50 protein-coding genes, 1 tRNA gene and 1 riboswitch (1 of these 52 running past the window's edge) are annotated in these 57671 nt (G+C 54.6%); of the genes, 36 read left to right on the forward strand and 15 right to left on the reverse strand.

The features are described 5' to 3' along the window. The first annotated feature begins 78 nt into the window (after positions 1 to 78). The gene (locus Q7J88_RS09845; RefSeq protein WP_303722011.1) at positions 79 to 882 is read left to right on the forward strand and encodes a carboxypeptidase-like regulatory domain-containing protein; all 804 of its coding nucleotides are present in this window, start codon (positions 79 to 81) and stop codon (positions 880 to 882) included. A gap of 103 nt (positions 883 to 985) precedes the next feature. Here Q7J88_RS09845 and Q7J88_RS09850 read toward each other — a convergent pair whose 3' ends face one another. Genes Q7J88_RS09850 through mnmH form a run of 3 tightly spaced genes read right to left on the reverse strand, consistent with a single transcriptional unit; the run spans position 986 to position 3399 of the window. Next, complete coding sequence (locus Q7J88_RS09850; RefSeq protein ID WP_303722012.1) at positions 986 to 1747, reverse strand: hypothetical protein; 762 nt, start codon at positions 1745 to 1747, stop codon at positions 986 to 988. After that, the gene (locus tag Q7J88_RS09855; RefSeq protein WP_303722013.1) at positions 1702 to 2289 is read right to left on the reverse strand and encodes a hypothetical protein; all 588 of its coding nucleotides are present in this window, start codon (positions 2287 to 2289) and stop codon (positions 1702 to 1704) included. Before Q7J88_RS09855 ends, Q7J88_RS09850 begins: the two co-directional genes overlap by 46 nt. 48 nt (positions 2290 to 2337) lie before the next feature. Next, positions 2338 to 3399 carry a tRNA 2-selenouridine(34) synthase MnmH gene (gene mnmH / locus Q7J88_RS09860; RefSeq protein WP_303722014.1) on the reverse strand — a complete coding sequence of 354 codons (1062 nt, stop codon included), beginning with the start codon at positions 3397 to 3399 and terminating at the stop codon, positions 2338 to 2340. A 129-nt stretch (positions 3400 to 3528) separates the two neighbouring features. Here mnmH and Q7J88_RS09865 point away from each other — a divergent pair. The 17 genes from Q7J88_RS09865 to Q7J88_RS09945 all read left to right on the forward strand — a co-directional run bounded on the left by Q7J88_RS09865 (position 3529) and on the right by Q7J88_RS09945 (position 23895). Continuing rightward, a tRNA-Met gene (locus tag Q7J88_RS09865) sits at positions 3529 to 3605 on the forward strand. A 284-nt stretch (positions 3606 to 3889) separates the two neighbouring features. After that, complete coding sequence (locus tag Q7J88_RS09870) at positions 3890 to 5392, forward strand: nickel-dependent hydrogenase large subunit (protein ID WP_303722015.1); 1503 nt, start codon at positions 3890 to 3892, stop codon at positions 5390 to 5392. A 15-nt stretch (positions 5393 to 5407) separates the two neighbouring features. Then, positions 5408 to 6322, forward strand: coding sequence for a hydrogenase small subunit (locus Q7J88_RS09875; RefSeq protein ID WP_303722016.1), 915 nt, complete (start codon positions 5408 to 5410; stop codon positions 6320 to 6322). A gap of 297 nt (positions 6323 to 6619) precedes the next feature. Beyond that, positions 6620 to 7768, forward strand: coding sequence for a tetratricopeptide repeat protein (locus Q7J88_RS09880; protein WP_303722017.1), 1149 nt, complete (start codon positions 6620 to 6622; stop codon positions 7766 to 7768). 352 nt (positions 7769 to 8120) lie between these two features. After that, positions 8121 to 9209, forward strand: coding sequence for an SEL1-like repeat protein (locus Q7J88_RS09885; RefSeq protein WP_303722018.1), 1089 nt, complete (start codon positions 8121 to 8123; stop codon positions 9207 to 9209). A gap of 12 nt (positions 9210 to 9221) precedes the next feature. Beyond that, on the forward strand, positions 9222 to 11141 hold the full coding sequence (locus tag Q7J88_RS09890) for a zinc-ribbon domain-containing protein (RefSeq protein ID WP_303722020.1): 1920 nt from the start codon (positions 9222 to 9224) through the stop codon (positions 11139 to 11141). Positions 11142 to 11243: 102 nt separating this feature from the next. Beyond that, a complete protein-coding gene (locus Q7J88_RS09895; protein WP_303722021.1) occupies positions 11244 to 12962 on the forward strand; it encodes a sigma-54-dependent Fis family transcriptional regulator in 1719 nt (572 codons plus the stop codon). 287 nt (positions 12963 to 13249) lie between these two features. After that, the gene (gene pruA / locus Q7J88_RS09900; RefSeq protein WP_303722022.1) at positions 13250 to 14899 is read left to right on the forward strand and encodes an L-glutamate gamma-semialdehyde dehydrogenase; all 1650 of its coding nucleotides are present in this window, start codon (positions 13250 to 13252) and stop codon (positions 14897 to 14899) included. A gap of 76 nt (positions 14900 to 14975) precedes the next feature. Continuing rightward, on the forward strand, positions 14976 to 15881 hold the full coding sequence (locus Q7J88_RS09905; protein ID WP_303722023.1) for a proline dehydrogenase family protein: 906 nt from the start codon (positions 14976 to 14978) through the stop codon (positions 15879 to 15881). A 171-nt stretch (positions 15882 to 16052) separates the two neighbouring features. After that, positions 16053 to 17177: a branched-chain amino acid ABC transporter substrate-binding protein gene (locus Q7J88_RS09910; protein WP_303722024.1), complete on the forward strand. Its 1125-nt coding sequence runs from the start codon at positions 16053 to 16055 to the stop codon at positions 17175 to 17177. A gap of 168 nt (positions 17178 to 17345) precedes the next feature. After that, positions 17346 to 18242, forward strand: coding sequence for a branched-chain amino acid ABC transporter permease (locus tag Q7J88_RS09915; protein WP_303722025.1), 897 nt, complete (start codon positions 17346 to 17348; stop codon positions 18240 to 18242). Next, positions 18242 to 19198 carry a branched-chain amino acid ABC transporter permease gene (locus Q7J88_RS09920; protein ID WP_303722026.1) on the forward strand — a complete coding sequence of 319 codons (957 nt, stop codon included), beginning with the start codon at positions 18242 to 18244 and terminating at the stop codon, positions 19196 to 19198. The genes Q7J88_RS09915 and Q7J88_RS09920 overlap by 1 nt, the downstream gene beginning before the upstream one ends. Next, positions 19188 to 19964 (forward strand): ABC transporter ATP-binding protein, encoded by a 777-nt coding sequence (locus Q7J88_RS09925; RefSeq protein ID WP_303722027.1) that lies wholly within the window; start codon positions 19188 to 19190, stop codon positions 19962 to 19964. The genes Q7J88_RS09920 and Q7J88_RS09925 overlap by 11 nt, the downstream gene beginning before the upstream one ends. Further along, positions 19957 to 20673 carry an ABC transporter ATP-binding protein gene (locus Q7J88_RS09930; protein WP_369682012.1) on the forward strand — a complete coding sequence of 239 codons (717 nt, stop codon included), beginning with the start codon at positions 19957 to 19959 and terminating at the stop codon, positions 20671 to 20673. Before Q7J88_RS09925 ends, Q7J88_RS09930 begins: the two co-directional genes overlap by 8 nt. 29 nt (positions 20674 to 20702) lie before the next feature. Then, the gene (locus Q7J88_RS09935; protein WP_303722029.1) at positions 20703 to 21506 is read left to right on the forward strand and encodes a universal stress protein; all 804 of its coding nucleotides are present in this window, start codon (positions 20703 to 20705) and stop codon (positions 21504 to 21506) included. Between the two features lie 17 nt (positions 21507 to 21523). Beyond that, positions 21524 to 22948, forward strand: a complete 1425-nt coding sequence (locus Q7J88_RS09940; RefSeq protein ID WP_303722030.1) for a sigma-54-dependent Fis family transcriptional regulator — start codon at positions 21524 to 21526, stop codon at positions 22946 to 22948. A gap of 116 nt (positions 22949 to 23064) precedes the next feature. Beyond that, entirely contained in the window at positions 23065 to 23895 is an 831-nt protein-coding gene (locus tag Q7J88_RS09945; RefSeq protein WP_303722031.1) for a pyruvate, water dikinase regulatory protein, read from the forward strand. 100 nt (positions 23896 to 23995) lie between these two features. On the opposite strand, the gene Q7J88_RS09950 is transcribed toward Q7J88_RS09945, so the two are convergent. Then, positions 23996 to 24766: an endonuclease/exonuclease/phosphatase family protein gene (locus Q7J88_RS09950; RefSeq protein WP_303722032.1), complete on the reverse strand. Its 771-nt coding sequence runs from the start codon at positions 24764 to 24766 to the stop codon at positions 23996 to 23998. A 132-nt stretch (positions 24767 to 24898) separates the two neighbouring features. Continuing rightward, positions 24899 to 25084: a hypothetical protein gene (locus Q7J88_RS09955; protein WP_303722033.1), complete on the reverse strand. Its 186-nt coding sequence runs from the start codon at positions 25082 to 25084 to the stop codon at positions 24899 to 24901. A gap of 210 nt (positions 25085 to 25294) precedes the next feature. Between Q7J88_RS09955 and Q7J88_RS09960 the strand changes: the two genes are divergently transcribed. Continuing rightward, positions 25295 to 25663: a hypothetical protein gene (locus tag Q7J88_RS09960; protein WP_303722034.1), complete on the forward strand. Its 369-nt coding sequence runs from the start codon at positions 25295 to 25297 to the stop codon at positions 25661 to 25663. Positions 25664 to 25727: 64 nt separating this feature from the next. Here Q7J88_RS09960 and Q7J88_RS09965 read toward each other — a convergent pair whose 3' ends face one another. After that, positions 25728 to 26717: a beta-ketoacyl-ACP synthase III gene (locus Q7J88_RS09965; protein WP_303722035.1), complete on the reverse strand. Its 990-nt coding sequence runs from the start codon at positions 26715 to 26717 to the stop codon at positions 25728 to 25730. A 539-nt stretch (positions 26718 to 27256) separates the two neighbouring features. On the opposite strand from Q7J88_RS09965, the gene Q7J88_RS09970 reads away from it, so the two are divergent. After that, entirely contained in the window at positions 27257 to 27721 is a 465-nt protein-coding gene (locus Q7J88_RS09970) for a hypothetical protein (RefSeq protein WP_303722036.1), read from the forward strand. A gap of 10 nt (positions 27722 to 27731) precedes the next feature. Then, the gene (gene glpK, locus Q7J88_RS09975) at positions 27732 to 29240 is read left to right on the forward strand and encodes a glycerol kinase GlpK (RefSeq protein ID WP_303722037.1); all 1509 of its coding nucleotides are present in this window, start codon (positions 27732 to 27734) and stop codon (positions 29238 to 29240) included. 101 nt (positions 29241 to 29341) lie between these two features. Here glpK and Q7J88_RS09980 read toward each other — a convergent pair whose 3' ends face one another. Next, the gene (locus tag Q7J88_RS09980) at positions 29342 to 30730 is read right to left on the reverse strand and encodes an FAD-binding oxidoreductase (protein ID WP_303722038.1); all 1389 of its coding nucleotides are present in this window, start codon (positions 30728 to 30730) and stop codon (positions 29342 to 29344) included. Positions 30731 to 31049: 319 nt separating this feature from the next. Further along, positions 31050 to 31676 carry a methyltransferase domain-containing protein gene (locus Q7J88_RS09985; RefSeq protein ID WP_303722039.1) on the reverse strand — a complete coding sequence of 209 codons (627 nt, stop codon included), beginning with the start codon at positions 31674 to 31676 and terminating at the stop codon, positions 31050 to 31052. 128 nt (positions 31677 to 31804) lie between these two features. Then, positions 31805 to 31888, reverse strand: a riboswitch (cyclic di-GMP riboswitch). A 438-nt stretch (positions 31889 to 32326) separates the two neighbouring features. Here Q7J88_RS09985 and hypD point away from each other — a divergent pair. The 7 genes from hypD (at position 32327) to Q7J88_RS10020 (ending at position 39620) form a co-directional block, all read left to right on the forward strand. Further along, positions 32327 to 34687: a trans-4-hydroxy-L-proline dehydratase gene (gene hypD, locus Q7J88_RS09990; protein WP_369682013.1), complete on the forward strand. Its 2361-nt coding sequence runs from the start codon at positions 32327 to 32329 to the stop codon at positions 34685 to 34687. A 1-nt stretch (position 34688) separates the two neighbouring features. Next, positions 34689 to 35597, forward strand: coding sequence for a glycyl-radical enzyme activating protein (locus tag Q7J88_RS09995; protein WP_303722041.1), 909 nt, complete (start codon positions 34689 to 34691; stop codon positions 35595 to 35597). A gap of 272 nt (positions 35598 to 35869) precedes the next feature. Next, positions 35870 to 36154: a hypothetical protein gene (locus tag Q7J88_RS10000; protein ID WP_303722042.1), complete on the forward strand. Its 285-nt coding sequence runs from the start codon at positions 35870 to 35872 to the stop codon at positions 36152 to 36154. Between the two features lie 73 nt (positions 36155 to 36227). Continuing rightward, complete coding sequence (locus Q7J88_RS10005) at positions 36228 to 37562, forward strand: hypothetical protein (RefSeq protein WP_303722043.1); 1335 nt, start codon at positions 36228 to 36230, stop codon at positions 37560 to 37562. 33 nt (positions 37563 to 37595) lie between these two features. Continuing rightward, positions 37596 to 38501: a DMT family transporter gene (locus Q7J88_RS10010; protein ID WP_303722044.1), complete on the forward strand. Its 906-nt coding sequence runs from the start codon at positions 37596 to 37598 to the stop codon at positions 38499 to 38501. Beyond that, positions 38498 to 39382: a DMT family transporter gene (locus tag Q7J88_RS10015; protein ID WP_303722045.1), complete on the forward strand. Its 885-nt coding sequence runs from the start codon at positions 38498 to 38500 to the stop codon at positions 39380 to 39382. Before Q7J88_RS10010 ends, Q7J88_RS10015 begins: the two co-directional genes overlap by 4 nt. 109 nt (positions 39383 to 39491) lie before the next feature. After that, complete coding sequence (locus Q7J88_RS10020) at positions 39492 to 39620, forward strand: hypothetical protein (protein WP_303722046.1); 129 nt, start codon at positions 39492 to 39494, stop codon at positions 39618 to 39620. Between the two features lie 10 nt (positions 39621 to 39630). Here Q7J88_RS10020 and Q7J88_RS10025 read toward each other — a convergent pair whose 3' ends face one another. Together Q7J88_RS10025 and Q7J88_RS10030 are read right to left on the reverse strand one after the other, a co-directional pair. Beyond that, positions 39631 to 41058: a cache domain-containing protein gene (locus Q7J88_RS10025; RefSeq protein WP_303722047.1), complete on the reverse strand. Its 1428-nt coding sequence runs from the start codon at positions 41056 to 41058 to the stop codon at positions 39631 to 39633. Between the two features lie 91 nt (positions 41059 to 41149). Further along, complete coding sequence (locus tag Q7J88_RS10030; RefSeq protein WP_303722048.1) at positions 41150 to 41818, reverse strand: type 1 glutamine amidotransferase; 669 nt, start codon at positions 41816 to 41818, stop codon at positions 41150 to 41152. A 570-nt stretch (positions 41819 to 42388) separates the two neighbouring features. Between Q7J88_RS10030 and gltB the strand changes: the two genes are divergently transcribed. The 6 genes from gltB to Q7J88_RS10060 all read left to right on the forward strand — a co-directional run bounded on the left by gltB (position 42389) and on the right by Q7J88_RS10060 (position 51892). Then, positions 42389 to 46810, forward strand: coding sequence for a glutamate synthase large subunit (gene gltB / locus Q7J88_RS10035; protein WP_303722049.1), 4422 nt, complete (start codon positions 42389 to 42391; stop codon positions 46808 to 46810). Positions 46811 to 46885: 75 nt separating this feature from the next. Beyond that, positions 46886 to 48286, forward strand: coding sequence for a glutamate synthase subunit beta (locus Q7J88_RS10040; RefSeq protein ID WP_303722050.1), 1401 nt, complete (start codon positions 46886 to 46888; stop codon positions 48284 to 48286). Further along, entirely contained in the window at positions 48279 to 48803 is a 525-nt protein-coding gene (locus tag Q7J88_RS10045) for a hypothetical protein (RefSeq protein ID WP_303722051.1), read from the forward strand. The genes Q7J88_RS10040 and Q7J88_RS10045 overlap by 8 nt, the downstream gene beginning before the upstream one ends. Before the next feature lie 76 nt (positions 48804 to 48879). Further along, positions 48880 to 49830 (forward strand): hypothetical protein, encoded by a 951-nt coding sequence (locus Q7J88_RS10050; protein WP_303722052.1) that lies wholly within the window; start codon positions 48880 to 48882, stop codon positions 49828 to 49830. A 60-nt stretch (positions 49831 to 49890) separates the two neighbouring features. Next, positions 49891 to 50688, forward strand: a complete 798-nt coding sequence (locus Q7J88_RS10055; RefSeq protein ID WP_303722053.1) for a mannosyl-3-phosphoglycerate phosphatase — start codon at positions 49891 to 49893, stop codon at positions 50686 to 50688. Next, on the forward strand, positions 50681 to 51892 hold the full coding sequence (locus Q7J88_RS10060; protein WP_303722054.1) for a hypothetical protein: 1212 nt from the start codon (positions 50681 to 50683) through the stop codon (positions 51890 to 51892). Before Q7J88_RS10055 ends, Q7J88_RS10060 begins: the two co-directional genes overlap by 8 nt. Before the next feature lie 74 nt (positions 51893 to 51966). Here the strand turns inward: Q7J88_RS10060 and Q7J88_RS10065 are convergent, their stop codons facing one another. The 4 genes from Q7J88_RS10065 to Q7J88_RS10080 form a co-directional block, all read right to left on the reverse strand. Continuing rightward, positions 51967 to 52962 (reverse strand): flagellar assembly protein A, encoded by a 996-nt coding sequence (locus Q7J88_RS10065; protein ID WP_303722055.1) that lies wholly within the window; start codon positions 52960 to 52962, stop codon positions 51967 to 51969. Between the two features lie 135 nt (positions 52963 to 53097). Further along, a complete protein-coding gene (locus Q7J88_RS10070; protein ID WP_303722056.1) occupies positions 53098 to 53235 on the reverse strand; it encodes a hypothetical protein in 138 nt (45 codons plus the stop codon). Between the two features lie 100 nt (positions 53236 to 53335). Then, positions 53336 to 55084 (reverse strand): sugar phosphorylase, encoded by a 1749-nt coding sequence (locus tag Q7J88_RS10075; RefSeq protein ID WP_303722057.1) that lies wholly within the window; start codon positions 55082 to 55084, stop codon positions 53336 to 53338. 131 nt (positions 55085 to 55215) lie between these two features. After that, the gene (locus tag Q7J88_RS10080) at positions 55216 to 55530 is read right to left on the reverse strand and encodes a c(7)-type cytochrome triheme domain-containing protein (protein WP_303722058.1); all 315 of its coding nucleotides are present in this window, start codon (positions 55528 to 55530) and stop codon (positions 55216 to 55218) included. Positions 55531 to 55715: 185 nt separating this feature from the next. Between Q7J88_RS10080 and Q7J88_RS10085 the strand changes: the two genes are divergently transcribed. Further along, positions 55716 to 56927, forward strand: a complete 1212-nt coding sequence (locus Q7J88_RS10085) for an EAL and HDOD domain-containing protein (RefSeq protein WP_303722059.1) — start codon at positions 55716 to 55718, stop codon at positions 56925 to 56927. Positions 56928 to 57104: 177 nt separating this feature from the next. Continuing rightward, complete coding sequence (msrB, locus tag Q7J88_RS10090; RefSeq protein ID WP_303722060.1) at positions 57105 to 57509, forward strand: peptide-methionine (R)-S-oxide reductase MsrB; 405 nt, start codon at positions 57105 to 57107, stop codon at positions 57507 to 57509. Between the two features lie 56 nt (positions 57510 to 57565). Here msrB and Q7J88_RS10095 read toward each other — a convergent pair whose 3' ends face one another. After that, positions 57566 to 57671 carry the 3' end of a bacteriohemerythrin gene (locus tag Q7J88_RS10095; RefSeq protein ID WP_303722061.1) on the reverse strand. 302 nt of this gene lie beyond the right edge of the window, so 106 of the gene's 408 nt are visible here — the last part of the coding sequence; the start codon falls outside the window, past its right edge; it ends in the stop codon at positions 57566 to 57568.

Here is a 57671-nt window from a genome sequence, read left to right on the forward strand (position 1 = left end):
TAACTCGATAGACTTTCTGAAGTTTGCTAGATCGTCATCTATATCGATTCCACAGATTAAATTTAGAGGGAGGCTCCCATGAGATTTCTGCTGTCTCTGGCACTGTTGTTCAACTTATTAGTCGGGTGCGCACCACAAGCGCAGCAAGCCACCTACCTTGATGGAAATGGCAAAAGCGGGATTACCGGCAAAGTCTTTTTAAAACAGGAGGGGCAACCGCTCAGTGGCGCCTACGTCAATGTCTACCCCAGCCATGCCCCGAACCTGCTCGGGCCATCGACCTATATCTCCAGCCCGACAGATGCTTCAGGTAATTACAGCATTGATGTTCCACCGGGCCAATATTACGTGGTTGCCCGCAAGCGCTCGAACGGAACGGCAACCGGTCCGATCAATCCGGGTGATTTTTTCTCTGAGGATGCTCGCCTGCTCACTGAAATAAAAACAGGAAAATTGACCAAAATCGATCTGCCGATGGTTACCATGACCGCGCCGATGTTTTTCAAGCAAGGGGCGGGAGATATCGTCACCGAACAGGGCATCAGCGGAATCCTGGTCGATGTCGACGGCAAACCGATGCCAGGAGGGTTTGCCATTGCCTACACCGACAACGATATCAAGCGACTGCCCGATTTCGCCTCCACCCTGTCCAATGAGAAAGGTGAGTTTGTCCTCTACTTACCGAAAGGGGGCGAATATTACTTGGCCGCGCGGTTGCACGCTTGGGACATGCCGCGACCGGGCGAACCTTACGGCAAATATGATGGCGATGTGATTACCCCGATCCAGGTTCCGGACAAGGGTTTTGTCAAAGGAATCAAGATGGTGATGGCCCCCTTTACAGGCACTTACAAGGAGGGGAAGAACAAGCGCCCGTTCTGATTTCGTTAAATCAGTCAACAGCAACGAACGGGGACGGAACGATTTTCTGTCCCCGTTTTTTTATCCCCCTCAGTTCCGTCAATTAAGCTCTCAGCAGACTGCCCTAAAGGCCACTTGCGGTGTATGACTCGTTGATCGCCCACTGCCGCATCTTTAGCGCAATCTGACGGCGAATGCGGGTCGGTACTTCGACATGCAGGCAGAGTGACCGTTTCTCCAACTTACAGGCCTCAATCCGCTGCTTGGCATTGGCCCCGGCACTCGGCAACCAACGGATATTCTCCTTCGGCAGGTAACTTCGTTCTTCCCCCGGCAACAAGCTGGCAACTTCTTGGCGCGGATCGAATTCCCGCCCGACCAGTTGCAGACCACCCAGCATCCCCAACTGATAAGCCAGATGCGGTCCGGCACAAAGCTGTACATAAATCTCTTCCGACAGCTCGCGGATCATCCGCAAGCCCCTCCGGAACCGCGGGTTCGGCTGCAGGTAGACTAGATCTCGGCGCACCAGGCATTCCCCCAGATCGGCGAGCTGCGGGTAAGGCGGCAAGCCTCCGAGACCGACCAGCACCCGCTCATCATCCGGATAGGTACCGACATAGCCGTGAACATCGACAATCAGCTCCGGAGCCGGCCCCGGCAACTCACCGACGTAGCGACACAGGCCCTCCTCATGCTTGTAGCAATAGGGATGACCGTGAGCATCGACATAGGGGTAGATCACATCGATATTACTCGGATTAAGCGGCACCCCCCAGTCCTTTAGCTTCTGCAGGTTGGCATCGGCGAGCGGTTCCCGCCCGGAGAATCCGAGGTTGATCACCGCCGCCCGCCCCTTGCCGTAGTGTAGAAAATAGAGCGCCACTTCCAGGGTGTGCGGATCATAGGGGCCGTGGCTGATAACGGCAATTGCGGGTCGGCATCCTGCTTGACCAGCAACAGGGCACCACCCGCCTCATCAGCAATGAACTTGCAGCGGAACTCCGGGCGCTGCGAACAGGACTGCCAACCGGTACTGGTCTGGGGCAAACAGCCGAAAAAGCCCTGCAACACCTGCTCGCGCCAGCTAGGGACGAAGCGGATACAGAGCTTCGGCAGCCGATAGTAAACATGATAGCTGCCTACATCCAGATAGACACGAATGCCCAGCCGCTCAATTAATTGTCGATTGTAGTTGTTCTGGGTCGTGTGCAGCAACCGCTCGGTTAACTCCTTCAGCCCGGCGTAAAAGTCTTCTCCGGGCACAGGAGAAACCAGCTCGACCCGTTTGAGGCCGCTATAGTCCTCGCGGGCAATTTCCACCTCAAGCCGGTTAAGATGCCGCTTAAAAGGAGCTGCTTCGTCAACCCGGAAACGGTTGACAAACAGCGGGGAGATCGTGATCGGGGGACGAGGTGAATCAGGCATTAGCACTCCTCATACACTGATCAGAATAACGCCAGCTACAGCTTTACCTCAAGGGGAAGGGAGAATTTCTTGCTCAGCCAACTCTGCAAGAGACCGAGCAACCCGCTTTACCCCTGCGTCAAAGGGTTCCAGTTCGATCTCGATCCGCTTTTCAGGCAGGGTGTGCATATAGAGCGGATCGTAATAGTGAACCATCAGCTCATAGACCAGTTCCTCCCACTCGCCAGCATGCAGCAAGTCGAGCAACTGCTTGATCACCTTATTGCCCAGCCGCTCTTTCAGGGCACAGATCGGCTGTTCGAACTGCTCGCGCAGCCGGTCGATCGCTGGATAGTCTTCAAGGATGATCCTAGTGCGAAAGTTAAGCGACGCTTTAAGCCAGAGGCTCGTTTGCTCCTGCATCGCCTGATGAAACCGCTTCGGCACCAGCAGCCGGCCAATATGCAGGCTCTCCCCTTCGGTAACCAGATAGGCGGACGACTCCAGCTGCTGCAGCCGATCCCAGAGCAACGCCTCGAAGCGTTTCTGCCCCGGTTGCGGCTCCAACCCGAGAGCCCCGAAGGCGCTGCCGCGATGATTGGCCAGACCTTCCAGGTCAATCACCGGGAACCCCTGTTCCGCTAGCCGATGCAGCACCTGGGTCTTGCCGACCCCGGTCAGGCCGCGCAACACGTAGATCGGCGGCCATTGCTGCTTTTCGAAATAACTGCAGACCAAGGTACGGAAGGCTTTATGTCCGCCGATAAGCTGCCGGGCATGAATACCAGCCAGATTCATAAAACTGGTCATCGCCAAGGAACGCATGCCACCACGCCAACAGAACACAATCACCGGCCCCCGATGTCCCCTCCGAACCTCCTCGACCTGTTCCAATAAAGCCGGGATCTTCGGTGCCACCAGCTCAATGCCAAATTTACGCGCCCTCCCCTTCCCCCGCTGCTTGTAGAGGGTACCGACCTCAACTCGCTCTTCGTTACTGAAGATCGGCACGTTGATCGCACCGGGGATGGTCGCCTCGGCAAATTCGGCCGGAGTACGCACATCGACCAGCAACGCTCCTTCACGACGTAACTGAAGGGCTTTTTCGAGTTCGATGGTTGCCTGTATCAAACGGATCATCCTTTATCGGCAAAGATTGCAGATGCTGTTTCTACACCATCATACGCCACAAAACAACCAGGTCCCGGAAAAAAACGGTTGACCAACGTGCAAAATTCCGCTAGGGTCTGCAACCGTTGTCGCGGGATGGAGCAGTCTGGTAGCTCGTCGGGCTCATAACCCGAAGGTCGGGGGTTCAAATCCCTCTCCCGCAACCAAATAAAATTAAGGGACTTGCATAAACATGCAGGTCCTTTTTTTGATTGGTCCTTCCACCCCCAAAAACAAAAATTATTTTTTCTCATTGTCCCTTCCTTTTACGGCTTACTCAGTTTAATTTAGAAATAAATCTTTATATTTCCGTCACTTGACTTCCGCATGTGGCATATTGGCATCTATTGATTGGCTATCACCAATTCTAATGGTCGCTATATTTTAAATGTTATGTTAACTCTTTGGCTCTAAGCATAAAAAAACCGTGAATAGAACAATGGAGCCCTCTATGTCCAGAAGTGTATCGATTGGTCCTGTCACCCGGATTGAAGGCCACCTGCGCATCGACACCCGCATTGAAAACAACCGCATAGCCGAAGCTTGGAGCATGGGGGAAATGTTCCGCGGTTTTGAAACGTTATTGGTCGATCGCGACCCGCTCGACGCACCGGTAATCACCCAAAGAATCTGCGGCGTCTGCTCGGTCAGTCATGCGATTGCTTCCTGCAAAGCGGTAGAAGCAGCCATCGGCTTGAAAGCCCCCCGCAACGGTCGCTACTTGCGCAGTCTGACGTTGGGAGCCAACTACCTGCAAAGCCACATCCTGAACTTTTATCATCTTTCGGCGCTCGATTTCGTGCGCGTCGAAGAGCTGCTCGATTACCGCGGCAAGGATCCGGTGTTACGCGGCCTGAAAATCTGGGCGTCGCAGGAGATCAGTTCCGGACGGATCTTGCCGATTGCGCCCTTCCTGCCGAAACTGCCAGCCGATTATGTCGACAACAACAACTGGAATCTGGGGGCCCTTTCCCACTATCTCGAAGCGCTCGAGATTCGCCAAGAGACCCATGAGATGACCTCTCTGTTCGGCGGCAAGATGCCACATACGGCGTCATTGGTTCCAGGCGGCGTCACCTGCGGAGTCGACCCGGCGGTCGTTGAAAGTTTCCGCACCCGCTTACGCCGAGTCAGGCGCTTTATCGAATTGACCTATATCCCTGATGTGATCGCTGCAGCCCGCCTTTACCCGCAATATGCACAGGGCGGTCAAGGGGTGCAACGCTATCTGTCTTACGGCGGCTTCGAAGAAGACAACGGCGATTGGCTACCGGCCGGGACTGTAATCGAGGATCGCTTCGAACCCCTCGACACGGCGGCGATCAAAGAAGACCTGACCGCCAGCCGCTTTCGGCAGACAATCGCCAAACATCCCCGAGAAGGAGTTACCGTCCCTGAAGAGGATAAAAAAGGCGCTTATTCCTGGCTGAAAGCCCCACGCTACAAAGGCTTGAGCATGGAAGTCGGGCCGCTGGCGCGGATCATGGTCGCTGCGACGGCAAACTCTGCCGGAGTCGGTGATGCCCTGCAGGCCTTCCTCCGCGAAGCGAATCTGCCGGCCTCTGTTTTGCCCAGTGTCCTCGGTCGCCACGCCGCCCGGGCTCTGGAAGCCCTGCTGCTCTCCCAGCAGATGGAAACCTGGCTCGATGCCTTGAAGCCAGAAGAGGCTTCATTGGCTCCTTACCAGACCCGACCGAACGGCTACGGTGAGGGACTGACCGAAGCGCCACGCGGTGCCTTGGGCCACTGGATCACTATCCGAAACGATAAAATCGAACGTTATCAATGTGTTGCCCCGAGCACCTGGAATTTCTCCCCGCGCGACCAGCATCAGCAACCAGGACCAGTTGAAGCCGCCTTGACCGGAATTGAAGTCAACGAAAACTACCAAGGGATAGAAGCCGCTCGTACCGTCCGTTCTTTTGACCCATGCATTGCCTGTGCTGTGCATTAACAAAGTAGTACGACTATGAAGATCACCCGTAGAGCGTTCCTGAAAGATGCCAGCCTGCTGATCGCCTGGCTCGGCCTTCCGCAAACCCTGACACCTTCGTTCGCCAAGGCACTGGAAGAGCTGGCTGGCGGCCAAGCACCTCTGCTCTGGCTGCAGGGACAGTCCTGTAGCGGGTGTTCCGTCAGCCTGCTCAATTCGACCGACCCAGGCCCTGCGGATCTACTGACCCGCTACCTGTCACTCTATTTCCACCAGACTATTTCGGCAGCGACTGGTAAATCGGCATATCAGAGCGTTGATAAAGCGATCGCCAAGGGAGGTTATATTCTGGCCATCGAGGGTGCTGTACCTCTGACCATCAAAGGCGCCTGTCGTTTTGCCGATGAGGATTTCGCCGACCTGCTGTATCGCGCCGCCGCAAAAGCCTACGCGGTGGTCAGTATCGGAACCTGCGCCGCGTTCGGGGGAATCCTGTCAGCTCCTCCCAACCTGACCGGTGCAACATCGGTCGCAAAGGCACTACAAAAAGGCAATATCAATGTTCCGGTGATCAATCTTCCCGGCTGCCCGGCACATCCAGCCTGGATGATCGGCTCTTTGGCACATGTCCTGAAGATTGGCATCCCGGAACTGGATAAGCAAGGCAGGCCGATGAAATTCTACAGCCAGAATCTGCACGAGCAATGCCCATACTTCTCCCAGTACCAGAAAAAGAATTTCGCCAAGGCTTTAGGTGACGAAGGCTGTTTATTCAAAATGGGCTGTCAAGGGGTGGTCACCCAGGCCGACTGCTCCATGCGTGGCTGGAACGGCGGCACCAACTGGTGCATCCGGGCCCGCAGCAACTGTATCGGCTGTGCGCGCCCGCAGTTCGCAAATGATCGTAATTTCCCTTTTTTCCGTTTGAACGAAAAAGATCTGCAGGCCTGACATGCATAAGGGATAAATTATTTGTCAACGTGGGGGGACACCATACAAATCAACATCCAAATCAATGTTACAGGCTCCTTGGGCTGATTTTGCTGATCGCTTTCGGCCTGAGCACCATCAACGTTGACGGACAGACATTTGCCCCCAAGTCAGGGATTCAATCAGCCGACTGTCTCTCTGCCTTTTCCGCTTTCAGCCGCTCCCCTCGCCTCCTTATTGTAAGTTTGCAACCACTTGATAAATCTGCTAGATTGCGCCAGAGTGTGATCGATTAAACATTGTCTTACGGAGGATGGCATGTCCAAGTCTGCCTTTATTGTCGAAGGGCGGTATCGCTTGGCAGCGGAGCAAGGCAAACCGGATGCTCAGTACAACTACGGACGAATGTGCGAACTTGGCGACGGAGCAGAGAAAAACTACCGCGAAGCCGCCGAATGGTATCGACGCGCTGCCGAACAGGGGCACCTCAACGCCCAGATAGCTCTCGGCTCCCTCTACCAGCTGGGCAACGGCGTTGAACAAAACAACCTCGAAGCGATCGCCTGGTACAATAAGGCGGCGGAGCAGGGAGACGCCGATGCCCAGTACCGACTCAGCAGCATGCTGGCCTTTGGCCAAGGGGGAACAAGCGACTACCAGCAAGCTCTCCTCTGGTGCCTTAAAGCCGCAGAACAAAACCATATCGAAGCACAACTCACCCTCGGCCAGATGTACGCCCATGGGGAAAGGATTCCGCAGGATTACGACCGTGCCGTACACTGGTACCGGATGGCCGCGCAACACAACAGCGCCGAAGCCCAGTATAACCTCGGCGTCATGTATGCTTTCGGCCAAGGGGTCACCAGGGATAATCTTCAGGCATTTAAATGGTGTCGGATGGCGGCCGAGCAGGGGCATGTCGAGGCACAACATAATCTAGGCTTCATGTATGCCAAGGGAGAAGGAACCGCGCCGGACCAGTTTGAAGCGGTAAAGTGGTATCGCCTGGCCGCGGAGCAAGGCGATATCGACGCGCAATACAACCTCGGCAGCATGTATGTTAATGGCGATGAAATCCCCCAGGATTTCCAAGAAGCCCGTCACTGGTGGACCCTCGCTGGTGAGGCCGGGAACGCCGCAGCACAGTATAACCTGGGGGTCATGTACGTTTTCGGCTACGGCGTCGAAAAGAATGATAAGGAAGCGGTCAAATGGTGGAGTAAAGCAGTGGAGCAAGGGTACACCGATGCCCAGTACAACCTGGGGGGCATGTACGCGCTCGGCCGCGGCGTACCAAAGGATTACATCAAGGCGTACGTCTGGCTGCGGCTACCGGCGGACAAGGGTCACACCGACGCGCAGCGAGTTCTGAAATCGCTGGAGAATAAAATGACCCCGGCACAAATCAAGGAAGCCCGCCAGGATGCCGAGAAAGTCTGCAAACGACTGGAAAAAAATATAGGTTGAACCGAATAAAGGCCGTCCATCTTCGGCATCTCGATATCAGTGATTAGGAGATTCAGGTAATTGCTGATCAGTTCATCCGCAATGCCGGCCTTCTCCTTTAATTCGAGAATTTGGTAGTAGCAATCCTCTCCATCGGCAAGTGACTTCAGGGCGAGATAGCCGAAGCCTTTGAACACTCCCTCGATACCAGCACGGATCTGGGAAGAATCTTCTGCCAGCACCAGCTTCTTCTGCTGGCGGGTATCCGGTATCTTATGTATAATGCCAATTCGTTAAAAGAGCGCCCCGACAGAGGGCGCAACTCGTTTTCCAGAATAGGATTAAATCAGACAAAGGTACGCATATGACGGGAATGGCACAATCGCATTACCGCCTGGGAATGAATTACTACCAGGGCAAAGGGGTAAAAAAGTCTTATGCAGAAGCGATGAAGTGGTTCCGGTTGGCGGCTCAGGAAAAATACCCGCACGCTATTTTTATGCTCGGCCGGATGTACGATAGCGGCAAGGGAATTGCTAAAAATCCGGTTGAAGCGGTGAAATACTACCGTCAAGCTGCCGAAATGGGCTATGCCAGAGCCCAGAACATTCTCGGTCAGGCCTACATCAAAGGGAACGGTGTCCCGGCTGATTACGACGAAGCCCTTAAATGGTTTCGCAAAGCGGCCGAACAGAACTTTTCCGACGGACAATATAATTTGGGGCTGATGTACGCCAAAGGGAACGGCGTGCCGAAAGATTTCGTCGAAGCCCGTCGTTGGTGGGGGCTGGCCGCCGAGCAGGGCAACCCCAAGGTTCAATTCACCCTCGGCCATATGTACCTGATCGGCAAAGGGGTGAAAAAAAATTACTCCAAAGCCCGTCAGTGGTTGCGCCAAGCTGCCGAGCAGGGGCTACCGACCGCCCAGTACCATCTCGGCATGATGTACACCAAGGGGACCGGGGTCCTGCAGAATCAAACCGAAGCCCGTAAATGGCTTCAGAAAGCCGCGGAACAGAATTATTTGGATGCTATTTACGCCCTCGGAAAACTGCTTAGTGTTGGTAGCGAAGAGGTTCGAGACCCGACATCGGCGGTGGTTCTCTTACAGCAGGCGGCCACCCGCGGACACCAACGAGCGCAGGTTGCGATCGGGCACCATTACGCGAAAGGGAACGGCGTAGTCCAAGACCTGCAGCTCGCCTATCACTGGTGGCTGGAAGCCGCCAAAACAGGCAATGCGGACGCCCAGTACAACCTCGGCGTCATGTATATCAACGGAAAAGGAGTTAAGCGGGACGCTCTGGAGGGAAAAAGATGGCTGACTGAAGCGGCCGACCAGGGGCACACCAAAGCCCAATACTGCCTTGGCATCATGTACTCGACCGGCACCGGGGTACCGGTCGACATGGACGAAGCACTGCGCTGGAAAGAAGCCGCAGAATTCTGGGAATCGCTTTAACAGGAAACTGGCATGCCGATTATTAGCTGCCCGCATTGCGGCGCACAACGAACCCTTCCTAGCGCTAAATTCCCCAGAAAACCGGCTATCGCACGCTGCCCTGAGTGCCGCAAAAGTTTCCATTTCGACCCTGCCATACTGCCGTTGCCAGCTGCGGACAGCTCGCAGGTCTGCTGCCCCAGCTGCGGGCTACCTTGCTCGATCCCAGCCCATAGAAAGGCCGGCGAGCGCCCGACCGTGCACTGTCGTCGCTGCAAGCACTCTTTCCGGCTCGAAACACCGCCCTCAGCCGAAACCGTCAATCTTCAGGCGCTTGCAAAACTGCAAGGCATCGGTCGGTTGCTGACCGACAGCTGGGAACTTTTCTGCCAGCGTGGGTGGGGACTGACAACCATCTACCTGCTCGGCATCCTTTTGCTTTTCACCCCGTTGCTTCTGGCGTTCATTCTCCTGCCCCCCCAATGGTATGAAGAGTCCAGACAGTTCTGGAGTGTCGCCATCGTCACCAGCGCCTTCGGCCTGCTCGGCAGCGCCTGGCTGGCTGCCAGCATGCTCAGTTACATCTGTAGAAAGGATCTTGGCATTTTCGGCGCCATTAACCGTGGCCGCAGGCAGCTTTGGCAATTTTTCGCGCTTATCCTGCTGCTCGGGCTGACTGTCGGCGGTGGTTCGTTGCTGTTGGTCATTCCGGGGATAATTTTCACCGTCTGGTTCTTTTTCTGCCAGTATGTACTCGCTGACGAAGAACTCAGCGGTATTCAGGCCATGGCGAGGAGTCGACAGCTGGTGCATGGCCATTGGTGGGCTGTTTTGGGCCGATTCCTGCTCCTCCCGTTGGTCACGTTGAGCATTTTCACCCTGACTGCACGGTTGCCAATCATCGGAGCTCCGCTGAACTTTATTTTTAGCTTGTTGATTACCCCGTTTTCCCTGCTCTACTACTATCAGATCTACCGTAACCTCAAGCAGAACTGTGCCGAGCAACCGCTGCGTCCCGCAACCAGCTTCAGCTTTTCACTGGCAACCGCCGTACTCGGCTGGATGCTTATTCCGGGCCTTTTGTTTGCTGCCAAGAGCTGGCAGCAACTTCCGACCGCCAGCATCGAAGCTGAAAGCTCGGCCATCGTCGGGAAGCTCTTCAATCATCAGCAGGCGATCTTGCTGGAACAGGCGGAGATGCAAACTGAACCGCAATCGCTGCAGAAACCCGAATTTCTCACCAAAGCCGACTACGACCGGCTCCTCAAAACAAAGCTTTTCCCCGCCCCGCAAAAAGGGGGTCTGCTCGGGCCAGCCACTTTGTCAGCGGAACATTTCTGGGCGGACGAGCAGGAGCCGCACCTGTGGCTGAAGTTGAAACTGGCCGAATTTCCGAATCTCGCCCTTGCGCACAGCCATTCAACCCGCATCCTGATCGACAAGGTTCTCGACGCCTCCGCCGAGGACCGTTACGATCGTGCGCACAGTTTCGAGCATAATGCCTTTCAGTGGATTGACATTCTCTCCGACAGTGCGCAAACCGATGGCTATAGCGGCATCCGCAACGTTTATTTGAAGCAAGGGACCCGCCCAGAACAGATCCGCAGCATTATAGGCCACCTGGAACTGAACCTGCCGCTCGGCATCGAAAGCCTGCAGTTGAATCGTAACGATATCGGCAAGACCCTGCAGGTGGCTGGCAAAACCCTTACCCTAGAAAACATCAACGAGGAAGGCGTTACGGTCCGCTATCAGGGGAGGCGCTCCGAATTGCTAAGCATTCGTGCTGTCAACCAGCAGGCTGAGCCACTCCGCGAAGCCGGCAGCACCTGGCTGAAAAACGGCGACAGTTTCAGCTTCAGGCAGATGTTTTCCGGTGATATCGTCAGCGTCACCATTCTGGTCGCTAGTGACTCGATTACCCGCAGCTACCCATTCGAGATCACCCAGTAGCCCCTCCCCGATTGACAAGTCAACAAACAACGGCTATGCTTCTCTGCATAAACTATGCACAAGCGCATTTTTCGTTTTCATACCAACATGCGGACCCCGAACATGGACAATTCTCTCCAGTTGAACGCGCTGCTTGACGCCATCGCCCGGATCATCATTACTGTCGACCGGCAGGGCATCATTACCAGCCTCAGCAGTTTAGCTCAGCAGCACCTTCGCCTAACCCGCGGCAGAAAACTGGCGGACGAACTTCCCGACTTCTGGCCACAGGTCAAACAAGTGCTCATCGGGCATTCCACTGAACAGACCCTAATCCTGCATCTTGCGCAACAGGAGTATTTTGTCGATATCAACCCGATATCGATAGAGGGCATGACAACAGGAGCCGTCTGCACCCTGGTCGGTAGCCAACAACTGGACACCATGACCCGCAATCTCCCTTCCTTCCAAACCCTGTCGCGCGAACTCGACACTATCATCGATTCGTCATCGGACGGGCTGTTCGTCTGCGATGCCAAAGCAAACGTTATCCGCGTCAATCCCGCTTCGGAAAGAATCCATAACATGTCGGCTCGCCAACTGGTCGGCCGCAACATGCAAGACTTAATCGAAAGCGGCTTCATCGACCGTTCAGCGGCACTGGAAACCTGCCGGACCAAGAAACCGGCAAGCCTGCTGCAGAATAAGGATGGCCGCAAACTGATTTCGATTGCCACGCCGGTTTTCGATGAACTCGGAGAGTTGATCCGGGTAGTGGTCAGCGAACGCGACATCACTGAAATAGATACCCTGCAACGCGAACTGGAGGAGCAGGAAGCGATCAGCGACCAGTTCCGCGACCAGATGCTCGCCATGCAACAAGCCGAACTTGATTCGAAACAGATCATTGCCCGCAGTCCACAGATGCTACGCACGCTGCAGCAGGCGATCCGCGTCGCCGGGGCCGACTCCTCTGTGCTGGTACTCGGCGAGTCAGGGGTCGGTAAAGGACTGATCGCAGACCTGATCCACAAAAATTCCCGTCGCGCCAGCCATCCACTGATCAAGATAAACTGCGGAGCGATCCCAGAACCACTGATCGAAGCGGAGTTATTCGGCTACGAAAAAGGTGCTTTTACCGGCGCTCAAACCGGCGGCAAACCAGGTCACTTCGAACTGGCCGACGGTGGCACCCTGTTCCTCGATGAAATTGCCGAACTGCCGCTGCCGTCGCAGGTCAAGCTGCTGCGCTTTTTGGAAGACGGACGGATCATCCGGCTCGGAGGCACCGACAGTAAAAAAGTCGATGTCCGGGTGCTGGCCGCGACCCACCGCGACCTAGAAAAGATGGTCGAAGATGGCTCTTTTCGTCTCGACCTCTACTACCGCCTCAATGTCATCCCCATCCAGGTGCCGGCAGTTCGTGAGCGGCGCGACTGCATCGTTCCCCTGATCCGCCACTATATCGATCTGTTTAGTCAACAGAGCGGCAACAAAAAACGTCTCACCCGTGCCGCTCTCGATGCCCTCGCCAGCTACCCCTACCCCGGCAACGTGCGCGAGTTGATGAATATCTGTGAACGGCTGGTGGTAATGAGCGAAACCGAAACCATTGACCTGCCCGACCTCCCCGCCCAAATTGCACAGCGGAGCGAAAATCTTGCTTTCGACAGCCTCGACTGGCCGGAAGGAATGACCCTGCAGGAAGCCCTTGATCGGGTTGAGAAGCACATCCTGGAAAAAGCTCGCCAGCGTTTCAGCAATCAGACCGAGGTCGCAGTCGCTCTCGGTGTTAACCAATCGACCATAGCCCGCAAACTGAAACGCCACGGTCTTACTTAGATCTGAATAATTGTCAAATCAATCACTTAGCAAATCTATGCAAAACCGCATAAGTTTGCCCTCAAACCAGCCCAAAACCCACTCCCCCTGCTCGCAGTAAATATCTCCAGCCAAACGCTGAAGACAAAAAAAATCCTGCTACAATAGTAACTTCAACAACATTAATGATTCTGTTCTGTAGATCAGAACAGAGCTTGGCACCCTCCTTGCTCAAGGGGTTATTTGCTCATTCCGAACATACGCAATTGAATAATTGCCGGGACTCACTAACCTGAAAGAGGAGAACCATGAACCTTCTGAACAACGCTGTAATTAACATCCCAACTCCGCAAAACGAACCTGTTCTCTCTTACGCTCCTGGCACTCCGGAGCGCCAAAAATTGCAAGCAGCCCTTGAGGAGCTGAAATCCAAACAGGTTGAAGTTCCCCTGATCATCGGCGGCAAAGAGGTTCGAACAGGCAATCTGGCAAAAATCGCCTGTCCACACGATCACTCCATCGAACTGGGTCAGTACCACAAGGCCGGTCCGAAGGAAGTACAACTGGCGATTGACGCGGCGATGGCCGCCAAACCGGTCTGGGAGAGCCTGCGCTGGGAAGAGCGAGCGGCGATCTTCCTGAAAGCCGCCGACCTGCTGGCCGGCCCCTACCGCTTTCTGCTGAACGCGGCAACCATGCTCAATGTCAGCAAGAACCCGTTCCAGGCAGAAATCGATTCCGCCTGTGAGCTGATCGACTTCCTCCGCTTCAACGTTTACTTCGCTTCTGAAATCTACAAAGAGCAACCGATGTACTCCTCCAGCCCGACCTGGAACTTTGTCCAGCACCGGCCGCTGGAAGGCTTCATTTTTGCCGTTGCGCCGTTTAACTTCACCGCAATCGCCGGCAATCTGCCGACTTCACCGGCGATCATGGGCAACACCGTGGTCTGGAAACCGGCCTCTTCAGCGGTTTACGCCCCCTACTACTTCATGAAACTGCTGCAGGAAGCGGGCCTGCCGGACGGCGTCATCAACTTCGTGCCCGGTTCCGGCAGCGACGTCGGCGATACCTGCATCAACAGCCCCGACTTCAACGGCATCCACTTCACCGGCAGCACCCCGGTCTTCCAGGGGATGTGGAAACAGATCGGCGAAAATCTGGCCAAGGACCACTATAAAACCTATCCGCGCATCGTCGGCGAGACCGGCGGTAAGGACTTCATCTTCGCCCACAACTCTGCTGATGTCGCAGCGCTGGCAACTGCGATTGTCCGCGGCGCGTACGAGTTCCAGGGGCAAAAATGCTCGGCGGCATCCCGCGCTTATCTGCCGGAGTCGCTCAAGGATGCGGTTCTTGACGAAGTGAAAAACCAGGTCGGTCGGATCAAGATAGGAGACGTCTGTAACTTCGGCAACTTCTTCAACGCCGTCATCGACAAGGGTGCTTTCAAGTCGATCACTGAGTATATCGATTATGCCAAAGCGGCGGATGACGCCGAAATCGTCATCGGTGGCGAGTATGATGACAGCAAAGGCTGGTTTATCGAGCCGACCCTGATCGTCACCACCAATCCGCACTTTAAAACCATGGAAGAGGAAATCTTCGGCCCGGTGATGACCGTCTACTGCTACCCGGACACCGACTACGAGGCTACGCTGGAGCTGTGCGACCAGACCTCGCCGTACAGTTTGACAGGTGCCATCTTCGCCAAAGAGCGTCCTGCCATCAGCCTGGCGCTGGCAAAGCTGGAGAACGCTTCAGGCAACTTCTACATCAACGACAAACCAACCGGCGCCGTGGTCGGCCAGCAGCCGTTCGGCGGTGGCCGGGCCTCCGGCACCAACGACAAGGCCGGCAGCAAGCAGAACCTGATGCGCTGGGCTTCGGTGCGCACCATCAAAGAGAACTTCGTACCGCCGACCAGCTTCGAGTACCCGTTTATGGATGAGGAATAAGTCGAACGCAACATTCCCGGCGGGGGAGCTTGCCTTCCCTGCCCAGACTTAGCCCAAACACAGAAGCGGAGCAATCATGTCTATTTTCAACTACCTGGTCTCCAAGACCATCATGCACATCCCGGGACCGATTGTCGGTTTCTTCGCCAAAGGCTATATCGCCGGAGAAAAATTGAGCGACGCGGTCCGCGTCGGGAGAAAGCTGAACGATGAGGGGATGGTGCTGACTCTCGACATCCTCGGCGAGTTTATCAAAACCAAGGATGAAGCGATCTTCTTCAAAAATCATTGTCTGGAGATCCTCGAAACCATCCATCGGGAAAAACTGGACGGCAACCTGTCGCTGAAACCGACCCAGATGGGCCTGTTGCTCGATGAGGATTTCGCCTTTGAGAACATCCGCGAGATCGTCGCAAAAGCGGTCGAGTTGGATAACTTCGTGCGCATCGACATGGAAGATATCGAGTGCACCGACAAGACCCTCGAGTTTTATCGCCGGCTGCGCGACGAGTTCCCGAAGCATGTCGGGGTAGTGTTACAGGCCTATCTGCGTCGCACCCCGCAGGATATCGATGACTTAAGCGACAAGCCGATGCACTACCGACTCTGCAAGGGGATCTACAACGAGCCCCGCTCTGCGGCCTGGAAAAATCCCGAGACGATCAACCGCAGCTACGTCATCTGCCTGGAAAAAATGTTCCAGTATGGTGCCTATGTCGGCATCGCCACCCACGACGAAAAGCTGGTCTTCGAAGCGCTGCAACTGATCGATAAATACAAATTGAACAAAGATCAGTACGAGTTCCAGATGCTGCTTGGCGTCGACCCGGAGTTGCGTAAAATCATCGTCGATGGTGGCCATAAGGTGCGCGTCTATCTCCCATATGGCGAATCCTGGATGCCCTACTCGCGCAGAAGGTTGAAGGAAAACCCGAATATCGCCCGGCACGCACTGTTGCAGATGCTGCGCGGCAACGGCTGAAACCGGCGATGGTCTGGAAACGCCTTAAGGAATTGATTTTGTCAAACTCGTGCCTGGTTTAGAAATGCTTCGATTTTTACTTCGACTCCGGCTCGCTGCTGCAGTGAAGTTTGTTGGCTCGTGCCTTTGAGGACGACCAATCCAACCCCTTTTACTGATGGAGGAAACAGAATGAAATTCGCAAAAATGCTGCTGGCTCTCACAGCCATCGCCCTGCTGGCCGCTCCGGCTATCGCCGACACCATCAAGGTTGGTGTCCAGGCACCGATCACCGGCTCTTACGCCAACGAAGGGCAGGGCATCGAAAACGGTGCACGGCTGCTCGCCGAACAGCTTAACTCCAAAGGCGGCGTCCTCGGCAAGCAGGTCGAAGTCATCGCCTGCGACGATCAAGGTACCGCTATGGCCGCCGCCATCTGCGCTAAGGATCTGGTCAACAAAGGCGTCAAGCTGGTCGTCGGTTCCTATACTTCGACCTGCGCAGAAGCCGCCCAGAAAACCTACTTTAAAGCCGGTGTCCTGCAAACTTCCGACGGCACCGCCGACAGCCTGACGGAGAAAGGCTATTGGACCTTCCTGCGCAACTCCTTCCCGAACAGTGCCGAGGCTGAGTTCGTCGCCAACTACCTGGTAAACATCAAAAAATATCAGCGCATCGTCGTCCTCTCCGACTTCTCGACCTATGCTGACGGGCTGGCCAACGCTGCCGAAGCAGCCGTCAAAGAGCTGGGTGGCAATGTTGTCTCCCGCGACAAGATCAAGGCCGATTCCCAGAACTTCACCCCGGTTCTGACCAACATCAAAAGTAAGCACCCCGATGCGATCTTCTTCGCCGGCTATTATTCAGATGGCGGCCAGCTGCGTTCCCAACAGATGGCTCTCGGCATCAAGGCCGACTTCTACGGCGGTGACGCCAACGACAACCCGGACTTCGTCAAGCTGGCCGGTTCTGCGGCAGAAGGCGCATTCATCATCAATGTTCCCGAGCCTGCAGCGCTGCCGACCCCGATCGCCAAATCCTTCATCGCCGACTACCAGAAGAAATACGGTGAAATGCCGCCTTCGATCTGGGGCCTGATGAACATCGACGGCATGCGCGCCATTCTCCACGCCTTTGAACAGAACGGCGATACCGACACCAAGAAAGCAGCGGAGTACCTGCACAACCTCACCACTCCGCTAGACGGCATCACCGGTCCGATCGCCTTCGCAGAGGATGGCAACCGCAAGGGCGGGGCCTACGTGGTCAAGCGGATCCAGGCTGACGGCAGCTACATCAACGAGTACGTCCAGTAATCGCGCCTGAACAGTCAAAAGGGCGGGGGAGAATTTTCTCCCGCCCTTTTTTTGCCTCGAAACGTAAACGTTTTTCCCTCCTGCCCCTCAGGCGCGAAGCGAGGACAGTGTCGTCCTCCCCTGGCTTCTGATAGGCAGCTTGTTCCACCAACACTTGGAGTACGTTTTATGGATATTTTCCTGCAACAGTTGGCTAACGGCCTGACCATCGGCAGCATGTTCGCCCTTGTCGCGCTTGGCTACACCATGGTCTACGGCGTCATGAAGCTGATCAACTTTGCCCACGGCGACATGGTCGCGGCTTCAGCCTTTGTCGGCCTGACCATCTACACCCAGGTGATGGGACAGGCTACCTCGCTCGGCGCCGTCATCGTCATCTTTCTGCTCTCTGCGCTGACCATGGCCTGCATCGGCGTCTTGCTCGAGCGGCTCGCGTACCGGCCGCTACGCACTGCACCCCGTCTTTCAGCAGTGGTTTCGGCGCTCGGCGCCTCACTGGTGATCCAGAACGGCATCATGCTGATCTGGGGACCTCGGATGCGCATCTTTCCGGAACTTGTGCCACAGGTCTACTGGGATTTCAGCGGCGTCGTAATCAGCCTGATCCAGGTGATCATCCTGGCGCTGTCGCTGATCCTGATGATCGCCCTTTACCTGTTCGTCGAAAAAACCCGCATGGGCGCTGCGATCCGAGCCTCCTCGATCGACCAGGATGCGGCCCGGCTGATGGGGATCAACGTCAACAGCGTCATCGCCCTGATTTTTATCATCGGATCCTCGCTCGGCGCGGTCGGCGGTCTCTTTATCGGCCTCTACTATCGCGGCATCACCTTCAACATGGGTTGGCAGTACGGCCTTTACGCCTTCATCGCAGCCATCCTCGGTGGGATCGGCAACATTCCTGGCGCCATGCTTGGCGGGATGCTGCTCGGCCTGTTTAACGCTTTTATCGCCGGTTATGTTTCCAGCACCTGGGCCGATGCTTTTACCTTTATCCTGCTGATTCTCATCCTGATCGTCCGCCCGACCGGTATCCTCGGCGAGCGGGTTGCGGAGAAAGTCTGATGAAAAATTTTGAGAAATTAGGCCTCCCGGCCTTTATTGCGGTGATGGCGGTGCTGCCGCACCTGCTAAACGAGCGCTGGCAAGCGGTCGCCATCACCTTCCTGATCTTCTCGGTAGTCGCCCTGTCGCAGGACATCGTGCTCGGCAAAAGCGGCATGTTCAACATGGGGCAGGCGCTGTTCTTCGGCATGGGTGCCTACACCACAGCAATTCTCAACAACGAGTACGGCTGGTCGATCATTGCCACGATTCCGCTGGCGATTCTGATTCCGGCACTGTTCGGCATCATCCTGGCAGGCCCGATCGTCCATCTGCGCGGTGATTACCTGCTGGTCACCACCATCGGCTTCAATATCGTCTTCGTCCAGGTGCTGCAGAACAACCTCGGTGGCGTCACCGGTGGCCCGAATGGCATCTTCGGCCTCGACTCGCTGAGCATCTTCGGCACTGACTTGATGAGCCAGATCGCAGTCTATTACTTTGCCGTTATCGTACTGCTGTTCACCCTCTGGGTGATGCGTAACCTAGAGAAGAGTAAACCGGGACGCGCCCTGCACTACCTGCGCGAAGACCAGCTGGCAGCCGAGAGTATCGGTATCAACACACGCGTCTACAAGATCTTCGCTTTCGGCCTCGGTGCCGGCATCGCCGGTCTGGCCGGTACGGTTTACGCCACCCAGTACGCGGCGGTCAGCCCGGAAGCCTTCGACTTTATCCAGTCGGTGCTGTTCTTCAGTATCGTGCTGGTTGGCGGCTCCTCGATCCCCGGCGTCATGCTCGGCGTCTTCGTGATGTTCGTGGTGCCGGAGATCTTCCGCGAGTTTGCCACCTGGCGTTATTTCATCTTCGGTTTCGCCATGATCCTGGCGATGATCCTGCGCCCGCGCGGCATCGTCCCGGCGACCTTCGGCAAAATCCCCAAGTTTTTAATCAAGGGAGGCAGCCATGGCGCGTAACCAACTGATCCTGTCCGACGTCACCAAGCGCTTCGGTGGTCTGACCGCCGTCGATGCACTTAGTTTCAAGGTCGAGGACGGTCAGATTTACGGCATCATCGGCCCGAACGGCGCCGGCAAAACCACTGTCTTTAACTGCATCACCGGGATCTATAAATCGGAAGAGGGCTCGGTCAACTGGCGCGGCGAAGAGATCCGCGGCATGACCCCTTACCAGATCGTCGATCGCGGCATCGTTCGCACCTTCCAGACGATTCGCTTGTTCGGCCAAATGTCAGTTGCCGAAAACATTATGAGCGGCCGCCACATCAAAAGCAAACAGCACTGGTGGCACGGCATCATCCCCACCCCTGGGAAGAAGCGGGATGAGTTGGAAAACTGGCAGAAGGTCGAGGAGCAGCTCGACTTCTTCAAACTGAGCGAGTATGCCGCCACCGTGGTCGGCAGCCTCCCTTACGGCATCCAGCGCCGGGTAGAAATGGCGAGGGCGATGGCGGTCGACCCGACGCTGTTGATCCTCGACGAACCTGCCGCTGGACTCAACGACGCCGAAACACTCGAACTGTTGGAGACCATCTTCAAGATTCGCGACAAGGGGATCACGGTGCTTTTGATTGAGCACGATATGGACATGGTGATGGAGGTCACCGATTACCTGACTGTGATCAACTTCGGGAAAAAGATCGCCGAAGGCACCCCGGCAGAAATCCAGAAGAACCCGGCCGTCATCGAGGCCTACCTGGGAAGTGAGGATGACGATGAGTAAGACACTGTTCGAAATAAAGGACCTGGAAGTCTCCTACGGCAGCATCGCCGCCATCAAGGGGATCTCTTTAGAGGTGCGCAAAGGCGAGATCGTCACCATCTTAGGTGCCAACGGCGCCGGAAAAACCACCACCATGCGCACCATCAGCCAGCTATTGAAAGCGAAAGCAGGCTCGATCAAGTTCAAGGGAACCGAGCTAACCAGGCTACCGGCGCACAAGATTGTCAAACTCGGCATCAGCCACTCGCCAGAGGGACGCCGGGTGTTCGGCATCCTGACCGTTGAGGAGAACCTGATGCTCGGCGCTTTCTCGCAAAGCAAAATGGACCGCCAGATTCTCGACTGGGTCTATCAGTTGTTCCCGCGCCTGAAAGAGCGGCGCAAGCAGCTTGCCGGCACTCTCTCCGGCGGTGAGCAGCAGATGCTAGCGATCGGCCGGGCGCTGATGAGCAAGCCGGAACTACTGCTGCTTGATGAACCCTCGCTCGGCATCGCGCCGATCTTGGTCAAGGAGATCTTTAAGGAGATCAAAGAGATCGCAAAAAGCGGCGTCACCGTGCTGCTGGTCGAACAGAACGCCAAGGCAGCTCTTAAGTTGGCCGACCGCGGTTACGTCCTCGACGTCGGCAAGATCGCGTTGTCCGGAACTTCAGCAGAACTGCTCGCATCGGAGAAGGTGCAGGAAGCCTATCTCGGCAAAAAGCATTAAGCGTAAATCAGGCAGAAGGAGTGATAGCGATGAATACAAAAGATCTTCTGGTGCATATCGATTTACAACCGACCTGCACCGGCAGACTGGCAACGGCGATCAAAGTGGCCAAGCAGCAGCAGGCCAGGCTGACCGGCATCTACACGATCCCGCCGCACAGGGCCAGTGACTTCGAGCAACCTTATAAGCTGGCGAAGAGGGCCGGGCATCATTTTATGAAAGAGGCAGTTGCTGCCGGGCTGGATGCGGAATGGATCTGCGCCGACGTCTCAAAAAGTGCTTTGGACCTGGCCCAGACGCTAAACCTTTATGCCCACTATCATGACGTGCTGATCATCAGCCAGTCGGATCCCGACGCCAAAGGCGCGGCTGTGCATTCGTTGCCGGAAAAGGCGGTTCTCGGCTCTGGAAGACCGGTGCTGATCGTCCCCTACGCCTGCGATATCAAAACCATAGGAAAACGGGTGATGCTGGTCTGGCGGGGTGGCCCCGAGTCTGCTCGCGCCTTACACGACTCGATGCCGCTGCTGCGCTCAGCACAAAAGGTGCATGTCATGTCGATCCAGGGTTACGGTGGTGATGAAGCCTACGAGTCCCACAACGCTGATATCTGCAACCTGCTGAAGCAGTATGAAGTGAACGCGATCGGTGAAAAGCATGTCACAGCCGGTTTGAGTGTCGGCGACATGCTGCTCAACCGCTGTGCAGATGAAGGGATCGACCTACTGGTATTGGGCGCATTTTCGCAGTCCCGTCGCGGCACTCAGGTGCTCGGCGAAGTCGGCCGGTACCTGCTCGAGTCGATGACGGTTCCGGTCCTGATGTCGCACTAGACAGAGCAACCAGGGGCATGAACAGGAATATCCAGGAACTAACCTGGGAACATGACGCGATCATCAATTCTTCTTCGGACGGCCTGTTCGTCTGTGACGGCAGTGGAAGGATTCTCCGCGTCAACCCGGCTTCGGAGCGGATCAACAATGCCTCGGCCAGCCAGTTGGTCGGCCGCGACTACCTGGACGCCGCCCAAGAGGGTTTATTGATCCTGCCGTCGGCGGCGCTGGAAGCGATCAAAAGCCAGAAACGAGTCAGCCTGCTGCAGGAAAACCGGCACGGCCGTAAGTTGATCTCTACGGCGACCCCGGTGTTCGACGACACCGGCGGACTGATCCGGGTAGTGGTCAGCGAGCGGGACATTACCGAAACCGACCGACTGCAGCGGCAGCTCGAAGAGCAGCAGGCGCTCGGCGATCAGTTCCGCCATCAGATCGTCGAACTGCAGCAGGAACAGTTGGAAAGCCAACCGGTAATCGCCAGAAGCCCCTGTATGGTCAAAGCAATGAAACAGGCGCTCAAGGTCAGCGAGGTTGATTCGACCATCCTGTTGCTAGGCGAATCGGGCGTCGGCAAAGGGATGTTCGCAGACCTGATCCACAAATATTCCAAACGCCGTGACCAACCGATCATCAAGATCAATTGCGGAGCGATCCCGGAGAATCTGATCGAAGCCGAGTTATTCGGCTACGAAAAGGGCGCGTTCACCAGCGCAGTCGGAAGTAAACCGGGGCACCTGGAACTGGCCGACAAAGGAATCCTCTTCCTCGACGAGATCGCCGATTTGCCGCTTTCCTCGCAGGTCAAGCTGTTGCGCTTTATGGAAGACGGCTGTATCACCCGCCTGGGCGGCACCCAGAACCGACAGATCGATGTCCGTATTCTCGCCGCCACCAACCGCGACCTGGAGCAGATGGTCGAGGCTGGGAGTTTTCGCCTCGACCTCTATTACCGGCTGAGCGTCATCCCACTGGTGATCCCTTCGTTGCGTGAACGCAGGGAATGCATGGCACCGTTGATCCGCTCCTACATCGACCACTTTTCCCGTCGCTCCGGGCTAAAAAAACGCTTAACGTCAGTAGCCTTAGACATCCTCACCAATTATTCCTATCCAGGCAACGTGCGGGAGCTGATGAATATCTGCGAACGACTGGTGGTAATGTCGGACACCGATCTGATCGATATCATCGACCTGCCGCAAGCCGTCATTGCCGACGCAGAAAATGAAACTGACGTGCTGCTCGGCAAGTGGCCGGAAGAGATGAGTATGAACCAGATTCTCGAATCGGTCGAACGGCGCGTGCTACTGGAAGCAAGCAAGCGCTACGGCAAGCAGCAGCAGATCGCCTCAGCGCTCGGCATGAGCCAGCCGACCGTAGCCCGCAAGCTGCATAAATACGGAATTGTTTCCCACTTCGCCCCGGAAGGGGATGAAAGTTAAAAGGAGCCTCTTTCAAATCACGCTAGGCCCTAATCCGTGGGATCGGATTAGGGCTTTTCTGTTCTGAAAGTGCTATGCTGTGAAGTCAAAAACGAACTGGCAAAGGATAAGAGCTGATGACAAAACAAAACGAACAGAAGGGAAAAAGGGTCTATGTCATCTCTGACGGCATAGGATCCAGCGCGATCAACATCATCAAGGCCAGCATCATTCAATTCGACCTGCCCGCCTCGGCACTGAGGGTATTCTCCCATATCGAAACACCAGAAAAAGTCAGAACGGTGCTGACAAAAGCCAAACAGGACAATGCCTTTGTCGCCTTCACCCTGGCGAAAAAGGAAACCCGGCAGCTGGTGCATGAAATCTGTGTTCAGGAAGGGTTGATGCACCACGACATTCTAGGACCACCGATCGAAAAATTAACCTCCTACCTGGGAATGGTGCCGAAGGAGGGCGCCAACCTGCTCCACCGCGTCGACAACAATTATTTTAAGCGGATTGATGCCATCGAATTTACGATGAAGTACGATGACGGACAGGATGTCAACAAGATTTTCGAGGCTGATATTGTCATTCTCGGCCTTTCCAGAACCTCCAAGACACCAACCTCATATTTTCTGGCGCAACAGGGCTACAAAGTGGTCAACATTCCGTTGATGCCGGAAGTTCCGATTCCGAAAAGCGTCTTCAAGATTGATCAGAACCGTCTCGTCTGCCTGGTCATGGATAGCGAGGTGCTACAGAAGATTCGTAGCGCCCGGGTCAAACATTACCGCACCAACAGCAAATATACCGACCTTCGACATATCTTCGACGAAATGGAGATGGTCCATGAACTGGTCAGGAAAAACCGCAAATGGCACATTATCGATACCACGAACAAATCCGTCGAAGAAACGTCCAGGGAGATTATCAGTGCGGTATTCGGACAAGAGCAGGGCTTCTGAATGTCTATATCTCTAGTGAAGAAAGGAAGAAAAAGCCGATCGGGAAGATTCAGCTGTTGGAGATCGACAGCTGGCATTGCCGGCAATCGAGAGGCTGATCCTAATCGAGCTGCGGGCAATAGCAGTGCTGCTCACGAGTGCTTTCTCGCTGGTCATGCGCAATCTCGACATCGAAATCAACGACCAGCGGCAGGTGATCGGAAAAAGTGACCTGGGGGATGGAAAACTCACGCAACTTTATCTTTTCACTGTAAAGAACAAAATCGAGGTGGCGGTTCGGATTTACGCTCGGAAAGGTCGGCAGCCCTTGGACATTGGCACTTTGCAGACCGGTTGCAGCAATAAAAAGATCGATCTCCCGTTCACCCCAAAGCGCATTGAAGTCCCCGGCTACCACGCAGGGTTTGGCGGCCCTCTTCACCAGCTGATAGAGCGCCGCCAGTTGCCGATGCCGCGCTCGCCCGCCGAGCGCCAGATGCACCAGATAGACGACCACATGATCCAGCTCCAACTCAATCACCAGCCGTTTCATGCCATGCTGAAAATAATGGAAAGTTTCGTTACGGATACGGTCGCGGGCTAGAAAGGCGTTGCACTGTTTCTTCAGCACCGGCACATGCCGCCAGAATGATTTTTCCGCATATTTGATCGAATGGGAATGGTAGTGCCCTAGTGAATCGGCCAGAATTTCAACCTGATTTCTGCCATGCATCCGATAGGAACCCTGGTCCACCTCGATCAACCCGACTAGGTCCGGCTCCAGTTCGCGCAGAAACCGGATAATTTGCTCCAGATTTTTTCGTGACGGGCGTAAAAAATTGCGCGCTTTGGCCCCGGTTGCGTAACGTATGTTATAGAGCACAAACCGCATAGTACCTCCTGTATCGATTAAAGCACTAATGTGGGAGATGACAAGCCACAAGACCTAAAGAGCAAACTGGCATGGGAAAAAGTGCTCTACTCTTTCATGACAGAGCGCCTTATTATTCATCCTGCAAAGATATCAGCTTCCAGCTGGCTCCTGCAGCCAGTCGTGCATTCTCTGCAAACGGACTATCCGCTCGGTTGCGGCGCTGGTGTTATGTTCTTGCACAACGAAGCCGAGAAACGCCTTGTACGTATGTTCACCGATGGAGCTTAGAACCAACGGAACGATATCGATCATCTTCGACTTGATTGATTCGGTCATTCTTTGTGCCTGCCCCATTCTCCTGCCGAAGTGGCTCCTTCGATAGCGATAACTTCAGAGAAAAAATCCTCCAGATTTGAGGCGGCTGAGCAAAAGCTGCAGAGATTTGCTGGAGACAGTTCAAGCAACAGCGCCAAGTCGTTTGGAGTTCAGGCATTTTTTTGCTAATCTCTTGTCACCTTCTCCAACCCTTCGTCAAGGAAGTTTGCCATGAACAAGCAGAACAAGATTCTCCGCAACGGCTTTGCACTGTTCAGCCTGATTACTTCATTTGCATTCGTCTATTATGCAGTCGGCGTCATTTCCGGAGGGAACGCTTCCGAGTGGCTGAAAACCTTCGCCTACGTTGCTGGCGGCTACGGCCTGTTCAATGTTTATATTTTGAGCTGGGCCTGGCGCAGTCAGCATAGCTGGGCGGTGCCGGCAAACATGGTCATTGCGGCCTGCTTTTTCGGTGTGGTGGTGATGGACGTTCTGCGTGAAGGTTTCCAGGGAACCAATCAGGCGATCGGCCTGCTAGGACTGGCAGTGGTACTGGCGATCAACTGGTTTGCGATCAAGAAGCTCAGCCAGCGTTGAATCGGGAGCAACAGAATTTTAGCTGCCAACCGCACCGAAGCACCTGACCGCTGGCTTCTTTTCTTTAGATCCGGATCAAGCCGGCGGCCCAGGTGAAGCCCGCACCGAAGGTGACCATCCCCACCAGAGCACCCTTTTTGAGTTCACCGCTGCGGCGCAGCTCGTCGAGGGCGATGGGGATGGACGCTGCCGAGGTATTACCATAGCGATCAACGTTGACGTAGACCTTATCCATCGGCAGTTTGAAGCGTTTGGCGACCGCCTCGATAATGCGCAGGTTGGCCTGATGGGGGATCAGCAGATCGAGATCGTCGGCCGAAAGCCCCGCCTGCTCCAGAACCTGATTCAGCGCCGCTCCCATCGAAGTCACGGCATGCCGGAAAACCTCTCTGCCTTCCATGCGAATGCTGAACAGTTTGGCAGCGGCATTCTCAGCGGTCGGCAGGTGAATACAGCCACCACCGGGATTATAAAGCAGGTCGGCATGAGCACCATCGCTGTGCATGCAGGCCTGCAGCAAGCCACGTTCACCATCTGTCGGACCGAGAACAACTGCGCCGGCGCCATCACCAAAGAGCACGCAGGTATCACGATCCTCCCAGTCTACCATCGAGGTCAGTATTTCGCCGCCGGCGACCAGCGCGCGGCGGTAACCGCCGCTCATCATCAAACCCTCTGCAATCTGCAAGCCGTAGAGGAAACCGGAGCAGGCCGCTGAGATATCGAAGGCGACCGCATTTTTGACACCAAGTTTCTCCTGCACCAGGCAGGCAGTCGCCGGAAACTTCATATCACCGGTAACCGTGCCGAGAATGATCAGGTCAATCTCGTCGGCACCTACCACAGCATCCGCCATGGCACTGCGGGAGGCTTCCACCACCAAATCGGAGAGAGCAGCTCCGGGTTCTGCCAGATGACGCTGGCGGATCCCGGTTCGGGCAACAATCCATTCATCGCTGGTCTCGACCATCTGTTCGAGATCCGTATTAGTGAGAATCTTCTCCGGTACGGCACGCCCGGTTCCCAGTATCATGACCTGCGGTCTTCTTTGCATTGGAGATCCTTGCGGAAAAAACGGTCTTCTTTGCATTGGAGATCCTTGCGGAAAAAAATTACCTAACGAAGCCAACAATATCAGGCTATAGGAGAACTGGCAATCTTCGATTCACTTGACACAAAAAAGCCAAAAACTGCAACAGCGTGGGCTTTATTCAATACTAGGAGGATCATACATACTTGCCGTCAGGATAATAAAAAACCAGCCTTTTAAGGTTTGTAACTGCGCCAGGTAGTTTGCATGATCACCAGCAAGAGGTGCTAGTCGGAGAACAGAATCCAGAGCCGTTCGAAAAAAGCATATAGTGCGGCAAGTCTGAAGCCCCGAACAGGAATTTTTCGGTTTATCTCAGGCACGAATTAGTCTCCACAAGTCTATGACTTGTAGCCTATTTTCATCAGGTGACAACTCTACCATTACTAACTCTAAATCCGAAAACCCTCACGACAGCTCCCCGGTTTGACAATTAGCCCTCCTCGACTAACGTTGTATAAAACCAAAAAGTCAATGAGCTTGCAGAAACGGGGGCGTCATAGATGCCGTTTGCTGATCTTCCTCAAACATTTCCTTTTATCATCTTCGCACTGCTGTTTATTGTATTCATCATCTATCCGGCCTGGAAAAAAACCTCCGCGAGGATCCGAAAGGCCCTCAAGGATATCGAAGCAGGTGAAGCGACGCCAGGTTTTAAGCTTCAGGGGCAAGCAGCCAAGTCGACTGGGCAAGCCACGACACTTGAGCTCACTGATTTTGAAAACTTCGTCCTTTGGCAACTGGCGCAAACCGAGTCTCAATACCTGACCCGTAAACAACTCATAGCCCGCCTGCACCTTGAGCCGAAAGACCTCAAAACAGCTCTCCGCTCCTTGGCCGATAAGGGAATGATCTACATGGAAGTCTCCAGCTGGTTCAAAATCCGCTATCGATTATCGGAAAGCGGCTATCAATACGCCACCGGGCGAGGTTTCATCACCAATCTGCACAACATTCGAAACTATTGAGAGGGAAAATATGCATTACATCGCCGCCATCGATCAAGGGACCACCAGTTCACGCTGTATGATCTTCAATCATGCCGGAGAACCAGTTTCGAGTGCCCAGATGGAACATAAGCAGATCTACCCACAACCGAGCTGGGTCGAGCATGATGCCAACGAAATCTGGGCAAACACCGAAACCGTGATCCGGGACGCGTTGGCCAAAGCAGGGCTACGGGCCTGCGAGATCGCAGCTATCGGCATCACCAACCAGCGGGAGACCACTCTGGTCTGGGACAAAAAAACCGGACAACCCTACCACAACGCCATTGTCTGGCAGGACACCCGCACTGACAGCATCTGCGCACAACTGGCTGGCGACGAAGGGCAGGACCGTTTCCGCCGCCAAACTGGTCTGCCACTGGCAACCTATTTCTCCGGCCCCAAAATCAAGTGGCTTCTCGACAACGTCGCAGGCCTCCGCACAGCTGCTGAGCGGGGCGACGCCCTGTTCGGCAACATGGACAGCTGGATCATCTGGAAGCTGACCGGTGGCGTTAACGGCGGCGCCCACGTAACCGACGTCACTAACGCCTCACGCACCATGCTGATGAACCTCGACGGCACCGCTTGGAACGACGAAATCCTCGCCGAAATGGAGATCCCGAAGCAGATGCTGCCAAAAATCCGCCCATCGAGCGATCCGGAAGTCTATGGCTACACCGTCGGTAACGGTCCTTTCGGCGGCAGAATCCCGGTCTGCGGCGATCTTGGCGATCAGCAGGCGGCTACCGTCGGTCAGACCTGCTTCAACGTCGGCGAAGCGAAAAACACCTACGGAACCGGCTGTTTCATGCTCTTGAACACCGGTATCGAGATCGTTCACTCAAAGAATGGCCTGCTGACCACCCCCTGCTACAAATTCGGCAGAGAACCGACCGTCTATGCTTTGGAGGGGTCGATCGCCATTGGCGGCGCGGTGGTCCAGTGGCTACGCGATCAGATGCGCCTGATCAACACCGCGGCCGACGTCGAGAACCTGGCGCGAATGGTGGAGGACAACGGCGGCATGTATTTCGTTCCCGCCTTCTCCGGCCTGTTTGCCCCCTACTGGAAGAGTAACGCCCGCGGCGCCATCGTCGGCATGACACGCTACCTGACCCGTGGTCACTTTGCCCGCGCAGCCTTGGAAGCGGTCGCCTACCAGACCCGTGAAGTACTCGACGCCATGGAGGCGGACTCTGGTGTCAAGCTGAAAGCGCTGAAAGTGGACGGCGGTATGGTTGCCAACGAGTTGCTGATGCAGTACCAAGCCGACGTCCTCGGCGTACCGGTCACCCGTCCGAAAGTGTCAGAAAGCACCGCCCTCGGCGCCGCCTACGCCGCCGGGCTGGCCGTCGGCTTCTGGAAAAGCACTGAGGAAATGCGCCTGAACTGGGGCATCGACAAGACTTGGCAGCCATCGGCAGACGAAACCCCGCGCGTGCAAAATTACATGATGTGGAAAAAAGCGGTCACCAGAACCTTCGACTGGGTGGAATGAGCATGTGAACGCCATATTCCAAATGCATATATGAGCTGGTCAATTGACAAACGACCCTTTTCTATATGCACGTGGCAAACCGTGCCTGCACCTATATCACCCTAATCGGTCGGCTTGATATTCTGGTTCAAGCGGAACAGGTTACCCGGGTCATACTGATTTTTGACCGCCACCAGCCGTTGGTAGCCGTCCCCGTAGGCAGCAGCAATGCGCTCGGTTTCTTCCTCGGTCATGAAGTTGACGTAGACCCCACCAGTCGCAAAGGGTGCGGTGGCGGTAAAGAACTCGCGCGCCCAATCGACACAGTGTTGATCTTCGCTTGGGTCTTCCCAGCGCGCATGCACATTGAGAACGAACTGAGCGTCACGCTGCCGGTAAGCGGTAGCATCGCTGTCGATGCGGCTGATTTCACCGCCGAGCAGACCGATAAACATCTCGGTCTGCTCGGAAGGTAGTTGCCCTGAGTAGTCAACAATCGTTGCCAGAGCCTTGTCACTGAGTTCGGTGAAGTTGTGCGACTTCCAGTAATTACGTGCCCCAGGAGTTAGCAGCGGGTCAAAGGCCTGTTGCCAGGCACAATAGGGCATCACACCGATATGTTCCCCATGTGGCTCCCCGAAATGGCGTAGCGGCTCGATTTGAGCTTGGCCCTGCTGATGATCTCCGGCATGAAAAATTGCCAGTACCACCACCTCCCGGCCGTGCACCTCTTCCGGCAAAAAAGGTAGCGGCGGTGCTTTACGCAGCACCACCCAGATATTTGTTTCTTCCGGCAAGTTCGCAACATAATCCCGATATTGACTGAGCACGGCATCGGCCTGCTCGCCGGGGAAGACAATCAAGCCGGCTAGAATATCGTGGCCAAGCGGATGCAATTGGAATTCAAACAGTGTCACTACTCCGAAGTTACCGCCACCACCGCGCAGCGCCCAGAAAAGCTCGGGTTTTTCCGTTGCGCTGGTATGAACCAATTCCCCACTGGCGGTAACCATGTCGACCGAGAGCAGGTTGTCTACGGTGAGGCCATACTTGCGCGACAACCAGCCGAACCCGCCACCGAGGGTCAAGCCTGCCACGCCGGTGGTCGAGTTGATCCCCAGAGGGGTTACCAGGCCAAAAGCCTGTGCTTCATGATCCAAATCTCCGAGAATCGCGCCAGGTTCAACATAAGCACGCCGCGCCCCGGGGTCGATCCGCACCGATCGCATCTGCGAAAGATCGATCATCAGCCCATCATCACAAACGGCGTTGCCGGCAATATTGTGCCCTGCCCCACGGATCGCCAGCAGAAGATCGTGGTCGCGGGCAAAAGCGATCGCGTTTCTGATATCCGCTGCTCCGGCACAGCGCACAATCGCTGCCGGCCGCCTGTCAATCATCGCATTCCAAATCTGCCGGACCTGGTCATAGGCCGGGTCATCCGGCAGCACAATTTCTCCTCGTATCTGGGCTTTAAAATCACTGATCTGCGTATCGGTTAACATTGCCATCGGTCACTCCTTTCTTAACTGATCTTTCCTAGCTCACCAGCCGTTGGCTCCGCTCCGCACTGCTGGTATAGCGGACAGAACTGAATGTGTCGCATCGTGGCAATTCAACACAGCAAAGGAAGTGCTCGAAGGAAACTCACTCCAAAATCTGAATATTTTTTGCCGCCCGGAAATTAATCCCGACAGTACCAAACTGGCTGGCACTTGAAGCCTGCGGGGCACCCGCAAACACCTCAGCTCGCCAAGTAATGGCAAAATCGGTGAAACCGGCCGCGACGACCGTCGCTTCAAGCTCTGCTTCCAGCAGAGCACCGGCAATTCAACCGGTCCAGAGTTCGATCTTCCGCTTCGCACCCTCCGGCACTTCGCGGGTGACGAGAATATCTGCGATCTGCAGCCTGCCTCCGGGCCGAAGCACCCGATACATTTCACCGAGTACCTTCCTTTTATCTGGTGTTAAGTTGAGCACCCCGTTCGAGATGACCACATCTGCCCAACCGTCTGCGATTGGCAGTTCTTCCATGAAGGCCTGACGAAACTCAATATTGTCATACTCCGATTCAAGCGCAGCGGCACGGGCTTTTTCCAGCATCGCCGGAGTCATGTCGATCCCGACGACAGCACCACTTGGACCAACCAAACGGGCCGCGATGAATGAATCGATCCCGCCCCCGGAACCGACATCGACAACTTTCTCGCCACGCTGTAATTCGCCCACAGAAAAGGGGTTTCCTGTACCGGCAAACGATTCGATCGCAGTTTCCGGAACGCCAGCAAGCCATTCCTCTTTATAGCCAACGATCCCCGCCAAGGTGCGCCCGGTGTGAAAGTGAAACCCCTTATCCGGGTGTTCGGCAACCTCTTTGTATTCATCTTGAATCGCCCTGCGAAGGATCTCTTTATCGACTTCCACTGGCTTAACAATGTTGGCAGCGTCATAGGTCATTTAGGTGCTCCTTTTTACAAACTTAGCGGAATTCCTGACTCGGCCCACGGCATCTTTACTCCAGAACACACAGGCAAACGAAAGGCAGACCTGCCCGTTGAAACCATTATCCTTCGGCAGCTCGGCAGCTCGGCAGCTCGGCATCTTGCAGAAACGAGGAAAGATCCGTTGCTATCCGCCCCTGCCTTGCAACAGGTTTGGCTTTTCGTGGACTTAGATTTAAATACTAGCACAATACATGACCAAATAGGTAAGCTTTGCGGCCAGCAAAATGGTTATTTTGTCGGCCCATTATATTCAGGTTTGAATAATCAATTCATTAATGGATACCTTTTCCCCACAATCCTCGCCTAAGCGGCCCTCCTACCCAGCCAAAATGACTTTTTTCATCGAGTTACGCGACAAAGCGATATTGGTACCCATATTGCTTACATGTTCATAACGGCTAACCGAATTGCGCCACTTGTTGCCAGGTCCAGAGGCGCAGTACACTGTCCAATCAGTGCTTTTCTGGGCCCACATCTGGACATGAAAACCATGCAAAAGGATCGAACATGGAAACCATCGATCAGCCAACCAAAGTTCCGGAACGCAAAGAGAAAGCGGAAGGAAATTTCTACCCGGAGAAACAGAACACCAGCGGACCCGGCATGAACGAGCGGATTCAGCGTCTGCGCAAACAGACGGTGGAAACCGAGCCGAGCCTTTCCATAGAACGCGCCTTGCACGAGACAGCTTTCTATAAAGAAAATTACGGCAAATACTCGATCCCGGTGCTACGCGCACTCAATTTTCTCGATCACTGTAAAAAGAAAACCATCTACATCGGTGCCGACGAGCTGATCGTCGGCGAGCGCGGCCCGCAGCCGAAGGCAGTGCCGACCTTCCCCGAGCTGACCTGCCACAGCATAGAGGATTTCCATGTCCTCAACACCCGCGATCAGCAACGCTACACTATCAGTCAAGAGGACATCGACACCTACGAACGAGAGGTGATCCCCTACTGGCAGGGGCGCACGGTACGAGAACGGATCTTCGGTCATGTGCCCCCCGAATGGCAGACAGCCTATGAAGCCGGGCTGTTCACCGAGTTTATGGAGCAGCGTGCCCCCGGCCACACGGCGCTTGACGGACAGATCTACCGCAAAGGATTGCTCGACTTCAAAACGCAGATTGCAGAAGAGATAGCCAAACTTGACTACCTGAATGACCCGGAGGCGACTGACAAGTTCGAAGAACTCAAGGCGATGGACATCTCCTGCGACGCAGTAATTCTGTTCGCCGAACGCCATGCCGAGCTGGCCGAACGGATGGCCGAGAAGGAGAGCAACCAACAACGCGCCGCTGAACTGCGCGAGATCGCCCGCGTTTGCCACAAGGTACCGGCGCAGAAACCGGACACCTTCTGGGAAGCAATTCAGATGTACTGGTTCGTCCATCTGGGCACCATCACCGAACTAAATGGCTGGGACGCGATGAATCCCGGTCACTTCGACCAGCACCTGGCTCCCTTTTACACGGCCGAAATTGCCACTGGCACACTGAGTCGCGAGCAGGCCAAGGAACTGCTCTGCTGCTTCTGGATCAAGGTCAACAATCACCCTGCGCCGCCGAAGGTCGGCATCACCGCCCGCGAGAGTGGCACCTACAACGACTTTACCAACCTGAACATCGGCGGCATCACCAGTGACGGCAAGGACGGCGTCAGCGAGGTCTCGTACATCATGCTGGAGATCGTCGAGGAGTTGCACATCCTGCAGCCGGGCAACGCAGTGCACATCAGCAAGGTGACGCCGGACCGTTTTCTCGAGGCTGCCTGCAAGGTGATCCGCCAGGGGCACGGTTACCCCTCGGTGTTCAACCCGGACATCTACACCGTCGAACTGATGCGCCAGGGTAAGTCACTAAAAGATGCACGCGAGGGCGGCTGTAGCGGCTGCATAGAGGTCGGCGCCTTCGGCAAAGAGGCTTTCATCCTTACCGGCTACCTGAACGTACCGAAGATTCTCGAGGTGACCCTGAACAACGGCTTCGACCCGCTGACCGGTAAAAAGGTCGGTATCGCAACCGGCGACCCGCGCGAGTTCCAGAGCTATGAAGAGCTGTACCAGGCTTTCGTCAATCAGTTGAACTACATCGTCGACCTGAAGATCCGTGTCAGCAACTACATCGACCGGATGTTCGCCAAGTACGCCCCGGCTCCTTTTTTATCGGTGGTAATCGAGGACTGCATCAGCAAGGGGCGCGACTACTACGACGCCGGGCCACGCTACAACACCAACTACATCCAGTGTACCGGTCTCGGCACCGTCACTGACAGTCTGTCGACACTGAAGAAACATGTCTTCGAGCAGCAAACCTTCAGTATGGAGCACGTACTCGATGCGGTGGCGAACAACTTCGAGGGAGAAGAATTCCTGCGCCAGACGATCATCAACAAGACCCCCTTCTTCGGCAATGATAACGATTACGCCGATGCCATCGCCCTGCAGGTTTACGCCGACCTGCTCACCGCGATCGATGGCAAACCGAACACCAAGGGGGAGAGCTTCCACCTCAACATGCTCTCAACCACCTGCCACATCTACTTCGGCAAGATGCTGGGAGCCACCCCGAATGGCCGCTTTGCCGGCAAATCGATCTCCGACGGCACCAGCCCGTCACACGGAGCCGACACCCACGGCCCCTCGGCAGTTGTCCGTTCGCTGACCAAGCTCGACCATACCATGAGCGGCGGCACCCTACTCAATCAGCGCTTCTTGCCAAGCCTGCTGAAACGGGAGGAGGACATCAAGAAGCTGGCAGCACTGATTCGCAGCTATTTTACTATGGGGGGCCACCACATCCAGTTCAATATTGTTGATACCGCAACCCTGAAGGCGGCGCAAAAAACACCGGAGGATTACAAGGACCTGCTGGTGCGCATGGCGGGGTACAGCGACTACTTCAACGATATGAATGAGGATCTGCAGCAGGAGGTCATAGAGCGGACGGAGAACGAGGCCTTCTGACGTGCAATCGGCGCTGACTTTCGATATCAAACGCTACGCCATCAACGACGGTCCCGGCATCCGGGTCACCATCTTTCTCAAAGGTTGCCCGCTCAACTGCCGATGGTGCCACAACCCGGAGAGCATTTCGCCGCAGGTGCAGAAACTGTTCACTAGAGCCAAATGCATCGGTTGCGGGGAATGCATCAAGGTCTGCCCGAGCGATGCCTGCAAGCTGACCAGAGATGGGATTATTACCGTGAAGGAGCTCTGCACCCTGTGCGGGAAGTGCGCCGTGGTTTGCCCGTCTCTGGCCACAGAGATGTCTGGCAGAGAGCAGTCGGTGGCGGAACTGCTAGAGATCATTGAGAAAGAGCGCCCCTTCTTTGATCAGTCAGGTGGCGGGGTGACCTTCTCTGGCGGTGAGCCGTTGCTTTATGCCGATTTTCTCTGCGAAATCCTCGCTGCCTGCGGACAGAGGGGTATCCACCGCTGCATCGACACCGCCGGGCTGGCGAAAACAGAAACCCTGCTGGAAGTCGCTAAACAGACCGACCTGTTCCTGTTCGACCTCAAGCATATGGACAACGAAAAGCACAAGCAGTGGACCGGCGTCGGCAACGATTTGATCCTGAATAACCTGCAGGCACTCGCTGAAGCAGGGGCTGCCATCCAGATTCGGCTACCGCTGATCAAAGGAGTTAATGCCGACCACGAAAATATTGCCGCGACCGCCGCCTTTATTGCGGCCCTGCCGGGAGGCAAGAAATCGATCAGCCTGCTCCCCTATCACAATATCGCTGCGGCCAAGGACCAGAAGCTGGGTCTACTGCGGGAGCAAAACAGATTACAGGAGCCAAGCCCAGAAGATGTTGCCGCAGTGATCGCCCAATTCACAGAGGCCGGTCTGCGGGCGACCGTCGGCGGCTGAGTCTATGCAGCTTCGAATATTTATCTGGCAGACAATGCATAGACGCATAAGCCACAACCACGTTGCAGACAGAACACAGCAGAATATCGTTTTCCGATGGCGAAAATAATCCCCTTTATGAGCAAAGAATCCTGCAAGCTACTGATATTCTGACAAAATACGAAAACTTAGAAAAAATAAATAAAAGTTAAATACTTTGGCATCACCTTTGCTGAAGGTACATGCCGTATACAAAGTAACGACAACAATGCTCGAATCAAAGGGGATCCTGCATGGTCAGCGACAGTAGCTGTGATTTTCGTGGTGAAGACAGACAATTGAAGGTCGGCACACAGGTCAAAGCCTTCTGGTGCAAAAATGGCTTTTATTACCAGGGAGAAGGGGTTATCACCCAGCTCAATCGGGACAATGTAACGGTACAACTACAGAAACGAGTGGCCTGGAGCGATGACTACAAAATCGGCCGCAGCATCAACCTGCCACGCGTCACCGACAGCATCCGCTGGAATTCACGCAATTGCGTTCGTCTACTGGAGAAGGTTCCTGCATTCGGCTAGCTCGGACGCGACATAAAGATTCTTTAGGGAGCGGTCAAGTAAGGCCGCTCTCTTTTATTTCGGGATAACAACTTTGAGCAACACGCCACTTACCTACAGAAAAATCTTCCGTTTCTGGTTACCGCTAGCGGCAACCTGGTTGATGATGGCGGCCGAAGGACCATTTCTGGCAGCGGTGATCGCCAGGATGACCGCCGAAAAACTGAACTTGGCTGCCTACGGGGTCGCCTATGCTTTCGGGTTGGTCGCCGAGTCCCCCGTGATCATGTTGATGAGCGCCAGTACTGCGCTCTGCCAAGATCGGACCAGCTACCGCCACCTGCGCAATTTTACGCTATGGCTCTGCCTGGCGGTCACCCTGTTTCTTGGACTGTTCCTGCTTCCACCAGTTTTCGATACCGTCGCACGAAAAATCCTCGGCCTTGCCCCGGAAGTAGTCGATCTAACCCACAGCGCGCTTGCCTTGCTGCTTCCCTGGGCACCGGCGATAGGCTTCCGACGCTTTTACCAAGGCATCCTGATCGCCACCCATAAGACCCGCCGGGTTGCAGCTGCGACCATCCTGCGTCTTGTAGGCATGAGCGGCACAGCGCTCTGCTGCTACCAGTTGAGCAGCATGAATGGCGCGCAAGTCGGTGCCTTGGCACTCTCGGTAGGGGTAACCGCCGAAGCACTCTTCACCCGTTACCTGGCTCAGACCGCGATCAGCGAAATCCTGCAAAAGCAACCGGCCGCTGAAAAGTCTCCCATGAGCTACCGACAGATCTGGGACTACTACCTGCCATTGGCGCTGACCCCATTCATCGGCCTTTCGGTCCACCCGCTGGTAACCTTCTTCCTCGGCAAAAGCCGCAACGCCCTCGAATCGCTGGCGGTGATGCCGGTGATCTACGGCCTGACTTTCGTCTTCCGCGCCTTGGGGCTCTCCTATCAGGAAGTCGCCATCGCCCTAATCGGAGAAAACCGCGCCAGTTATCGAAAAGCGCGAAACTTCGCCATCGGCCTGGGAATCTTTTGTACGCTCTGCCTCGGTCTAATCGCCTTTACACCCCTAGCCGAGTTCTGGTTCCGCGATCTCTCCGGGCTGAGCCAGACATTGAGTAACTTTGCGACTCCGGCCCTGCAAGTGATGGCAACCTTCCCGGCGCTAACGGTGTTGATCTGCTGGCAGCGAGCCCTGCTGATAACCGCCCGTGTCACCCGACCGGTCTCTTTTGCCACCGGGGTCGAAGCGGTCGGGATTTTCTCCCTGCTGACCGTAGCGATGCTCTATTTATCTCTTAACGGTGCGCTGGCCGCCTCGATCGCCTATGTGATCGGCAGGCTCATGGCAATAGCTGTACTGCAAAGACCTCTCAAGCAACAGAAGCATAATTTCATTGAAGCAAAAGTTGTCGCCAAAAGCTAAACTGACGACATCTGTTAACGGAAGGAACCTTTCTTGAGTACCTCTGGACAACATAAATCGGGCAGCGGCTCCTGGTTCGTACTCGGGGCCGCGTTGCTCTGGGGAACCACGGGTACCGCTCAGGCCTTTTCCCCTGTCGGGTTCGACCCGAAAGTCATCGGCACCCTGCGTTTACTGATCGGCGGCATGGCCCTTTTGTTCCTCGCGATCTCCCGTAAAGAATTGGGCCGCTGGAGCGATTGGAAGTGGGGACTGGTGTTATTGTCTGCGGCCTTTACCGCCTGCTATCAGCTCAGCTTTTTCGCCGCGGTCGCCAAAACCGGGGTAGCGGTCGGAACGGTTGTTGGTATTGGTAGCGCGCCGATTGCTGGGGGGGTGCTGGGACGACTTTTCCTGGGTGAGCAGCTCAACCGTCGCTGGCTGGCAGCGACCCTGCTCGCCATCTGCGGCTGCATTCTGCTCAGCATAACCGGCGGGGAGACGGTCAGTATCGATCTGTTCGGAATCCTGCTGGCCATCATTGCCGGAGTATCTTATGCCACTTACACTCTGGTGATCAAAGGGCTGTTACACCAGCACAGTCCCAACGCTGTCATGGCGGTTGTAGTCTGCGTAAGCGCGATCATGTTATCTCCCGCGCTGATACACTGCGATCCCGAGTGGCTGCTGCAACCTCGCACCATCGGTGTCGTTCTACATCTGGGCCTGGCCACCATGGCCATGTCCTATTGGCTGTTCGCCCGGGGGTTGCAAACAGTTCAAGTCGCTACCGCAACCACCCTCTCCCTGGCGGAACCGATGACTGCGGCCACCCTGGGAATCGTCGTCCTCGGCGAACAACTAAATCTCCAGGCGGTTTCCGGTATCGCGCTGATATTTCTCGGTCTGGCGACACTAGTGTTCAACCCCCGACGTTTGCTCCAAAGGGGATCCCGGTGACCCACGAACAGCAGGCAACCCTCTATGGCCTGACTGCGGTACTGATCTGGTCGACCATTGCCACCGCTTTCAAGCTGTCCCTACGGCACCTACAGCCGATTGAGCTGCTGCTGTATGCCGGAGTTTTTTCCACCCTGCTGCTCGGCTTAATTCTGCTGTTTCAAGGCAAGCTAGGACAGGTTTTCCTTTGCGGACGCAAGGAGTTCCTGCTCTCGATTGGCCTCGGTCTGCTCAACCCGTTCTTCTATTATCTGATCCTGCTCGAAGCCTATGACCGGTTGCCGGCCCAACAGGCCCAGCCGCTCAATTACACCTGGGCAATCACCCTATCGTTGCTCTCGATCCCACTTCTGAAGCAGAAGGTGTACTGGCAACAGTGGCTGGCGCTGTTGATCAGTTACTGCGGGGTTCTGGTGATTTCCACCGAAGGGAATCCGTTTAGCCTAGAATTCACCGATCCCTTCGGCGTAATTCTTGCCCTAGCCAGCACAATTGTCTGGGCGCTCTACTGGATTTTCAACACCAGAGATAAACGCGACCCGGTCATTGGGCTGTTCGTCAACTTCCTCTGCGGTTTTCCGTTCGTGCTCGGGTACTACCTGCTGACCTGCGAACTGCGCAGGCCGGCAATCGAAGGACTGCTCGGCGCGGCTTATGTAGGAACTTTCGAGATGGGTGCCTGCTTCGTCCTCTGGCTGCTTGCGCTGAAAAAAACCCGTAACACGGCAAGAATCAGCAACCTGATTTTCATTTCCCCTTTTCTCTCACTGGTATTCATCCACTTCCTGGTCGGTGAAACCATTCTCCCGGCAACCTTTTTCGGCCTGCTGCTGATTATCGCCGGCCTGTTCTGCCAGCGGATCGGCAACAAAACTTTCTGAAACTTGTGGATTTCAACATAACAGGAGCGGAAAAACTTTCTGGAAAGTTTGCGACAGTGCAAAATTACCACTAGAATAGTCATATATTCTGGCGCATGGGAGTAAACTGATGACTATCTCCAGATGGATTAAAAGGGCCTCAACACGGTTGGAAACTTTCACCTATCTGGTGCTGGTTCTTGCCCTGATGATGGTTGTATCAGACATGTACCTGCTCTACCAGTGGCTTGCAGCGTGACGGGCAAGCCCTATTTACGAGGTAATGTTCCTTCTTTCATATGTGAGTAGCGAGAATCCTTCTTCACCTCGGGGAAGTGCTCCTCAAGGCAATCCTGACAGATACCATGACTGAACTGGGCATCGCTGTGGGTTTCGATATAGGCTTCCAGCCGCTGCCAGTAGCCCTCGTCATCACGGATTTTTTTACAATAGGAGCAGATCGGTAAAAGGCCGCTTAATGCCTTGACGTTCTCCATAGCCTCAATCAATTCACCGATCAGCTCTTCACTCTGCCGCTGTAATTTCTCTTTGGCGGCAAGCTCAACCTCCAATTGATCTTTCTGGACCTCCAGCTGTTTGCGACCGGCCTCGACCATCCGTTCCAGCTTGTTTGCGGTAAACTGCAATACCCACCAGAGAAGGATCTCGATAATCAGGAAACTCGCAACTGCAATAAAGATGTTATTGCGTAGATTGGTCTGCAGCAGATTATAGCTCGCAGTGGCATCGGTGGAAATCACCACCAGTCCGATGGGTGGCCTAAATTTATCCTGTTCGCCCCAGTAATCCCGGAGGGGGAACGCCGCCAACCAGTGACTATTTTCCTCATGTTCATGCAGGCTCATTCCCGAGAAATCCAGCGACGTTTTTAAATGCTCCCCCTGAAGCATTTTTCTCACCCCGGGCGAACTCACCTCGGAGATCAAGAAGTTGGCAACGCCCCCTTCATGATTAACCATCTCCTGCAATCTTTCCGGCCAAACCACATCATCCAGCAGGGCAAGGTCAAGCAGCACCGCTACATCAAGCCCCTTGTTGAGCGCAAGATTCTCAATCGCTTGCTGCAGCGACGTGGAAATTTCAAGGCTGCCGACATAAATTTCTTTACCGGCTTGGGCGTCATACGCAAAAACCGGTGCGATCCCACGGATAAATAACCCCTGACGACCGATCTCCAAACCACTTACCGGTGCCTTCTTTTCATGTGCTTCCCTCAGAATGTACCGGAAAGGTACCAAGAGGTCACCGTATTTTTCCGGTTCATGGACCCGCAAAAAAGAGGTCACTTTGCCCGGCAGTTGGTAATGCATTCCCAAGAAAGTAAAGCTGGCGTTGAGCTGCTTCCAGACCCCCTGACTAAATCGCAGCAGCTTTTCGCGATATTTCGCGGCCTCTTCGCCACCAGCCCCACCACCCTCAAGCACGACTGCCCTACGGCCGTCCAGAAAAGTCTGCTGAATTTCCGGGGATTGGACCACATAGTTGGCAATTCCGACCATCCGCTGGCGAATTCCCACCAACGTCAGATCTAATGCGGAGCGAACCTGCTCAATTTTATTCCGGAGATGTTCTTCAAACGCGAGCTTTTGCTGATGAAAGCTTAAAGCGATGGAGGCTATTTCCAAAATAGCAATAACGACTGACAGAATAATGAAAGCTTTTAGCGATCGTTTCATGCTTCACTCAGTTTTATGGCGTCCCCTCACCAAAATGACGAAGTATAGAGTAGATACCGAATTAAGCAAGCGACCGATTCGTTTTTGATGATCATTGCTGACAGAAAGCAAGAAAATTATCCAGCAAGCGTTTTGAGTCCCGATAGTATTCGACTTGTCGCTGTCGGAATTCTTCCAGTGCCCCCTCTCCTGCACCGGTCCGCTGGCACCAGTCGGCGACCACCAGTTCATCCACCTCGGGATGAAACTGGAGGCCCCATGCATTTCGTACCCGAAACGCCTGACCGCCGCAACGGGGTGTTTCCGCCAGATGAACAGCTTCCGGCGGCAGATCAAAGCTGTCGTTATGCCATTCGAAACTGATAAATCGATCAGACATCCCATTGAACAGGGGGTCATTTTCGCCCGCTGAAGTTACGTGAATATCAAACATCCCTTTCTCTTGGCGGCTCTGGCTATGAACTTTGCCACCCAGCGCATGGGCCAGCAGCTGTCCACCGAGGCAGATCGCCAGCAGTGGCCATCCCCGAGAAACGACCTCTGCAGTCCTTTCTGCAGCTCGCTGCAGATAACTGAGTCGGTCACGATCGTTCACTCCCATATAACCGCCAAGCAGAATGATCGGCACGGTTTCCGTAAGAGACGGAAGCTGTTCAAGGTCCGCCCGATAAATTTGTACGGAACAACCCTTCTCTTGCAGCCAACGTGCAAATGTTCCCAAACCAACCTTTTCATCAAATTGTACTACATTTACAAGCACTTAAGCCTCCAGCATTAACATGAACGCCTCCCCCTTTTTGATCATTAGAGAAAGTTCACCCTAAAATAAAAAACGTCTACCCCATAAAGCAGATGAAACAATCATGTCGCGTTTTGCTATCTGGCTAATCATCGGTTCGATCTTTCTCTTCACCCTGACTTAGTATCTGGCTTGTCACGCGACAATTGTCAAATCGTTCACTGCTTCCGAAGTCTTCCTCCTCTTCGGTCTGCTCTGCTGCGCTACAAAGATTACCCTCAGCGGGCTTGGAGCTCCCCACCCTCACAAGATTGAAAAGGATGGAGAGCGGCAAAACTAAGAATAATTTGCAATAAACATTCCCATGTCCCGTCCTGAAATAAGTTTACACCTAGGAGACTTATTTCAGGACGGAACACCATATATAAAAAAGGCGGTTCCTCGGGAACCGCCTTTTTTATCACCCGTACCCCTGCCCCCGAATTGATATATACTGTATACTTTCTAGGCATTTTTGCGTTATTTGCCGAGATCAGGTACCGTCCCAGCCTTTGCCTGATGTTTGGAAATTACAGTTAAAGGACAATCCCGATGAATCTTGCTGAACGCTTCAAAGACAACTGCGGTTTCGGCCTGCTGGCGCAAATCCGTAACCAGCCGAGCCATCAGCTGCTCCAAGATGCCATCCAGGCACTGAGCCGAATGATGCACCGCGGAGCGGTCTCTGCCGATGGAAAGACCGGCGACGGCTGCGGTCTGCTCTGTTCGATGCCGGTCACATTCATGCGCAAAGTAGCCGAGCAGCAGGGCCTCTCTTTACCGGAACAGTTCGCCGTCGCCACCCTTTTCCTGAGTGAGGAGCAGCGGCAGCTTGATATCTTCCGCGAACAGTGCGAACAGAATGATCTGAATATTTTGCTGGTGCGGGAGGTTCCCCTCAACACTGATGCTCTCGGCGAATATGCCCTGCAGATGCTGCCAAAGATCGTTCAGGTGTTCGTGGCGCCTGCGGCGCTGATCGCCACCCGCCGCTTCGACGCACTGCTCTACCTGACCCGCAAAGAGGTCGAACGCCGGCTGGCCGATGCCCCCGACTTCTACATCCCCTGCTTTTCACGTAGCTTGGTCTCCTACAAGGGACTGGTGATGCCGCATTATATCGCCAAGCTGTTCCCCGATCTGCAAAATGAGGACTTCCAGATCAGCTTTGCAATGTTCCACCAGCGTTTCTCGACTAACACCCTACCCCAGTGGAGACTGGCCCAGCCGCTGCGCAACATCGCCCACAACGGCGAGATCAACTCAATCCAGGGAAACCGCTTCAAAGCGCAGAATAAGTTCACCGGTGCCGAGAGTCCGAACTTCTCCAAGCAGGAACTGGAGCTGCTGCAACCGATCCTGCAGAACGGTGTCAGCGACAGCGCCAATCTCGACAACATGGTCGAATTCCTGCTCGCCAATGGCGTAGATTTTTTCAAGGCAATCCGTGCGCTGATCCCCCCGGCCCGCCATAACGTCGCCAACATGCCGGCCAAACTGCGCGCCTTTTACGAGTACAACTCAGCGGCCTTCGAACCTTGGGACGGCCCGGCGGCAGTCAGTATCACCAACGGTCGTTACATCGGCTGCGTGCTAGACCGCAACGGCCTGCGCCCGGCAAAGTACGTGATCACCACCGATGACCGCCTGCTGATCACCAGTGAATACGGCGTGCTCGGCACCCCGCCGGAAAAGGTTCGCGAACGTGGCCGCCTGCAGAGCGGAGAGATGATCGCCGCTGACCTGAAGCACGGCAAGATCTTCTACCCCCGCGACATCGACCGCTACCTGATGGAATCGCAGCCGTACAACCAATGGTTGACCGAACACACCCACTACCTGCAGGAGTTCATCGGGCGCCAATTCGAAGATCTCTCTGACTACCGCTACCAGGATCTCGAGACCCTGCAGCGCTACCACAACGTCACCAGCGAACTGGTCGACCTGATCATTCGTCCGATGATGTTAGATGGCAAAGAGCCGGTCGGCTCTATGGGCGATGACTGCCCGCCCGCCGCCTTCTCCGAACAGCAACGCAGTTTCAGCGATTTCTTCAAACAGAAATTTGCCCAGGTGACCAATCCGCCAATTGACCCGCTGCGTGAGAAAGCGGTGATGTCGACCACCATCGGTTTCGGGGGCATCGGCAACCCTCTGCTAGAAGCCAAGGACCGGGCCAAACGGCTGAAGAGCATCTCACCGATCCTCTCCAACGACATTTTCCAGGCGCTGCTCTCCTTTGGCGACCCGGAGTTGCCCCGCTTCGAACCCTGCTACAAACATCGCAGCTTTAGCACAAGCTACGCCGGAAAACTAAAGCTGTCGCTGGAAAAATTGGGAGAAGAAATACTGAATGCCGTCGTTAACGACGCCATCCGGGTGATCATCCTGGATGATCGTGATCTTTCACGCGAAAAGAAAATCATCCCGATGGCTCTGGCTGTCGGCTACATCAACCAGCAGCTGTTAAAAGGCCAGCTACGCCAACAGGTCACGATCGTTGCCTGCACCGCCGAAGTACTGGAGTCACACTCGGCCTGCGTGTTGATCGGCTACGGCGCCGTAGCCATTTACCCCTGGCTGCTCTACGCCACCGGCGTCCAGCTATGCGAGAAAAAAGAGATGGCGCACAAAGAGATACGCGAGCAGCTGAAGAACATCTACGACGCCCTGACCAAGGGGATTCTCAAGGTGATGTCGAAGATGGGCATCAGCACTGTCTCCAGCTATCGCAACGCTGCGCTGTTCGACATCATCGGACTGAGCAAGCAACTGGTCGCCAGCTGCTTCCCTGGCTCGGCGGCGCTGTTACCAGGGCTCGACTTCGAAGACCTGGAAACGCGGATCGACAAAATCCACCGCAAGGTGTTCGCCGAAAGCTTCATGCTGCCGGTCTATCCGCTGGAGATAGGTGGCTATTATAGCGACAATCCAGGCTTCGAATACCACGACTTCAATTCCAAGGTTGTCACGCAGTTACACCGCTTCGCTGAAGTACGCAGCCGCGACGAGTACCTGAATTTCCGCAAACTGATCGACGGCCGCGGCTTCCGCTTTATCCGCGACGGGCTGACCTTCAACAGCCCGAACAAACCGATCATGCTAGAGGATGTCGAACCGGTCGAAGCGATCACACGCCGCTTCGACTCCGCCGCAATGTCCCTCGGCGCACTGTCCCCGGAAGCGCACGAAGCGCTGGCCGAGGCGATGAACATCCTCGGCGGTTCATCGAACTGCGGGGAGGGGGGCGAGGACGCAGCCCGCTTCAAAACGGTAAAAAACAGCAAGATCAAGCAGATTGCCTCGGGCCGGTTCGGCGTCACCCCTGGCTACTTGCGCAACGCCGAAGAGATCCAGATCAAACTGGCACAAGGGGCCAAACCGGGCGAAGGAGGACAGCTGCCGGGCGAAAAGGTCACCCCGCTGATCGCCTCCTTGCGCTTCACCGTACCGGGCGTCACCCTGATCTCGCCGCCGCCGCATCACGACATCTACTCGATCGAGGATCTGGCGCAGCTGATTTTCGACCTGAAGCAGGTCAACCCGGAAGCGACCATCAGCGTCAAACTGGTCTCCTCCGAAGGGGTCGGTACCATCGCCGCCGGGGTCGCTAAAGCCTACGCCGACAAAATCATCATCTCCGGCGGTGACGGCGGCACTGGCGCTGCGCCATTCAGCTCGATCAAAGCAGCTGGCAACCCCTGGGAGCTGGGGCTGGCCGAAGCGCACCTGAGCCTGAAGGCGAACAACCTGCGCGAACTGGTTGAGTTGCAGACCGATGGCGGTCTGAAAATCGGCCGCGACGTAGTCAAGGCGGCAATGCTCGGAGCGGAAGAGTTCGGCTTCGGCACACCGCTGCTGGTCATTCTCGGCTGCAAGATACTTCGTGTCTGCCACCTCAACCGCTGCACCGTAGGCATCGCCACCCAAGACGAGTCCTTGCGTGGACACTACACAGGGACGGTGGAGAAGGTGGTCAGCTACCTGCGAAACGTCGCCGAAGATGTTAGAGAAATTCTTGCCGAGCTCGGCTTCAAATCACTGGAAGAGGTCATCGGCCGCAGCGACCTGCTCAAACAACTGGATGATCCTTTTGTGCAGAAATTCGATTACTCGCAAATTTTGCAGCAGTTCGAGGGCAACAACACCAAGCAGAAACCGAACCCCCCGTTCGACGACAACGCCTTCGAAAAAGAACTGCTCGAAGAAGTGATACCGGTGATCAGGGATCCGAAAATGGAGCTGGTGGTCGAACGACAGATCATTAACACCAATCGCAGTTTCGGCACACTAATCAGCGGCGCCATCGCCCGTTACTACGGTGACAAGGGGTTGCCTAAAGAGGCTCTGACCATCAAGCTGACCGGGGTTGCCGGACAATCCCTCGGCGCATTCCTAACCCCGGGAGTCAATATCCTGCTGACCGGCGTCGGAAATGACTATGTCGGCAAAGGGATGCACGATGGCCGGATCATCATCACCCCAGCAATCTACCAGGAAGGGGCTTCAGCGGTCGGCAACACCTGCCTTTACGGTGCCACCGGCGGCAAACTGTTCGTTTCCGGCACCGCCGGAGAACGCTTCGGTGTCCGAAATTCAGGCGCATTGGCCGTGGTCGAAGGGACCGGCGACCACGCCTGTGAATATATGACCGGCGGGACCGTGGTGGTCCTCGGCGATACCGGCATCAACTTCGCTGCAGGGATGACAGGCGGCGTCGCCTTCGTTTACGACCGGCAGAAGAAATTCATCGACCGACTCAATCAGGAACTGGTCATCGCCCGGCGGATCGACGTCGATGACGACAACGAAGGCAAGCTGTACCTGAAGAAGATCCTGACCAGTTTCCATAACCGCACCAGCAGCCCGAAAGCAAAACGGATTCTCGATGATTTCCGCGAAGAACTGGCCTACTTCTGGATGGTAACGCCGAAAGATATGAAGGCGCCGCTGAACCCCAAAGAAGGGGATTAACAGAACGTTCGTCAAGCTAAAAACCCAAATCAACGTTCATAAACTTAATATTTTAGTGAACAGGAAATATTAAATATGCAAAATTTTATAAACTCAAACCGTAGAGATCCGGAAAAAATCGAGGCTCCTGAACGGCTGCAGAATTTTGACGAAATCTACCGGTTGTTCGACAATAAACTGGTCCGCCGGCAGGCAGAACGCTGCGTTCAGTGCGGCGATCCCTTCTGCACCACGATCGGTTGTCCGCTGCAGAACCATATCCCCCAGTGGCTAGAAGCGATCGCCGATCGCGATCTCGAAAGAGCTTTCGCACTGTCGAATGAGAGCTCACCCTTCCCAGAAATCCTCGGCCGAGTCTGCCCGCAGGGGCACCTCTGCGAAGGAGCCTGCACTCTTAATGACGGGCACGGCGCCATCACCATCGGGGCAATTGAGGCTTCGATCACTGATCTGGGTTTCGAGGCCGGTCTGCAGTTACCCTTTCCCGGCATCCGCCACGACAAGAAGGTGGCGATTGTCGGCTCGGGTCCAGCAGGAATCTCCTGCGCCCATTTTTTGCTGCGCGCCGGTATCGGTGTCGAAATGTACGAGCGCGCCGAACGTCCCGGGGGGCTGCTGACCTACGGTATCCCCGGCTTCAAGTTGGACAAGAAGGTGGTTGATCGACGGTTCAAGCTGTTGCGCAAGGCCGGGCTCAACCTACACCTGCAACATGCCGTCGGCGCGGATATCGCCCTGGCCGACCTGATCGATAAACATGACGCTGTCTTCGTCGGGATCGGTGCCACCATGGGCAAAAAAGGGGTTGAAGGGGACGATTTGCAACAAGTGATGCTGGCGATGGAGTACCTGACCGTCAAACAGCATCAGCTTTTCGGCGCGGCCGCTGCGGCCAAGTATGGCATGAAGGAGAAACGCGTGGTGGTCATCGGCGGCGGTGACACGGCAATGGACTGTCTGCGCACGGCGATACGCGACGGCGCCGAGAGCGTCACCTGCCTCTACCGGCGCGACATGGCAAACATGCCCGGCAGTCGCAAGGAGTATAACAACGCCCTCGAAGAAGGTGTCGAGTTCTGTTTCAACATCAGCCCACGCAAAATCTACGAGAAGAATGACGGCTCGGTCTGCGTCGAAGTGGAGCGAACCCAAATGGGTGAACCGGGGGATGACGGTCGTCAGCGGGTCGAGATTCTCCCCGACACCACCCACTGTGTCCCGGCAGATGTCGTCATCCTCGCCCTCGGCTTCGACATAGAACCGCTGCCGGGTCTGCTCGATGCCGGTGTCGAATGCAGCAAGTGGGGCGAAGTGCTGATCGACCCGGCCAGCTGCCGTACCAGCAACCCGAATATCTATGCAGGTGGCGACTGCTACCGCGGCGCCGACCTAGTGGTAACCGCCGCCGCAGATGGCCGCCGGGCAGCATTTACGATCATGCACAAGCTGCTTGGCGAAGAAAGGATCGATGCTTAAATTCCTCAGCAGAAAATCGGTCCTGCTCACTTCGCTGCTGTTCATGACCCTCATGATGGTTATCTGCATGAGGTTGGTCAACCCGGCGATCGACGGGCAGGGCGGAGCCAGCCTCCTTGCTTTACAGCTGGCTTTCGACAAGAATCTTGGCATTGAAATCATTAACTGCTGGGGAGCGGAAGGGAGCGCCGTTTATCGGCGCTGGTGCTTTACCGATTATCTGTATGCGATTTCCTACACCATCTTTCTAGCTTCACTTTTGGTAGTTTTGCTGTTTCGTAAAGGCAAAATAGGCTCGTCAATTCTTTCTTCGACACCATTCATTGTGCTGGGAGCGGGTGTTTGCGACTGTCTGGAAAATATGATGGAGTACTTTTTCATTCAAGATCCGCACAACTTTCCAGCGCAACTGTTCTTTGCGCATTCGCTGATTTCGGTGTTGAAATGGGCCGGAATTTTTACGGCCGTTGCTACGGTTATTTTCCTGTTACCGCAACGTCCCCGCCAAACAGAGTAAAATATAAGTACTTGGGACTATTCCTGAATCAGGAAATAAAAAAACCTCCAAATTTCACATAAGTAAGGAATGATTCGTGTACAAAGCAGAACTCTGGCCAACTGGAGCTAAAATTCAATCTGACGCTGAAGAGCGAGAACTGCTCGATTTTTTACAACCGCTGTTCGGCGGGCAACTGGCGCTGAGCGGTCTGCCAACTGCCCTGACAGAGGAATTACCGCGTCTTTATTTGCCACTGGCCGCTTGGTTGGACAAGAAACGGACCGCTGGCCATCCCCTGTTGGTCGCCCTAAACGGTTCGCAAGGGAGCGGCAAATCGACCCTCTGCAATCTGCTGAAATGGATTCTCGAAGCTGCCTTCGACTGTCACGCCTGCATCATCTCTATCGATGACCTCTACCTGGGCAAGGCTGCTCGCCAAAGGTTGAGCGAATCAGTGCACCCCCTGCTCGCGACTCGCGGCGTTCCCGGCACCCACGACATACCGCTCGGATTGGAACTGCTGAAACGTTTGAAAAGCCAGACCGAACACGCAAAAGTCGAAATTCCCCGCTTCAGCAAGGCGGACGATGACCGCCTGCCCGAAACTGATTGGGATTTCGTGACTACCCCAGTCGACATGATCCTGTTCGAAGGCTGGTGCGTCGGGGCGACTCCGCAGGCGGAAGCAGAATTGCAGAAACCGATCAACCAGATGGAAGAGAAGGAAGATAGCCATGGTCGCTGGAGGCGCTATGTCAACGACCAGCTGGCTGGTCCTTATCGTGAGCTGTTCTCACTGATCGATCTGCAGCTGATGCTGAAAATCCCCGATTGGCAGATGGTCTATCTCTGGCGCAGAAAACAGGAGCAGCAACTAGCCGCGAAGCAGAGCGGGGAAGGGGTGATGGGCGAGATCGCCTTACAGCGTTTTATCATGCATTACGAGCGACTGACCAAACATCAGCTCGAAACGCTTCCCGAAACCGCCGATCTGGTGATGTCGCTCAACGAAAAGCAAAGGGTAAGCTCGATCCAATTGCGCTGACTGGCACCTGCCTTGCACCATTGATGCTCTAACTGACCTACAAAGCCGTAGGAGATTTCAATGACGCAACAGATACAGCTGATCATTCTTACCGACCTTGACGGAACCCTGCTCGATCACCACAGCTACAGCTGGCAGGCGGCATACCCTGCCCTGCAAATGCTGCGGGAAAGGGGAATCCCGCTGATTTTATGTACCAGCAAAACAGCAGCTGAAGTCTCCAAACTGCATCAAGAGCTGGAACTTAACACTCCTTACATCGTCGAAAACGGTGCCGGCATAATTCTCGACTCGTGTCAGCAATCTGCACATTTTTTCGGCACCCCTTACCCCAAATTGGTCAAACAACTGCAAAGTTTAAGACAACAACGAGGTTATCACTTTACCGGTTTTAATGATTATTCCGTCGCTGCAGTTGCCGCCGCAACCGGACTCGACAGCACTCGTGCGGCGCTTGCCAAGCAGCGACTCTGTTCGGAGCCGATTCGCTGGGAAGACAGTGACGACTCGCTGCTGGAATTTCAAACGGAGATCGCCAAGCTGGATCTGCAACTGCTGCGCGGCGGCCGCTTCTACCATGTCCTCAGTATAGAAGCCGACAAAGGCAAAGCGTTGCGCTGGTTGCTTGAGCATTATCGTTCATCAGCCCCTTCCACCCGTTGGCGCAGCATCGCCCTCGGCGACGGACCGAACGACCAAGCGATGCTGGAAGCGGCAGATATAGCCGTGGTAATCCCTTCGCTTAGCGGGCTGTCCCCCAAACCAAAAGACACCACCGTTATTTACGCGAGCGAACCGGGACCGGTCGGTTGGAATCAGACCATCCTGGACATTCTAAAGGAGCAAACCAATGGCTGACTTTTTCCAAAATGGCGTCATCACCACCCTGCACAATCTGACCGATCGCCCCCTCGAAGAACTGGAAAACGAATTACAGAAGTTTTCCGGCCGGCGGCCGATGAGCCTGGTTCTGCCATCCCTCTTCTCCGAACTGGAAGGTCCGGCACTGGACCCGATCCTCGATGATTTGAAACAAGCTTCTTACCTGCGCGAGATTGTTATCGGACTCGATCGCGCCGACGAGGCACAGTTCAATTACGCCAAAAAATACTTCGGCCGCCTGCCACAGGAACATCGTATCCTCTGGAACGATGGCCCGCGCTTGCGAGCCGTTGACAAGATGTTAGCCGAAAAGGGTCTGGCGCCGACCGAGATGGGCAAGGGGCGCAACGTCTGGTACTGCTTCGGTTACGTCCTCGCCTCTGGGCGTAGCCGTGCGGTGGCACTGCACGACTGCGATATCGTTACCTACAAACGCGATATGTTGGCCCGGCTGATCTATCCGGTCGCCAACCCGGCCTTCAACTATCAATTCTGCAAAGGTTTCTATTCGCGAATCGCGGGCGGCAGCCTCAACGGCCGGGTCTGCAGATTACTGGTCACCCCACTGCTGCGTTCGTTGCAAAAAGTTGTCGGCTACTCCGATTACCTTGAATACCTCGACAGCTTCCGCTATGCATTAGCCGGTGAATTCTCGATGCGGGTTGATGTCCTTAATGACCTGCGCATCCCAAGTGACTGGGGCTTGGAGATCGGCCTTTTATCGGAGATGTACCGCAACTACACTCGCAGCCGGGTCTGCCAGGTCGATATCGCCGATGTCTACGACCACAAGCACCAGGACCTGTCGGAGGGGAATCCCCAGGGTGGTCTGTCCCGGATGAGTACCGACATCACAAAAGCGGTTATTCGCAAACTGGCCACCCAGGGGAATGTTTTTTCGCTGGAAACATTCCGTACCGTAAAAGCAACCTACTTCCGCGAGGCACTCGATTTTGTTGAGCGCTATTACAATGACGCGCTAATGAACGGGCTGGAAATAGATCGCCACAAAGAAGAGAAGGCCGTGGAGCTGTTTGCCGAGAATATCATGCGGGCTGGTGAATTTTACCTGTCAAACCCAATGGAGACACCCAACATGCCGACCTGGAACCGGGTGATCAGTGCGATTCCGGATATTCTGGATCACATTTATGAGGCGGTGGAGGAAGATAACAAATAGAGGACAGACAGATAAAAACTGTCAGAACTTAGCCTAGTGGTTTTTATCTGTGACAGTATTACTTTTGGGTGAACCTATTCAGCAGCCACTTTGGAGACAGCCGCTTCTTGAGCGACTTTTGCCCCAGCTCGTAAAATTTCCTTTTCCAGTTCGACGGCAGCTTTCTGCAACGGCGACATTCTCAGGTAGCGCAGGCCACCATCCTTCGTATTTTCAATGACCGTCAATGGCCCCTTGCGTACGTGCTTGTTCTTTTCCGAAGCCTCCCCCAGATGGATCGAGACCCCTTCGAGCAATTGACTGCTGACCTTTAATTTGGTGTTGTTGTTAGACTGCCCCTGCTTGGTCGATGCCGCCAGTTCTGCGTGGAATTGTTCCCGCTCGACTTCCAGTTTTTCCAATGGGCTTATGGCAGACTTGAGACGCCCAATCTGGCGATCGATCCGCTTGATACTTTCCCGCAAAAAAGCAAAACGGTCTGTATCCGGAAAGTAGACCCCGGCTGTCACTTTAGTATTGATCCTGGCCGAGGTACCAATCACCTTGGTCTCGATTCCTTCCAAGGCAACACAGGCACCACCCATGATGGTACCCCGCTCGATGATAATTTTCCCGGTTGCCTGACGGTCGAATTGCGGATTTCGTTTTTCACCAGGACATCTCCATAGCAATAAACGGTTACCTGATTTAAGAAACCGGCCAACAAACACCGCGGCAGATAATTTCTCCACTCCATTCGCCAGCGACCAGCGAGAAACCCGTCCCCGCTCGGCCGGATGCGGCAGACCGTGTGCCTTCCTTCCCGGAACCCCTTCCTGCGGCTGGTGCAATTTGCCAATCGTCTGCCCAACCTCAATTATTGTAAGGGCGTGTCGGGTGCGCAAATCGACCTTCCCTTTTTTATCTTCAGCAAACTCCGCTTCCTCGCCCGAGGTTTTCACCATCAATTCGAACCGGCCATCCTCACCAAATTGAGGTTCTAAGCCCTTGACCAGCACCACCGACAGCTTCTGAATCCCGGTTTCGACAGCAGCATCAAAATCATACGGCGCCTCAAAATCGATTCCCACCTCGACAATATTTGTACTTGTGCAGCAACCCGGGCAGTTTGCTCCTCCCCAGATGGACTAGACTCGCCAATCGTTTGTTCACCCTCTTCATCTGAAAACAGTCTTTCTGCCGCTGCTTCGGCGCGGGCAATACTTTCATCCGAGATAATCGGCCCAGCATTCAATCTGCTCTTCAGCAAGACGCAAGAACAATTGATAATCCGGTGTTTCCAGCTTGAAAAGCAGATCAGGCAGGGATGACTTTTGGTTTTCAGGAGTTTCCATTGCAGGCATTTTCTCTCCCTTGACGAACCTACATCGCCAAGCTCAACAGAAGTCTCACCAAGCAAAAGAAACCATTAAGCCGCTAAAACCTGTATATTCTTTCTGTTGATTAGATTTTTTCTTCGGCCAACCAAAGAACATGATATGGAGGGAGTTCGATGACAGTCCGTTGGCTGGTGACAACTTCACCGGTCAGCAAACCAACCCAACGACCGCTGAATTGACCATCCAAAGCGCCATCAAGATAAAGATTGCGCTGCTGATCGGTCAGGTTGTGGGCAGCAAAAATCCGTTGCCGACCATCCAAGCTGTAACGCCAGAAGCCGAAAAGATGCTCGCCGAGATGCAAAACCTCCTGCCTGCCGTCAGGATGAAATGCGGGTTGTTGGCGGCGAATCGACAAACGGCGACGCAGTTCGTTGAAGACGATCGCCTGGTCAGAATGCTCATCAGCCAACAATTCCGCCAGCTCCGAATATTGCAAACGGCGACGATTGATGGTCCGCGCCCGGCCGGTCTGCAAAACCCCCGCATGATAATTCGGCGTCGCGAGCAGACTGTGGATATAGATCGCAGGAATCCCACGCAGCCCCATCATCAATGTTTGTGCCAACAAGAAACGGGCAATCTGCCAGCAGTCATCCCCCAACCAGGTTCCTTTTAAGGCGTCGAAGTATCCGATATTAATTTCATAAGGACTCTTGCTGCCATCGGCATTCCTTTTATAACTGACCAGACCGCCGAACTTCTCCATTCCCTGCAGTAACAGGTCAACCTCCCCCTGCGGCAATAACCCCTCCAGCGGACGCATGCCGACGCCATCGTGCGACGCGGTGAAATTGAGGAAAGTACAACCAGGCGGTGCGCTGCAGTGGGTTCGCGCCCAATCGCACAGGTACTGGCTAGTTCCACGGTACAACCCGTGCAAAAGGAGCGGTGCCAGGCTGAACTGATAGATCATGTGGGCTTCGTCGCTGTCCCCAAAGTAGCTTAGATTCTGATGATAGGGCAAATTCGTCTCTGTCAGCAGCACCGACTTCGGGGCGACAACGCCGATCAGATCACGCAGCAATTTGACTATTTCATGTGTCTGCGGCAGGTTCAGGCAGGCAGTACCCCACTCCTTCCATAAAAACGCTACCGCATCCAGCCGGATCAGACGCGCCCCTTGCTGCAGATAAAAAAGCAAGATTCTGATGTACTCCAGCAACACCTCGGGATTGGAAAAATCTACATCAACCTGATCGGCACTGAATGTTGTCCAGACTTTTGCCGGACCGGCATCGGTTTCCACTTCGGTGAGCAGTTCCGATTGGCGCGGACGAACGACTTGAATTAAGTCAGCATCGTCGGGTGGAGTGATAAAATAGTGCCGCCCCGGTTTTTCGTTGCGCAGAAATTGCTGAAACCAGTGATGCTGACTGGAAACGTGATTAATAACCAAATCGACCATCAGGTCGAAATGGCGATTGAGGGCTGCTATCTGCGGCCAGTCACCGAGCTCCGGATTGACCTGCCGGTAATCGATGACGGCGAACCCATCGTCGGAGCTATAAGGAAAGAAAGGCAACAGATGTACAATGCTAACAAGTTCCGTCAAGTGCTGCTCAAGAAATGAGCTTAAACTCTGCAGCGGACTCTGTCCGTCTGCGCAAACCGAATCACCATAGCTGATCAGGATCACATCCCGCTCATCCCATAAACGGCAAACCAGTTCTTCAGCTGCTGGATTTTGTGCCCAGTCGAGCTCGGCAACTATCCGTTTTAAAATATATTTTACTTGTTCTTCTGGGTAAATCCGTCGAAGCCGGATTTCAGCATGTTGCACAAATGCGTTCAGAATCTCTGCAGCCGCCATAATCCATATCCCTTTTGGTAAACTCCAGATATAAATCGCTGCAGAATGCAGGCCAACCCCTTAAAGGAAATGAAAAGCCCGCCGAGGAAGAGTCTCGGCGGGCAGGATAAAACTTAAAGATTTTTGCAGCCTTATTTGACGTGGCAGCGATTACAATTGGCCTTGGCTTCGAAGGCCCGTTTACCATTGTGACAAACACCACAGTAATTTCCAGCATAGATGTCCGCCATCTTGATCTCTACTGTCCCGAATTTCATCTTCGGAAAGACATCCTTATTGTGACACTCCATACACTTAACCCCCGCATCCTTATGAATCTGTCCAGAAAAAATCACCTTTCCCATCGGGCTCTTGGTAAACTCAAGGGTTTTCCCCGGAGGTACGGCAACAGCGGCAGTTACACTGCAAAACGCGACGACGGCCAACAACAAAATCATTTTTTTCATTCATCCTACCTCATTGTTTTAGGGTTAAGGGCAGAAATATCACTAAGGAAGTTAGCTTATCTTATTAAGAAGGTCAACTTCGGATCAGCAGATAATTTAATCTCTTCTTTTGCCCCCCAAAATAAATTATTATTAAGCTTGTGCTATAAATTGACTTTAAATCGGATTCCTGTTTGGAGCCTTCCTTGGAACATTTTATCGCAAGACAGCCGATTTTTGATCGAAATGGCAAAGTCTACGCCTACGAACTGCTGTTCCGCTCCGGACTCCACAACTACTTCGATGCAGCCGATCAGGACCAGGCAGCCGCCAGCGTTATCGCCAACAGCAGCCTGCTGTTCGGCCTCAATGAGATGAGTGCCGGGGCAAAAGTCTTTGTCAATTGCACGCACAAGGTTCTGGTTGAGGATTTTATGACCGTGCTGCCGAAAGAGCAGGCGGTTGTCGAAGTTCTCGAGAATGTCACTCCCGACGGTGAGGTCATTGCTGCCTGCCTTCGACTGAAGCAGCAAGGCTACATCCTCGCCCTCGACGACTTCGTTTATCATGACAACTGGGAACCCCTGTTGCAGATAGCAGATATCATCAAAGTCGATTTTCTGGACAGTGGTGCCGAAGAGCAGGAACAGCTGGCGAAAATGATGATTCCGCGCGGCATCCGCATGTTGGCTGAAAAAGTCGAAACTATAGAGGATTACGAACAGGCCAAGGCGATGGGCTACCAACTGTTCCAGGGGTACTTCTTCAGCAAGCCGGTGATTATTTCACGCAAAGACATCCCGACCAACAAATATCAATTTCTGCGCATTCTCAAGGATATCTACAGCGAAGATATCGAATTCCAGAAACTGGCTAAAACCATCCAGAGCGAGGTTTCGCTCTCCTACAAACTACTTAAGCTGATCAACTCCGCTGCCTTTGCGCTGCGGCATAAGGTCACCAACATCCTGCAGGCGCTCTCTTTGCTCGGGATCCGGGAAATTCGCAACTGGGTTTCGTTGCTCTCCGTTTCGGCGATGGCCGATGACAAACCGGCCGAATTGGTCGTCATTTCCCTGGTCAGAGCCAAGTTTTGCGAGCAGCTTGCAGAGCCCTGTAACCTACGGGGGAAAAAATCGGAGCTCTTCCTCATGGGGCTGTTCTCCCTGCTGGATGTCATTATGTCCCGGCCCCTTGATGAGATTCTTGAGGAGATCACCATCGATGAGAGTATCCAGCAGGCTCTCCTAGGGGGAGGCGGGACGATGCGTGATATCCTGCAGCTGATCCTTGCCATAGAAAAGGCCAACTGGGATGAGGTGACCGGGCTTTCTGTGCAGTTGGGGATCAACGAGCAACCACTCAATGAGGCCTACATGGACGCCATCAAGTGGGCGCATAAGATCTACAACCTCTGACCCCCAAATACAGACGAACTTCCCCGAGGTCTTTTTTCAGCGCCAACTCCAGGTGCAAACTGCTGTGCTTACAGACCTATTTTGCTTACTGCCGCTTGCCCTGCAGCTACGAAACCCGTTAGCATAACTGTATCGAGGTTTTTCCCCCGGTTTCGAACATCTATAAAAGAAACAGTCATGGAAAAAGTGTTTCGTAGCGAAGAAGAATGGCAGAAACAGCTTGAGCTTGAAGAGTTCTTGGTCACCCGCAGAGCGGGGACCGAACGTGCTTTCTCCGGCCGCTATTGGAACCATCATGCAACAGGTCGCTATGTCTGTGTCTGCTGTGATCTGGAACTGTTCCATTCCTCCAGCAAGTTTGATTCGGGCAGCGGCTGGCCGAGTTTCTTTCAGCCGATTGCGGAAGGTCATATCGTCAAGCAAGAGGATCGGAGCCATTTTATGATCCGCACAGAAACGATCTGTGCGCGCTGCGATGCTCACCTTGGCCACCTGTTCAGCGACGGACCGCAACCGACCGGGCTACGCTACTGCATCAACTCAGCAGCATTGAAATTCATTCCAGAATCAAGCGAAAATTGAGCAATAACAAAGGCAGCCAAACAACTGCCCTGAATGTTAGCAGGTATCCCCATCACTCAGCGCCCCCCTTTGCTTTTCAGCGCCGGAACGTACTTCATATCGCTTTTTAGGATATGGTTCTTCAGCCAATCGGAAAGGAACTCGATCACTTCGAAGGAGAGG

It is taken from the genome of Malonomonas rubra, from assembly GCF_003247215.1.
Classification (GTDB): Bacteria; Desulfobacterota; Desulfuromonadia; order Desulfuromonadales; family Geopsychrobacteraceae; genus Malonomonas; species Malonomonas rubra_A.

Bases quoted from the DNA above. Each gene is read 5' to 3' on its own strand.
- Q7J88_RS09845 (WP_303722011.1), top strand. From the start codon at position 79: ATGAGATTTCTGCTGTCTCTGGCACTGTTGTTCAACTTATTAGTCGGG.
- Q7J88_RS09855 (WP_303722013.1), bottom strand. From the start codon at position 2,289: ATGCCTGATTCACCTCGTCCCCCGATCACGATCTCCCCGCTGTTTGTC.
- Q7J88_RS09870 (WP_303722015.1), top strand. From the start codon at position 3,890: ATGTCCAGAAGTGTATCGATTGGTCCTGTCACCCGGATTGAAGGCCAC.
- Q7J88_RS09875 (WP_303722016.1), top strand. From the start codon at position 5,408: ATGAAGATCACCCGTAGAGCGTTCCTGAAAGATGCCAGCCTGCTGATC.
- Q7J88_RS09880 (WP_303722017.1), top strand. From the start codon at position 6,620: ATGTCCAAGTCTGCCTTTATTGTCGAAGGGCGGTATCGCTTGGCAGCG.
- Q7J88_RS09885 (WP_303722018.1), top strand. From the start codon at position 8,121: ATGGCACAATCGCATTACCGCCTGGGAATGAATTACTACCAGGGCAAA.
- Q7J88_RS09890 (WP_303722020.1), top strand. From the start codon at position 9,222: ATGCCGATTATTAGCTGCCCGCATTGCGGCGCACAACGAACCCTTCCT.
- Q7J88_RS09895 (WP_303722021.1), top strand. From the start codon at position 11,244: ATGGACAATTCTCTCCAGTTGAACGCGCTGCTTGACGCCATCGCCCGG.
- pruA (WP_303722022.1), top strand. From the start codon at position 13,250: ATGAACCTTCTGAACAACGCTGTAATTAACATCCCAACTCCGCAAAAC.
- Q7J88_RS09905 (WP_303722023.1), top strand. From the start codon at position 14,976: ATGTCTATTTTCAACTACCTGGTCTCCAAGACCATCATGCACATCCCG.
- Q7J88_RS09910 (WP_303722024.1), top strand. From the start codon at position 16,053: ATGAAATTCGCAAAAATGCTGCTGGCTCTCACAGCCATCGCCCTGCTG.
- Q7J88_RS09915 (WP_303722025.1), top strand. From the start codon at position 17,346: ATGGATATTTTCCTGCAACAGTTGGCTAACGGCCTGACCATCGGCAGC.
- Q7J88_RS09920 (WP_303722026.1), top strand. From the start codon at position 18,242: ATGAAAAATTTTGAGAAATTAGGCCTCCCGGCCTTTATTGCGGTGATG.
- Q7J88_RS09925 (WP_303722027.1), top strand. From the start codon at position 19,188: ATGGCGCGTAACCAACTGATCCTGTCCGACGTCACCAAGCGCTTCGGT.
- Q7J88_RS09930 (WP_369682012.1), top strand. From the start codon at position 19,957: ATGAGTAAGACACTGTTCGAAATAAAGGACCTGGAAGTCTCCTACGGC.
- Q7J88_RS09935 (WP_303722029.1), top strand. From the start codon at position 20,703: ATGAATACAAAAGATCTTCTGGTGCATATCGATTTACAACCGACCTGC.
- Q7J88_RS09940 (WP_303722030.1), top strand. From the start codon at position 21,524: ATGAACAGGAATATCCAGGAACTAACCTGGGAACATGACGCGATCATC.
- Q7J88_RS09945 (WP_303722031.1), top strand. From the start codon at position 23,065: ATGACAAAACAAAACGAACAGAAGGGAAAAAGGGTCTATGTCATCTCT.
- Q7J88_RS09950 (WP_303722032.1), bottom strand. From the start codon at position 24,766: ATGCGGTTTGTGCTCTATAACATACGTTACGCAACCGGGGCCAAAGCG.
- Q7J88_RS09955 (WP_303722033.1), bottom strand. From the start codon at position 25,084: ATGACCGAATCAATCAAGTCGAAGATGATCGATATCGTTCCGTTGGTT.
- Q7J88_RS09960 (WP_303722034.1), top strand. From the start codon at position 25,295: ATGAACAAGCAGAACAAGATTCTCCGCAACGGCTTTGCACTGTTCAGC.
- Q7J88_RS09965 (WP_303722035.1), bottom strand. From the start codon at position 26,717: ATGCAAAGAAGACCGCAGGTCATGATACTGGGAACCGGGCGTGCCGTA.
- Q7J88_RS09970 (WP_303722036.1), top strand. From the start codon at position 27,257: ATGCCGTTTGCTGATCTTCCTCAAACATTTCCTTTTATCATCTTCGCA.
- glpK (WP_303722037.1), top strand. From the start codon at position 27,732: ATGCATTACATCGCCGCCATCGATCAAGGGACCACCAGTTCACGCTGT.
- Q7J88_RS09980 (WP_303722038.1), bottom strand. From the start codon at position 30,730: ATGGCAATGTTAACCGATACGCAGATCAGTGATTTTAAAGCCCAGATA.
- Q7J88_RS09985 (WP_303722039.1), bottom strand. From the start codon at position 31,676: ATGACCTATGACGCTGCCAACATTGTTAAGCCAGTGGAAGTCGATAAA.
- hypD (WP_369682013.1), top strand. From the start codon at position 32,327: ATGAACGAGCGGATTCAGCGTCTGCGCAAACAGACGGTGGAAACCGAG.
- Q7J88_RS10000 (WP_303722042.1), top strand. From the start codon at position 35,870: ATGGTCAGCGACAGTAGCTGTGATTTTCGTGGTGAAGACAGACAATTG.
- Q7J88_RS10020 (WP_303722046.1), top strand. From the start codon at position 39,492: ATGACTATCTCCAGATGGATTAAAAGGGCCTCAACACGGTTGGAAACT.
- Q7J88_RS10025 (WP_303722047.1), bottom strand. From the start codon at position 41,058: ATGAAACGATCGCTAAAAGCTTTCATTATTCTGTCAGTCGTTATTGCT.
- gltB (WP_303722049.1), top strand. From the start codon at position 42,389: ATGAATCTTGCTGAACGCTTCAAAGACAACTGCGGTTTCGGCCTGCTG.
- Q7J88_RS10040 (WP_303722050.1), top strand. From the start codon at position 46,886: ATGCAAAATTTTATAAACTCAAACCGTAGAGATCCGGAAAAAATCGAG.
- Q7J88_RS10045 (WP_303722051.1), top strand. From the start codon at position 48,279: ATGCTTAAATTCCTCAGCAGAAAATCGGTCCTGCTCACTTCGCTGCTG.
- Q7J88_RS10055 (WP_303722053.1), top strand. From the start codon at position 49,891: ATGACGCAACAGATACAGCTGATCATTCTTACCGACCTTGACGGAACC.
- Q7J88_RS10060 (WP_303722054.1), top strand. From the start codon at position 50,681: ATGGCTGACTTTTTCCAAAATGGCGTCATCACCACCCTGCACAATCTG.
- Q7J88_RS10070 (WP_303722056.1), bottom strand. From the start codon at position 53,235: ATGCCTGCAATGGAAACTCCTGAAAACCAAAAGTCATCCCTGCCTGAT.
- Q7J88_RS10075 (WP_303722057.1), bottom strand. From the start codon at position 55,084: ATGGCGGCTGCAGAGATTCTGAACGCATTTGTGCAACATGCTGAAATC.
- Q7J88_RS10080 (WP_303722058.1), bottom strand. From the start codon at position 55,530: ATGAAAAAAATGATTTTGTTGTTGGCCGTCGTCGCGTTTTGCAGTGTA.
- msrB (WP_303722060.1), top strand. From the start codon at position 57,105: ATGGAAAAAGTGTTTCGTAGCGAAGAAGAATGGCAGAAACAGCTTGAG.